The organism is Bradyrhizobium iriomotense (assembly GCF_030160715.1).
Taxonomy (GTDB): domain Bacteria; phylum Pseudomonadota; class Alphaproteobacteria; order Rhizobiales; family Xanthobacteraceae; genus Bradyrhizobium; species Bradyrhizobium iriomotense.
Window position 1 is genome coordinate 57,033 of sequence record NZ_BSOW01000002.1, and the last position, 55,156, is coordinate 112,188.

General features: G+C 64.5%; 57 protein-coding genes and 1 tRNA gene (2 of these 58 only partly in view). 31 read left to right on the plus strand and 27 right to left on the minus strand.

What is annotated here, in order from left to right; all coding sequences use genetic code 11:
* Positions 1–875: the 3' portion of a hemolysin family protein gene (locus tag QQL28_RS02555; RefSeq protein ID WP_284260674.1), read on the plus strand. Its footprint begins 424 nt before the window's first position; only the last 875 of its 1,299 coding nucleotides appear in the window; its start codon lies beyond the left edge, outside the window; the stop codon is at positions 873–875.
* Between the two features lie 29 nt (positions 876–904).
* On the opposite strand, the gene QQL28_RS02560 is transcribed toward QQL28_RS02555, so the two are convergent.
* The 3 genes from QQL28_RS02560 to QQL28_RS02570 form a co-directional block, all read right to left on the minus strand.
* Positions 905–2,530 (minus strand): FMN-binding glutamate synthase family protein, encoded by a 1,626-nt coding sequence (locus QQL28_RS02560; protein WP_284260677.1) that lies wholly within the window; start codon positions 2,528–2,530, stop codon positions 905–907.
* 382 nt (positions 2,531–2,912) lie between these two features.
* The gene (locus tag QQL28_RS02565; protein WP_284260679.1) at positions 2,913–3,686 is read right to left on the minus strand and encodes a ferredoxin--NADP reductase; all 774 of its coding nucleotides are present in this window, start codon (positions 3,684–3,686) and stop codon (positions 2,913–2,915) included.
* Positions 3,687–3,844: 158 nt separating this feature from the next.
* On the minus strand, positions 3,845–4,003 hold the full coding sequence (locus QQL28_RS02570) for a hypothetical protein (protein WP_284260681.1): 159 nt from the start codon (positions 4,001–4,003) through the stop codon (positions 3,845–3,847).
* A gap of 49 nt (positions 4,004–4,052) precedes the next feature.
* Here QQL28_RS02570 and QQL28_RS02575 point away from each other — a divergent pair, with 49 nt between their 5' ends.
* A complete protein-coding gene (locus QQL28_RS02575) occupies positions 4,053–4,979 on the plus strand; it encodes an ATP-grasp domain-containing protein (protein ID WP_284260683.1) in 927 nt (308 codons plus the stop codon).
* 111 nt (positions 4,980–5,090) lie between these two features.
* On the opposite strand, the gene QQL28_RS02580 is transcribed toward QQL28_RS02575, so the two are convergent.
* Together QQL28_RS02580 and QQL28_RS02585 are read right to left on the minus strand one after the other, a co-directional pair.
* Positions 5,091–6,005 carry an amino acid ABC transporter substrate-binding protein gene (locus QQL28_RS02580; protein ID WP_284260685.1) on the minus strand — a complete coding sequence of 305 codons (915 nt, stop codon included), beginning with the start codon at positions 6,003–6,005 and terminating at the stop codon, positions 5,091–5,093.
* A 12-nt stretch (positions 6,006–6,017) separates the two neighbouring features.
* The gene (locus QQL28_RS02585; protein WP_284260687.1) at positions 6,018–7,313 is read right to left on the minus strand and encodes a dicarboxylate/amino acid:cation symporter; all 1,296 of its coding nucleotides are present in this window, start codon (positions 7,311–7,313) and stop codon (positions 6,018–6,020) included.
* Positions 7,314–7,525: 212 nt separating this feature from the next.
* Here QQL28_RS02585 and QQL28_RS02590 point away from each other — a divergent pair, with 212 nt between their 5' ends.
* From QQL28_RS02590 to QQL28_RS02605, 4 genes are all read left to right on the plus strand, one after another.
* A complete protein-coding gene (locus QQL28_RS02590) occupies positions 7,526–8,527 on the plus strand; it encodes an NADP-dependent oxidoreductase (protein ID WP_284260689.1) in 1,002 nt (333 codons plus the stop codon).
* A 169-nt stretch (positions 8,528–8,696) separates the two neighbouring features.
* Positions 8,697–9,509: a cysteine rich repeat-containing protein gene (locus QQL28_RS02595; RefSeq protein WP_284260691.1), complete on the plus strand. Its 813-nt coding sequence runs from the start codon at positions 8,697–8,699 to the stop codon at positions 9,507–9,509.
* A 145-nt stretch (positions 9,510–9,654) separates the two neighbouring features.
* Positions 9,655–9,870, plus strand: coding sequence for a hypothetical protein (locus QQL28_RS02600; protein WP_284260693.1), 216 nt, complete (start codon positions 9,655–9,657; stop codon positions 9,868–9,870).
* 97 nt (positions 9,871–9,967) lie between these two features.
* Complete coding sequence (locus QQL28_RS02605) at positions 9,968–11,116, plus strand: FAD-dependent monooxygenase (RefSeq protein WP_284260695.1); 1,149 nt, start codon at positions 9,968–9,970, stop codon at positions 11,114–11,116.
* Between the two features lie 28 nt (positions 11,117–11,144).
* Here QQL28_RS02605 and QQL28_RS02610 read toward each other — a convergent pair whose 3' ends face one another.
* Positions 11,145–11,657 (minus strand): MarR family winged helix-turn-helix transcriptional regulator, encoded by a 513-nt coding sequence (locus tag QQL28_RS02610; protein WP_284260697.1) that lies wholly within the window; start codon positions 11,655–11,657, stop codon positions 11,145–11,147.
* On the minus strand, positions 11,647–12,279 hold the full coding sequence (maiA, locus tag QQL28_RS02615; RefSeq protein ID WP_284260699.1) for a maleylacetoacetate isomerase: 633 nt from the start codon (positions 12,277–12,279) through the stop codon (positions 11,647–11,649). Before maiA ends, QQL28_RS02610 begins: the two co-directional genes overlap by 11 nt.
* Positions 12,280–12,419: 140 nt before the next feature.
* On the opposite strand from maiA, the gene gtdA reads away from it, so the two are divergent.
* Positions 12,420–13,460, plus strand: a complete 1,041-nt coding sequence (gene gtdA, locus QQL28_RS02620) for a gentisate 1,2-dioxygenase (protein WP_284260701.1) — start codon at positions 12,420–12,422, stop codon at positions 13,458–13,460.
* Positions 13,461–13,538: 78 nt separating this feature from the next.
* Here gtdA and QQL28_RS02625 read toward each other — a convergent pair whose 3' ends face one another.
* The 4 genes from QQL28_RS02625 to QQL28_RS02640 all read right to left on the minus strand — a co-directional run bounded on the left by QQL28_RS02625 (position 13,539) and on the right by QQL28_RS02640 (position 17,663).
* Positions 13,539–14,360: an ABC transporter permease gene (locus QQL28_RS02625; protein WP_284260702.1), complete on the minus strand. Its 822-nt coding sequence runs from the start codon at positions 14,358–14,360 to the stop codon at positions 13,539–13,541.
* On the minus strand, positions 14,353–15,126 hold the full coding sequence (locus tag QQL28_RS02630; protein WP_284260704.1) for an ABC transporter ATP-binding protein: 774 nt from the start codon (positions 15,124–15,126) through the stop codon (positions 14,353–14,355). The genes QQL28_RS02625 and QQL28_RS02630 overlap by 8 nt, the downstream gene beginning before the upstream one ends.
* A gap of 134 nt (positions 15,127–15,260) precedes the next feature.
* Positions 15,261–16,265, minus strand: a complete 1,005-nt coding sequence (locus tag QQL28_RS02635) for an ABC transporter substrate-binding protein (RefSeq protein ID WP_284260707.1) — start codon at positions 16,263–16,265, stop codon at positions 15,261–15,263.
* 33 nt (positions 16,266–16,298) lie between these two features.
* Positions 16,299–17,663: an FAD-dependent oxidoreductase gene (locus tag QQL28_RS02640; protein ID WP_284260709.1), complete on the minus strand. Its 1,365-nt coding sequence runs from the start codon at positions 17,661–17,663 to the stop codon at positions 16,299–16,301.
* Positions 17,664–17,822: 159 nt separating this feature from the next.
* Between QQL28_RS02640 and QQL28_RS02645 the strand changes: the two genes are divergently transcribed.
* On the plus strand, positions 17,823–18,077 hold the full coding sequence (locus QQL28_RS02645) for a hypothetical protein (protein ID WP_284260711.1): 255 nt from the start codon (positions 17,823–17,825) through the stop codon (positions 18,075–18,077).
* Positions 18,078–18,092: 15 nt separating this feature from the next.
* Here QQL28_RS02645 and QQL28_RS02650 read toward each other — a convergent pair whose 3' ends face one another.
* Complete coding sequence (locus QQL28_RS02650) at positions 18,093–18,896, minus strand: enoyl-CoA hydratase-related protein (RefSeq protein WP_284260713.1); 804 nt, start codon at positions 18,894–18,896, stop codon at positions 18,093–18,095.
* Positions 18,897–19,067: 171 nt separating this feature from the next.
* Here QQL28_RS02650 and QQL28_RS02655 point away from each other — a divergent pair, with 171 nt between their 5' ends.
* Positions 19,068–20,042 (plus strand): ketopantoate reductase family protein, encoded by a 975-nt coding sequence (locus tag QQL28_RS02655; protein ID WP_284260715.1) that lies wholly within the window; start codon positions 19,068–19,070, stop codon positions 20,040–20,042.
* 12 nt (positions 20,043–20,054) lie between these two features.
* Here QQL28_RS02655 and QQL28_RS02660 read toward each other — a convergent pair whose 3' ends face one another.
* Positions 20,055–20,732, minus strand: a complete 678-nt coding sequence (locus QQL28_RS02660) for an alpha/beta hydrolase family protein (protein WP_284260717.1) — start codon at positions 20,730–20,732, stop codon at positions 20,055–20,057.
* A 125-nt stretch (positions 20,733–20,857) separates the two neighbouring features.
* Between QQL28_RS02660 and QQL28_RS02665 the strand changes: the two genes are divergently transcribed.
* Entirely contained in the window at positions 20,858–22,003 is a 1,146-nt protein-coding gene (locus QQL28_RS02665) for an acyl-CoA dehydrogenase family protein (protein WP_284260718.1), read from the plus strand.
* Between the two features lie 150 nt (positions 22,004–22,153).
* On the opposite strand, the gene QQL28_RS02670 is transcribed toward QQL28_RS02665, so the two are convergent.
* Complete coding sequence (locus QQL28_RS02670) at positions 22,154–23,038, minus strand: LysR family transcriptional regulator (RefSeq protein ID WP_284260724.1); 885 nt, start codon at positions 23,036–23,038, stop codon at positions 22,154–22,156.
* A gap of 101 nt (positions 23,039–23,139) precedes the next feature.
* Between QQL28_RS02670 and QQL28_RS02675 the strand changes: the two genes are divergently transcribed.
* From QQL28_RS02675 to QQL28_RS02685, 3 genes are read left to right on the plus strand one after another with little or no spacing between them, the layout of a single operon-like run.
* Positions 23,140–23,568, plus strand: a complete 429-nt coding sequence (locus tag QQL28_RS02675; protein WP_284260727.1) for a DoxX family protein — start codon at positions 23,140–23,142, stop codon at positions 23,566–23,568.
* 23 nt (positions 23,569–23,591) lie between these two features.
* Positions 23,592–24,062, plus strand: a complete 471-nt coding sequence (locus QQL28_RS02680) for a DsrE family protein (RefSeq protein ID WP_284260730.1) — start codon at positions 23,592–23,594, stop codon at positions 24,060–24,062.
* On the plus strand, positions 24,055–24,672 hold the full coding sequence (locus QQL28_RS02685) for a TlpA disulfide reductase family protein (protein ID WP_284260733.1): 618 nt from the start codon (positions 24,055–24,057) through the stop codon (positions 24,670–24,672). The genes QQL28_RS02680 and QQL28_RS02685 overlap by 8 nt, the downstream gene beginning before the upstream one ends.
* 110 nt (positions 24,673–24,782) lie before the next feature.
* Here QQL28_RS02685 and QQL28_RS02690 read toward each other — a convergent pair whose 3' ends face one another.
* On the minus strand, positions 24,783–25,763 hold the full coding sequence (locus QQL28_RS02690) for a helix-turn-helix domain-containing protein (RefSeq protein WP_284260736.1): 981 nt from the start codon (positions 25,761–25,763) through the stop codon (positions 24,783–24,785).
* Positions 25,764–25,925: 162 nt separating this feature from the next.
* Between QQL28_RS02690 and QQL28_RS02695 the strand changes: the two genes are divergently transcribed.
* Positions 25,926–26,651, plus strand: a complete 726-nt coding sequence (locus QQL28_RS02695) for an alpha/beta hydrolase (protein WP_284260741.1) — start codon at positions 25,926–25,928, stop codon at positions 26,649–26,651.
* Positions 26,652–26,846: 195 nt separating this feature from the next.
* Positions 26,847–28,457, plus strand: coding sequence for an ABC transporter substrate-binding protein (locus QQL28_RS02700; RefSeq protein ID WP_284260743.1), 1,611 nt, complete (start codon positions 26,847–26,849; stop codon positions 28,455–28,457).
* A gap of 126 nt (positions 28,458–28,583) precedes the next feature.
* Here the strand turns inward: QQL28_RS02700 and QQL28_RS02705 are convergent, their stop codons facing one another.
* The 3 genes from QQL28_RS02705 to QQL28_RS02715 form a co-directional block, all read right to left on the minus strand.
* Entirely contained in the window at positions 28,584–29,723 is a 1,140-nt protein-coding gene (locus QQL28_RS02705; RefSeq protein ID WP_284260745.1) for an amidohydrolase/deacetylase family metallohydrolase, read from the minus strand.
* Positions 29,724–29,869: 146 nt separating this feature from the next.
* Positions 29,870–29,946: transfer RNA gene (locus QQL28_RS02710), tRNA-Arg, on the minus strand.
* Positions 29,947–30,047: 101 nt separating this feature from the next.
* Positions 30,048–30,242, minus strand: a complete 195-nt coding sequence (locus tag QQL28_RS02715; RefSeq protein ID WP_284260748.1) for a hypothetical protein — start codon at positions 30,240–30,242, stop codon at positions 30,048–30,050.
* 113 nt (positions 30,243–30,355) lie between these two features.
* Between QQL28_RS02715 and QQL28_RS02720 the strand changes: the two genes are divergently transcribed.
* Positions 30,356–30,709 carry a VOC family protein gene (locus QQL28_RS02720; protein ID WP_284260750.1) on the plus strand — a complete coding sequence of 118 codons (354 nt, stop codon included), beginning with the start codon at positions 30,356–30,358 and terminating at the stop codon, positions 30,707–30,709.
* A gap of 123 nt (positions 30,710–30,832) precedes the next feature.
* Positions 30,833–31,126, plus strand: coding sequence for a GYD domain-containing protein (locus tag QQL28_RS02725; protein WP_284260752.1), 294 nt, complete (start codon positions 30,833–30,835; stop codon positions 31,124–31,126).
* Between the two features lie 41 nt (positions 31,127–31,167).
* Here QQL28_RS02725 and QQL28_RS02730 read toward each other — a convergent pair whose 3' ends face one another.
* Positions 31,168–32,196, minus strand: coding sequence for an alpha/beta hydrolase (locus QQL28_RS02730; RefSeq protein WP_284260753.1), 1,029 nt, complete (start codon positions 32,194–32,196; stop codon positions 31,168–31,170).
* Positions 32,197–32,394: 198 nt separating this feature from the next.
* On the opposite strand from QQL28_RS02730, the gene QQL28_RS02735 reads away from it, so the two are divergent.
* A complete protein-coding gene (locus tag QQL28_RS02735) occupies positions 32,395–33,018 on the plus strand; it encodes a hypothetical protein (protein WP_284260754.1) in 624 nt (207 codons plus the stop codon).
* A 178-nt stretch (positions 33,019–33,196) separates the two neighbouring features.
* Here QQL28_RS02735 and QQL28_RS02740 read toward each other — a convergent pair whose 3' ends face one another.
* On the minus strand, positions 33,197–33,409 hold the full coding sequence (locus QQL28_RS02740) for a hypothetical protein (RefSeq protein ID WP_284260755.1): 213 nt from the start codon (positions 33,407–33,409) through the stop codon (positions 33,197–33,199).
* 26 nt (positions 33,410–33,435) lie between these two features.
* Positions 33,436–34,443 carry a 2-dehydropantoate 2-reductase gene (locus QQL28_RS02745; RefSeq protein ID WP_284260757.1) on the minus strand — a complete coding sequence of 336 codons (1,008 nt, stop codon included), beginning with the start codon at positions 34,441–34,443 and terminating at the stop codon, positions 33,436–33,438.
* 175 nt (positions 34,444–34,618) lie between these two features.
* Here QQL28_RS02745 and QQL28_RS02750 point away from each other — a divergent pair, with 175 nt between their 5' ends.
* Both QQL28_RS02750 and QQL28_RS02755 read left to right on the plus strand, forming a co-directional pair.
* Complete coding sequence (locus tag QQL28_RS02750) at positions 34,619–35,215, plus strand: YidB family protein (RefSeq protein WP_284260759.1); 597 nt, start codon at positions 34,619–34,621, stop codon at positions 35,213–35,215.
* 31 nt (positions 35,216–35,246) lie between these two features.
* Positions 35,247–35,519, plus strand: a complete 273-nt coding sequence (locus QQL28_RS02755; RefSeq protein WP_284260760.1) for a GlsB/YeaQ/YmgE family stress response membrane protein — start codon at positions 35,247–35,249, stop codon at positions 35,517–35,519.
* A gap of 108 nt (positions 35,520–35,627) precedes the next feature.
* Here the strand turns inward: QQL28_RS02755 and QQL28_RS02760 are convergent, their stop codons facing one another.
* Positions 35,628–36,413, minus strand: coding sequence for an SDR family NAD(P)-dependent oxidoreductase (locus QQL28_RS02760; RefSeq protein ID WP_284260762.1), 786 nt, complete (start codon positions 36,411–36,413; stop codon positions 35,628–35,630).
* Between the two features lie 238 nt (positions 36,414–36,651).
* Here QQL28_RS02760 and QQL28_RS02765 point away from each other — a divergent pair, with 238 nt between their 5' ends.
* From QQL28_RS02765 to QQL28_RS02775, 3 genes are read left to right on the plus strand one after another with little or no spacing between them, the layout of a single operon-like run.
* On the plus strand, positions 36,652–37,716 hold the full coding sequence (locus tag QQL28_RS02765; protein ID WP_284260764.1) for an acyl-CoA dehydrogenase family protein: 1,065 nt from the start codon (positions 36,652–36,654) through the stop codon (positions 37,714–37,716).
* A 19-nt stretch (positions 37,717–37,735) separates the two neighbouring features.
* Entirely contained in the window at positions 37,736–38,896 is a 1,161-nt protein-coding gene (locus tag QQL28_RS02770) for an acyl-CoA dehydrogenase family protein (RefSeq protein WP_284260766.1), read from the plus strand.
* 11 nt (positions 38,897–38,907) lie between these two features.
* Positions 38,908–39,714 (plus strand): enoyl-CoA hydratase/isomerase family protein, encoded by an 807-nt coding sequence (locus QQL28_RS02775; protein ID WP_284260768.1) that lies wholly within the window; start codon positions 38,908–38,910, stop codon positions 39,712–39,714.
* Positions 39,715–39,921: 207 nt separating this feature from the next.
* Here QQL28_RS02775 and QQL28_RS02780 read toward each other — a convergent pair whose 3' ends face one another.
* The 4 genes from QQL28_RS02780 to QQL28_RS02795 all read right to left on the minus strand — a co-directional run bounded on the left by QQL28_RS02780 (position 39,922) and on the right by QQL28_RS02795 (position 45,051).
* The gene (locus QQL28_RS02780; protein WP_284260770.1) at positions 39,922–42,036 is read right to left on the minus strand and encodes an acetate--CoA ligase family protein; all 2,115 of its coding nucleotides are present in this window, start codon (positions 42,034–42,036) and stop codon (positions 39,922–39,924) included.
* A 114-nt stretch (positions 42,037–42,150) separates the two neighbouring features.
* On the minus strand, positions 42,151–42,915 hold the full coding sequence (locus tag QQL28_RS02785; protein WP_284260772.1) for a VOC family protein: 765 nt from the start codon (positions 42,913–42,915) through the stop codon (positions 42,151–42,153).
* Positions 42,916–42,917: 2 nt separating this feature from the next.
* Positions 42,918–43,709, minus strand: a complete 792-nt coding sequence (locus QQL28_RS02790) for an enoyl-CoA hydratase (RefSeq protein WP_284260774.1) — start codon at positions 43,707–43,709, stop codon at positions 42,918–42,920.
* A gap of 130 nt (positions 43,710–43,839) precedes the next feature.
* A complete protein-coding gene (locus QQL28_RS02795; protein ID WP_284260776.1) occupies positions 43,840–45,051 on the minus strand; it encodes an ABC transporter substrate-binding protein in 1,212 nt (403 codons plus the stop codon).
* 325 nt (positions 45,052–45,376) lie between these two features.
* Between QQL28_RS02795 and QQL28_RS02800 the strand changes: the two genes are divergently transcribed.
* Together QQL28_RS02800 and QQL28_RS02805 are read left to right on the plus strand one after the other, a co-directional pair.
* Entirely contained in the window at positions 45,377–46,126 is a 750-nt protein-coding gene (locus QQL28_RS02800; RefSeq protein ID WP_284260778.1) for a thermonuclease family protein, read from the plus strand.
* A gap of 155 nt (positions 46,127–46,281) precedes the next feature.
* Entirely contained in the window at positions 46,282–47,670 is a 1,389-nt protein-coding gene (locus QQL28_RS02805; protein WP_284260780.1) for a M48 family metalloprotease, read from the plus strand.
* 91 nt (positions 47,671–47,761) lie between these two features.
* Here QQL28_RS02805 and QQL28_RS02810 read toward each other — a convergent pair whose 3' ends face one another.
* Positions 47,762–49,087, minus strand: a complete 1,326-nt coding sequence (locus QQL28_RS02810; RefSeq protein ID WP_284261527.1) for an MFS transporter — start codon at positions 49,085–49,087, stop codon at positions 47,762–47,764.
* Positions 49,088–49,277: 190 nt separating this feature from the next.
* Here QQL28_RS02810 and cyoA point away from each other — a divergent pair, with 190 nt between their 5' ends.
* The 6 genes in view from cyoA to QQL28_RS02840 are tightly spaced (at most 10 nt apart) and all read left to right on the plus strand, a layout consistent with a single transcriptional unit that may run on beyond the window.
* The gene (gene cyoA, locus QQL28_RS02815) at positions 49,278–50,438 is read left to right on the plus strand and encodes a ubiquinol oxidase subunit II (protein WP_284261529.1); all 1,161 of its coding nucleotides are present in this window, start codon (positions 49,278–49,280) and stop codon (positions 50,436–50,438) included.
* Positions 50,439–50,448: 10 nt separating this feature from the next.
* Complete coding sequence (gene cyoB / locus QQL28_RS02820; RefSeq protein WP_284260782.1) at positions 50,449–52,455, plus strand: cytochrome o ubiquinol oxidase subunit I; 2,007 nt, start codon at positions 50,449–50,451, stop codon at positions 52,453–52,455.
* Positions 52,452–53,081 carry a cytochrome o ubiquinol oxidase subunit III gene (gene cyoC / locus QQL28_RS02825; protein ID WP_284260785.1) on the plus strand — a complete coding sequence of 210 codons (630 nt, stop codon included), beginning with the start codon at positions 52,452–52,454 and terminating at the stop codon, positions 53,079–53,081. The genes cyoB and cyoC overlap by 4 nt, the downstream gene beginning before the upstream one ends.
* Positions 53,078–53,455 (plus strand): cytochrome o ubiquinol oxidase subunit IV, encoded by a 378-nt coding sequence (gene cyoD, locus QQL28_RS02830; protein WP_284260787.1) that lies wholly within the window; start codon positions 53,078–53,080, stop codon positions 53,453–53,455. The genes cyoC and cyoD overlap by 4 nt, the downstream gene beginning before the upstream one ends.
* Complete coding sequence (locus QQL28_RS02835; RefSeq protein WP_284260789.1) at positions 53,452–54,306, plus strand: SURF1 family protein; 855 nt, start codon at positions 53,452–53,454, stop codon at positions 54,304–54,306. Before cyoD ends, QQL28_RS02835 begins: the two co-directional genes overlap by 4 nt.
* On the plus strand, positions 54,278–55,156 hold the 5' portion of the coding sequence (locus QQL28_RS02840; RefSeq protein WP_284260791.1) for an ATP-binding protein. The gene runs 519 nt beyond the window's last position; 879 of the gene's 1,398 nt are visible here — the first part of the coding sequence; its start codon is at positions 54,278–54,280; its stop codon lies beyond the right edge, outside the window. Before QQL28_RS02835 ends, QQL28_RS02840 begins: the two co-directional genes overlap by 29 nt.

Genomic DNA, 55,156 nt, shown 5'->3' on the forward strand with positions numbered 1-55,156 from the left:
TGGACTGGCTCGCGAAGATCTCGCTGCCGCTGGTGGTGCTGCTGGATCTCTCCGGCAAGCTGATCCTGACGCTGCTCGGCCGCAGCGGCAAGGCGGAGGAGAAGGTTTCGGAGGACGAGATCCATCACCTCGTCAGCGAGGCCGAGAGCGCGGGCGTGCTGGAGCCTGGCGAGAAGGAGATGATCGCGGGCGTGATGCGGCTCGGCGACCGTCCGGTCGGCGCCGTCATGACGCCGCGCACGGAGGTCGACGAGATCGATCTCAGCGACGCGCCGGAGACGATCCGCGAGGTCATGTCGAAAAGCCCGCATTCGCGCTTTCCCGTGTCCGATGGCGACCGCAACAAGCCGATCGGCGTGCTCCAGGCCAAGGATCTGCTCGTCGCCTATATGAACGAGCGCACGCCCGATCTGCGCGCGCTGGTGCGCGACGCGCCGGTGATTCCGGCCTCCGCCGATGCACGCGACGTGCTGGCAATCCTGAAGGCGGCGCCGGTGCATATCGGCCTCGTCTACGACGAATACGGCGCCTTCGAAGGCGTGGTCACCGCGGCCGACATTCTGGAATCCATCGTCGGCGCGTTCCATTCCGAGGAAGGCCCACCGGAGCCGGCCTACGTCGCGCGCGCCGACGGCTCGCTGCTGGTCTCGGGCTGGATGCCCGTCGACGAATTCGGCGAGCTGCTCGGCTTCGAGCTGCCGCCGCATCACCGCTACAACACCGTCGCCGGCCTCGTGCTGCAACATTTCAACGTGCTGCCGAACGTCGGCGATGCCTTCGACCTCGGCGGCTGGCATCTCGAGGTCGTCGATCTCGACGGCCGAAGGATCGACAAAATTCTGGCAAGCCGGAGGAGCGAGCAGGCCGCAGCGTGAGCTGCGTCTCCGCGCGAGCCCGGGCCCCCTCACATCGCCGGCTGGAACGAATCCGCCCGCGCCATCCGCCAGGCATCGCGGAAGCGCGGATCCTCGGTGCCTTCGAGCAGCTCGCCCGGGCGCAGCGCCGGATAGAGCTGTGCGAAGGATTTGACTTCGGTGGTCGAGGTGCGCTGGGTGAAGTGAATGGGACGCAGCTCCTGCGGATGCTCGAGGCCGGCCGCGGCGATCAGCTCGGACAGCGAATGCAGTGTCGCGTGGTGATAGTTGTGCACGCGGTCGATCTTGAGCGGCACGTAGAGCGCGCGGGCGCGCGTCGGGTCCTGCGTCGCGACACCGGTCGGGCAGCGGTCGGTGTGGCAGCTCAAGGACTGGATGCAGCCGAGCGAGAACATGAATCCGCGCGCCGAATTGCACCAGTCGGCACCGATCGCCATGGCGCGCGCCATGTCGAAGGCGGTCGCGACCTTGCCCGACGCGCCGATCCTGATGCGGTCGCGCGCGTTGATGCCGACCAGCGCATTGTGCACGAAGTTGACGCCCTCGCGCATCGGCATGCCCAGATGATCCATGAACTCGAGCGGCGCAGCGCCGGTGCCGCCTTCATTGCCGTCGACGACGATGAAGTCCGGGTAGATGCCGGTCTGAAGCATCGCCTTGCAGATCGCCAGGAACTCCCAGGTGTGGCCGATGCACAGCTTGAAGCCGGCCGGCTTGCCGCCGGAGAGTTTTCGCATCTCGGCGATGAATTGCATCATGCCGATCGGGGTGGAGAAAGCGCGGTGCGAGGCCGGCGAGATGCAGTCCTCGCCCATCTTGACGCCGCGGATCTTCGAAATCTCTTCGGAGACCTTGGCCGCCGGCAGCACGCCGCCATGGCCGGGCTTGGCGCCCTGGCTGATCTTGAGCTCGACCATCTTGATCTGGTCTTCGGTCGCGACGCGCGCGAACGCATCCGGATCGAACGTGCCGTCGAGATGGCGGCAGCCGAAATAGCCCGAGCCGATCTCCCAGATGATGTCGCCGCCCATCTCGCGGTGGTAGGGGCTGACGCCGCCCTCGCCGGTGTCATGGGCGAAGCCGCCTCTCTTGGCGCCGGCGTTCAGCGCCCGCACCGCGTTCGGACTGAGCGCGCCAAAGCTCATCGCCGAGACGTTGAACACGGAGGCCAAATAGGGCTTCGTGCAATCCGGCCCGCCGATGGTGACGCGAAACTTCTCCTCGACCCGTGCCTTCGGCGAGACCGAGTGATGCATCCACTCATAACCCTCGCGATAGACGTCCTCCTGCGTGCCGAAGGGGCGCTTGTCGAGCTGCATCTTGGCGCGCTGATAGACCACCGCGCGGGTGTCGCGCGAGAACGGCATGCCGTCCTTCTCGCTCTCGAAGAAATACTGCCGCATCTCCGGGCGGATCTCTTCGAGCAGGAAGCGCATATGCGCCGAGATCGGGTAGTTGCGCAGGACCGCGTGGCCCTTTTGCAGGAGATCGCGGACGCCAAGCAGCGTGAGGGCGCCGAAGATCAGGATCGGGATCAGCAGGATGTCGAAGATCTTGCGGTCGGCAATGCCGAAGCCGATCAGGAGCGCGGTGACGACCGCGCAGATCGTGAGCACGATGAAGCGTGGCGAGAACGGAATCAGCAGGGTTTCCATGAAACCCTCTTCGAGGGGCCCACGGGTCGATTTCGGCGGTTTACTATTTTCGTCGGCCACGATCCCATCCTCTCATCGGAATGACGGGGTATGATACGCCCGCGCCCCTCTTACGGATATGACGCGGCTTGCGTTTCAGGCCAGCGAATTCGCTCGACGCAGATCGATCCGCCGGGAGGCGGGCTGCTGCGGTGCAATAGACTGGCGCGGAATGAGACAGCGGTGATGGCCTGGAGAGGCAAGGCGCTGGTTTTGACCGCCTAGTGCGGCCCGCGGCGCCACCACAAACTCAGGTGTCGTCCCGGACAAGCGAGCGTAGCGAGCGCCGATCCGGGACGACGATAGTGGGATGTGGCGCGGGATCGCGCCAACCGCGCGGAGATCAGCGCTCCACGAAGGCCTTTTCGATGACAAAATGGCCGGGCTCGCTGCCGGAGCCCTCGGTGAAGCCACGGCCTTCGAACATGCCGCGGAGCTCTTCGAGCATCGCAGGGCTGCCGCACATCATGATGCGGTCGGTTGCGATGTCGAGCGGAGCCTGGCCGATGTCGTTGAAGAGCTGCTCGGAGTTGATGAGGTCGGTGATGCGGCCGCGGTTCTTGAACGGCTCGCGGGTCACGGTCGGATAATAGACGAGCTTCTCGGAGAGCATCGGCCCGAACAACTCGTCATCGCGCAAGTTGGCGACGAGCTGCTCGCCATAGGCGAGCTCGGAGACCTGGCGGCAGCCGTGAACCAGCACGATGGTCTCGAACCGGTCATAGACGTCGGGGTCCTTGATCAGGCTCGCAAACGGCGCAAGGCCGGTGCCGGTCGACAGCAGGAGAAGCCGCTTGCCGGGAATGAGGTTGTCGGCCACGAGCGTGCCGGTCGCCTTGCGGCCGACCAGGATGGTATCGCCTTCCTTGATCCTCTGGAGGCGCGAGGTGAGAGGGCCGTCCTGAACCTTGATCGAGAAGAACTCGAGCTCTTCCTCGTGATTGGCGCTCGCCATGCTGTAGGCGCGCAGCAACGGGCGGCCGTCCACTTCGAGGCCGATCATCGCGAACTGGCCGTTCTGGAACCGGAAGCCGGTGTCGCGGGTGGCGCGGAAGCTGAACAGGGTATCGGTCCAGTGCTGGACGGAAAGGACCTTCTCTCGATAAAACGCGCTCATGTGTTTCGATATTCCGAATTAATACGGTTTTGAACCAAAGCGTTGCCCGGCCCCTTCAACGTGGGGCGAACACCACTGTCATGGCGGATGATTTCGCGGGTGTGATGTACGCCATTGAGGTCAATAATCAACCTCGTTTGCGCAGCAATTGATGCCGATCAAACCGGCGTTTCCCGTTGATTTGTCAGGAAAATTAACGATTTTCTCTTTTCAGGCCGCATTGCAGCAATTTCTTTGCCCGAACGGCCTGCCGCGCAGCACTTAATTTCCATTTCGCTCGCGAGAAATTCATTAAGAATAGCTCTGCTTTTCGCCATGGCAGACCACCGATTCCGGCATGAAGCGACCTTTTGGCGGGATAAGCATATGCCAAGCAATGAACGGATATTCGTCCAGGCGATACGGAGCTACTGCGCGCGGCATGGCATCGTCATCGACGTGCGCGCGGCCGGCTGGCTGATCGTAATGGACCGGGGCGAAACCCGTCGTTTCGCCTTCGGCTACGACATCGGCCTCAACAGCGCGATGGCGCATCGCCTCGCCAACGACAAATCGGCCGCATCAGAAGTGCTCGCGCTCGCTGGCGTGCCCTGTATTGCCCATCACCTCTTCCTCAATCCGAAGCTCGGTGAGCACGTCGCCGGACCGCACTGGTGGGAGGCGATGGTTCGGCTGCTGATACAGAACCCGCAAGGGCTCGTGGTGAAGCCCAACGAGGGCACGGCCGGCCGCTCCGTGATCAAGGTGACCAGCAGCGCCGAGCTCGAACGCGCCGTGAGCGAGATTTTCGCGATGAGCCTTGGCCTCGTGATCGCGCCCTATGTCGAGATCGAGGACGAGATCCGGGTCATTCTCCTCGATGAGACGCCGATGGTGGTCTACGGCAAGGAGCGTCCGTCGGTCACCGGCGACGGCGTGCAGACGCTGCGCGAGCTGGCGCGTGCGATGCCGAAGGTGAAGCTCGACGAACTCGACGCGCGCGAACTGGACGTGGTCGTGCCGAAGGGCGAGCGGCGTGTCCTCACCTGGCGCCACAATCTCGATGCCGGCGCAAAGCCCGTCCTGATCGCGGCCGGCGAGGTCCGCGCCGCCTGCACCAAGCTCGCCATCGACGCCGCCAGCGCCATCGGCGTGACCTTCGCATCCATCGACCTCGTCCGCGTCGATGGTGCGTGGAAAGTGCTGGAGATCAATTCCGGCGTGATGATGGAGGCACTGGGAAAGCTCTATCCGGATCTCGTGCAGACGATCTACGACGCGGCGCTGGGTCGGGTGTTTGGCGGGGAACGCTGAACGCGATGTCGATTGAACATACACCGCAGCGAACTCGCGGCACCCTCTCCCACAAGGGGAGAAGGGACCGCAGCGGACATCACGACCCGATTAATCCAGGGCAAACAACCGCTAGTTATTCGCGCCGGGCGAATCGTCCATCGCCTTGAAGGCTTCCTCGAGTTGCAGCGAGATCGGCACGTTGAGCCGTTCGCCGGTCGGCAGCCGCGACACGAACCATTTGTTGTAGAGCGGGACGAGATCGTGGCCGGAGCCGAGCTTGCGGAAGGTGCGGTCGACGACCGCCGAGAGTTGCGGCTCGCCCTTGCGGAACATGATGCCGTAGGGGTCGTAGGACAAATAGTCGCCGGTGACGCGGAACTTGTCCTGCGCCTTGTGGCGCACGATCAGGCCATAGAGCAGGATATCATCGGTCGCGAACGCATCGGCCTTGCCGTCGGCGAGCATCTGGAACGACTGCTCGTGATCGGGCGAGGCGATAATGTTGAGGCCGAGCGAGAACTTCTTGTCGACCGCATGCATCGCCTGCTCGTTGGTGGTGCCCTTGGTCACCACCACCGTCTTGCCCTTGAGGTCGGTGACACCGGACACGGTGGACGCCTTCGGCACCATCAGCTTGGTGCCGGCAACGAACATCAATGGCGAGAACGCGACGCGTTTGGCGCGCTCGGCATTGGCCGTGGTCGAGCCGCATTCCAGATCGATCTTGTTCTGAAGCACGGCGTCGATACGGTCATCCGAGGTGACCTTGACGTAGTCGATCCGCAGGTTGGGATCGTCGACCTCGATGCCGATCTCCTCGACGATGGCCTCGCACAGCTCGAGGCTGTAGCCGATCGGCCGGTTCGCCTGATCGAGGAAGGAGAACGGCGGCGAGCTTTCGCGATAGCCGAGCCGCACGACATGCGCGCTCTTGATCGCTGATAGCGTCGGGCTCAGCCCTTCGCTTCCCGTTTGTGCGGAAGCACCCGTTGCTAGCGCGCACGCCAGCAACAGGCCGCAAGATATCGCCGATGTCAGGCGCATGACGCGCTCCCGTCAGTGGCCGGCCATCGCGGGCACTTCGCCCGGCACCATGTCCGGCGGCACGACATCGCCCGGTCCGAGCGCATGCTCGGGGCCGAGCTCGCCTTCCCACTTCGCGACGACCGAGGTCGCCAGCGTATTGCCGATCACGTTGGTCGCGCTGCGCCCCATGTCGAGGAAGGTGTCGATGCCCATGATCATCAACAGGCCGGCTTCCGGAATGTTGAACTGCGCAAGCGTCGAGGCGATCACGACGAGGGAGGCGCGCGGCACGCCGGCGACGCCCTTGGAGGTGATCATCAGGGTTGCGAGCATCGCGAGCTGGGTGCCGAGCGGCATGTCGATGTGGTAGGTCTGCGCGATGAAGATGCTCGCGAAGGTGCAGTACATCATCGTGCCGTCGAGATTGAAGGAATAGCCGAGCGGCAGCACGAAGCTCGAGATCCGCGACGAGGCGCCGAAGCGGTTGAGGCCCTCCAGCGTCTTCGGATACGCCGCTTCCGAGCTCGCGGTGGAGAACGCGATCATCAGCGGCTCGCGGATCAGCTTCAACAGATGGCTGTATCTCGGCCCGATCACGACAAAGCCGACGATCACCAGGATGCCCCACAGGATCAGCAGCGAGAGATAGAAGCCGCCCATGAAGACGATGAGCTTCCACAGCACCAGGAGGCCGTTTTTGGCAACGGTTGCGGTGATCGCGGCCCAGACGGCGAGCGGCGCGAACAGCATCACATAGCTCGTCACCTTGAGCATGATGTGGCCGAGATCGTCGATCAGCCCGAGAATCGGCTTCGAGCGCTCGGGCATCGCGCCCATCGCCACCGAGAAGAACACGGCGAAGATCACGATCTGCAAGATCTCGTTCTGCGCCATCGCATCCGCGATCGAGGTCGGGATCAGATGGGTGAGGAACTTCTCGATCGAGAAGGCGGAGACCGGCAGGCCCGTTGACTGCGCCTTGTCCGGCAGCGTGCCGGGGAAGTTGGCGCCGGGCTGGAGCAGGTTGACCATCACGAGGCCGAGCAGCAGCGACACGAAGGATGCGCTGATGAACCAGCCCATGGTCTTGGCGAAGATGCGCCCGAGCTTGGCGCCCGAGCCCATATGGGCAATGCCCCCGACGAGGGTCGCGAACACCAGGGGCGCGATGATCATCTTGATCAGGCGCAGGAACATCATGGCGATCAGGTTGATGGACGAGGCCCAGTCGGCGCGAGTATCGGGCAGGAAGTTGTAGATCGCCGACCCTACGATGATGCCCAGCACCATCGCGGCCAAAATGTATTGCGTAAACCTGTTCGACATCGCTTACCCCCACGTACACCGGCGCTTCACAGTGTCGCAGATTTTGACAGCGACGCAACACGCTTGGCGCGCGCTCGCGTTGGCCGGATGTTCCCGTTGTGCAAAAGGGTGGAGCGATCTAGCTTTCACGCAGCGCACAACGGATGCGGCTTGCATGTTTTCTGCCCGGCATCTGCATCAATAAAAGTCAAACAATTAGGGAGGGGATGACCATGAGCGGGACCGTCAATCGCCAGATTCTTCTGGTAGAGAAGCCGAGCGGAAAGCTTGGACCGGAACACTTCAGGATGGTCGAAGGCGCCGTGCCCGAGCCGAAGGACGGCGAGGCGCTGTTGCGGGTGCGCTACATCTCGCTCGATGCTGCCAACCGCGCCTGGATGCATGGCGCGACCTATCGCTCGGCGGTCGAGGCCAACAGCGTGATGGCCGGCGGCGCCATTGCCGAGGTCGTCAGCTCGAAGGCGCCGGGGATCGCAGCCGGCGATGTCGTGTTCGGCGATACCGGCTGGCAGGATTACGCCGCGGTGCCCGCAAAGCATCTCACGAAAATGCCGAAGCTCGAGCCGCAGACGCATCTGCTCAGCGTGTTCGGCATCGCCGGCCTCACCGCCTATTTCGGACTGCTGGAGATCGGCAAGCCCAAGGAAGGCGAGACGGTCGTCGTCTCGGCAGCCGCGGGCTCGGTCGGATCGATCGTCGGGCAGATCGCCAAGATCAGGGGATGTCGCGTGATCGGCATCGCCGGCGGCGCGGACAAATGCCACTGGCTCACTTCGGAACTCGGCTTCGATGCCGCGGTCGATTACAAGGACGGCGCGGTGTTCAAGGCGCTGCGCGCGGCTGCACCGAAAGGCATCGACGTCTATTTCGACAATGTCGGCGGCGACATTCTGGAAGCCTGCCTGCCGCAAATGAACAATTACGGCCGGATCGCCTGCTGCGGTGCGATCTCGCAATATGATGGCGCGCCGTCCGCACATGGCCCGCGCGGCGTGCCCGGCCTGATCGTGGTGAAGCGGCTCGTGATGCAGGGCTTCATCGTGATGGACTACATGAACCAGAGCCAGCGTGCGCTCGCAGACCTGCAAGCCTGGGTCAAGGCGGGACAGTTGAAGGTGCAGGAGGACATCATCAACGGCCTCGAGAACACGCCGCGGGCGCTGATCGGATTGCTTGCGGGCGAGAACCGCGGCAAGCGCATGGTCAGGCTCTGACGATGTTGTCCCGCCACATTCGGCGGGCATAATCTACTTGCGGTAGAAGCCAAAGCGGCCAATGATGCCGCGCGCGAGACGACCCTCGCGCCGATTGCGACCACATGACTTTTTCGAGGCTCCGATTTTCAAGGCATGAGTTTCACCGACAGGGCAGGAACTGACGCAAATGTTCAACAGCTCAGGAATTCTCGCAACGCGTAACGCGTTGCTGGCGGCGGCTCTCTTCGCAACTGCAACACCGATCTTCGCACAGGCGCCGACCGACGCGCAGAAGAGTGCGATCCGGTCCGCATGCCGGGCCGACTATCAGGCGCATTGCGCGAGCGTGACCCCGGGCGGCGCCGAAGCGCTGCAATGCCTGAACAAGAACATGTCGAGCCTGTCGGCTGCGTGCCAGAGCGCAGTGCGCGCGATCGAACCGGCGGCCGCGCCAAAGACCGAAGCCGCGCCGGCCGCACCGAAAACTGAAACGGCGCCTGCCGCCGAACCCGCCAAGCCGGCCGCCACGACCGAAGCACCCAAAGCCGAGACGCCCAAAGCCGCCGCGGCCAAGCAGCCGGGCAGCGCACAGGTCTCCGCGATCAAGAGCGCCTGCCGCTCCGACTATCCAAAAGTCTGCGCCGGCGTGCCGCCCGGCGGCGCGCCCGCGCTCGAATGCCTGGAGAAGAACAAGGCGAGAGTCTCGTCCGCCTGCGCGAAAGCCGTGAGCGCCGCGACCGGCGGTGGCGGAGCTTCAGCCGCCGCAGGGGCGGCTCCGGCGGCGGCTGCACCTGCGGCGGCGCCGGCGGTCATCGTCTTGCGACCGTTGCGGCCGCGCGAAGAGCTGCTCATTGTGCGCTCGGCCTGCGGCGGCGACGTACGCACTCTGTGCGCCGGCGTGGCGCCGGGCGGCGGCCGCATCGCGCAATGCCTCGCGACCAATGCCGCCGCGCTGTCACCCGCCTGCAAGGACGTGCTGGCACCCTTCGCCGCGCGATAAGATCGCGGTAAGATGGAGCCATGCTGCGCCCTAGTGCGGCGCAGCAGTTTCCAGCGGCGTGCGTCGGGCTCGTCCATGCCGGCAATGATGCCGTAGAACTTTGCTGACGTTTCGATTTTGATCACGACAAGACCGGGAGGAGACCATGCGTTCATTCCTGCTTTTCGCGTCCGCGATCCTCGCCTTCGCCGCGACGATGGTGGTCGAAGCGTCCGACGCCAATGCCGTGGTGCGCGCGCGCGGCGTCTATCGCGCCGGTTGCGCCGGACCGAACGCCGCGGTGGTGGTCAGGAAGCCGGTACCGGCCGTGAGGTGCTCCACCGTGCTGGTAAACGGAGCCTGGGTAAAGCGCTGCGTCTGAGGACTCGGCCTTGCCAATAACTCCTCTGGAGCCACTGGCCGGAGCCGAATAGTCTAGCCCGATATCGTAAGCATACTGCCAATCAGGGAGGAGAACGTTGCAGATCGCCGTGATTGGCGGGGGGCCTGGCGGGCTCTATTTCGCCTATCTCTGGAAGAAGCGCCATCCCGAGGACCAGGTCGACCTGTTCGAACAGAACCCGGCCGACGCGACTTGGGGCTTTGGCGTCGTGTTCTCCGACGAGGCGCTGGAATTCCTGCGTGCCGACGATCCTGAGACGGCCGACGCGATCACGCCGCACATGGAGAGCTGGGAGAATATCACGCTGAATCTCGGCGGGGACAGTGTCGCCATCGACGGCGTCGGCTTCTCCTCGATCGGACGGCTCGACCTGCTGAAATTCCTCCAGCAGCGTGCGCTCGATGCCGGCGTCACGCCGCGCTTCGACACGCAGATCCATACCATCGATCAGCTGAACGGCCATGATCTGATCGTCGCCGCCGACGGGTTGAACTCTCTGGTGCGCCGCTCGTTCGAGGGCGATTTCGGCACCTCGCTGTCCTACTCCTCCAACAAGTTCGTCTGGTACGGCACCTCGAAACGCTTCGACACGCTGTCGCAGACTTTCGTGAAGACCGACCGCGGCGCCTTCAACGCCCATCACTACCGCTACTCGCCGGCCATGAGCACCTTCCTGGTCGAGTGCGACCACGCGACCTGGCAGGCCTATGGCTTCGCTTACAAGGACGTCGAGCAGTCCAAGGGCGTCTGCGAGGAAGTGTTTGCGGACACGCTCGGCGGCCATTGCCTGGTCTCGAACAAATCGGTCTGGCGCAATTTCCCCTGGGTCTGGAACGAGCACTGGTCGTTCAAGAACATGGTGCTGATCGGGGATGCCTTGCACTCGGCGCATTTCTCGATCGGCTCGGGCACGCGGCTCGCGATCGAGGATGCGATCGCGCTGGTGAAGGCGCTGGAATCCGACGCGCATCTTGCGACCGCGCTGCAACGCTATCAGGCCGAGCGCAAGCCGGTCGTGCAGAAGCTCGTCGATGCCGCGCGCACCTCGGCCGGCTGGTACGAGCATTTTGCCGAGCATATGAAGCTCGACCTGATGGACTTTGCCTACAGCTACATCACCCGCTCGGGGCGGATCGACGATGCGCGCCTGCGCCATATGTCGCCGGCCTTCATGGCGCAGTATGAGGCCGCAAAGAACGGCGGAGATCCTCGGGACGACGGTTGAATACGAGGCGCATGCAGCGCCTCACACCTTACCCCGCCTTGCCCAGATGCTCCAGCGCGTCCTCGGCGCGTAGCGGGACGCGGGAGGCTTCGTTGTTGAGATCGACGAGCTGCACGAGCAGCGTCATCAGCGTCTTGCGCTCAGTGGGCTTGAGCGGCTCCAGCATGCGCGCCTGCGCGCGCTCGACCGCGGGGATGATGTCCTTGAGGATCGCGGCACCTTGCCTCGTCAGATAGAGCAGCTTGATCCGCTTGTCCTCGGGCGCCGGCTTACGCTCGATATAGTCCTTGGCCAGGAGCCGCTCGATGACGCTGCCGAGGGTCGAGCGGTCGAAGGCGACCACCGCGGACAGCCGGGTCGCATCGATGCCGGGATGGGTGTGGATCGCAACCAGCGCCGCATATTGCACCGGCGTCAGGTCGAACGCCTTGCACTCCTCCATGAAGATCGAGACCGCGATCTGCTGCATGCGCCGGAACAGATAGCCCGGCGCAGCATAGACCGCGTCCATCGTGATGGGAGGAGCAGGCTTACTCGGCATCGGGCTGCTTCTCCGGTGCGGCGTTGGCGAAGGCCGGCAGCGCCCTTGCGGCGGCCTCCGCCGCGAGCAGACGCGGATAGGTCGAGACGTCGACGCCGAAGCGGCGGGCATTGCCAAGCTGCGGCACTAGGCAAAGATCGGCGAGCGTCGGCGCGTCGCCGAAACAGAACGGCCCCGGCTCGTCCTTCACCAGCGTCTCGCAAGCGCTCAGCCCCTCGCGATTGACCCAGGCGGCCCATTCCTGGACCTTCTCTTCCGCCATCCCAAGCTCACGCAGGCGCGCGAGCACTTTCAGATTCTGCACCGGGTGGGTGTCGCAGGCAATCGCGAGCGCAAACGCGCGCACCTTGGCGCGGCGCAAGCTGTCGTTCGGCAGCAGCGGCGGATTGGGGTGGGTCTCGTCCAGCCACTCGATGATGGCGACGGACTGGGTCAGGATAGCACCCGCATCGTTCTCCAGCGCCGGCACCAGGCCTTGCGGGTTGATGGCGAGATAGGCGGGCGCGCATTGCTCGCCCTTGCGCAAATGATGCGGCAGGTGCTCGGCACCCAGCCCCTTCAGGTTCAGGGCAATCCGCACCCGGTAGGCCGCGCTGGAGCGGAAATAGCCATGCAGCTTCATCGTAACCCTCCCTGTCTGTCATTCCGGGGCTCGCGAAGCGAGAGCCCGGAATGACGACGACCTTGTATGTCGTTCGTCAAGTTGACGCTACCTAGATTGTAAGTATACTGTCAATCGACAAAACGAATGGGAGGCGCGCCATGGAAGCCGTAGCGAAGACGCCGGAACGCGAGGCGTTTTACAGGAAGATCGACGGCGAAAACCTCACCGCTCTCTGGACGGTCATGAGCGATCTGATCACGCCGGAGCCAAGGAGCGCCTGCCGGCCGCATTTGTGGAAGTTCGACGTCATCCGCAACTACATGACCGAGGCGGGCAAGCTGATCACTGCCAAGGAAGCCGAGCGGCGGGTGCTGATCCTGGAAAATCCGGGCCTGCGCGGACAGTCGAAGATCACGACCTCGCTCTATGCCGGCGTGCAGATGGTGGTGCCCGGCGACGTCGCGCCCGCGCATCGTCACAGCCAGTCGGCGCTCCGCTTCGTGCTCGAGGGCAAGGGCGCCCACACCGCCGTCGACGGCGAGCGCACGGCGATGGAGCCCGGCGACTTCATCATCACGCCGTCGATGACCTGGCATGACCATTCCAACCAGACCGATGAGCCGATGTTCTGGCTCGACGGCCTCGACATCCCCCTGGTGCAGTTCTTCGACTGCTCGTTCGCGGAAGGCGCCAAGGAGGATCAGCAGAAGATCACCAAGCCCGCTGGGGACAGCTTTGCGCGCTACGGCCACAATCTGCTGCCGGTCGACGTGAAGCGGTCGTCGAAGACCTCGCCGATCTTCAGCTATCCCTATGCCTATACCCGCGAGGCGCTGGAGAAGGCCAGGACGCGCGAGGAATGGGACGCCTGCCACGGCTTGAAGCTGAAATTCAGCAACCCCGAGACCGGCGACTACGCGATGCCGACGATCGGCACATTTATCCAGCTCCTGCCGAGGGGCTTCAAGACCGCGCGCTATCGCTCTACCGACGCGACCGTGTTCTGCGCCATCGAGGGCAAGGGCCGCACCAGCATCGGCGACCAGACATTCGAATGGGGCCCGCGCGACCTGTTCGTGGCACCGAGCTGGCACTGGGTCACGCACGAGGCCGACACGGACGCCGTGCTGTTCAGCTTCTCCGACCGTCCGGTGCAGCAGAAGCTCGATTTGTTCCGCGAGGATCGCGGGAATGCGTGAGCAAAGCTGCGGCCGCACTTTCGGTGTCGTCCCGGCGTAGTGCGCAATTGCGCACGGGGGGCCGGGACGACATGGCGGCTAGCGCCAGTGCAACAGCCGCGTCTCCAGCCAGTTGATCACTCGGCCGACCGCAAGCCCGAACACCGACAGGATCACGACGCCCGCGAGCAGCTGATCCGTCTGCATGAGATTGCCGGCCTGGAGCACGAAGGCGCCGATGCCGAACTGGGCGCCGATCATCTCGGCGCTGACGACGAGCAGGAGCGCGACCGAGGCGGTGATGCGGAAGCCGGCGAGGATCGAGGGCAGCGCGCCGGGCCAGATCACCTTGCGCACGATGGTGGCGAACGGCACGTTGAAGCTCTGTGCCATGCGGATGAGGTTGCGCGGCACGGCATCGACGCCGCTATAGACCGAGATCGCGGTCGAGAAGAACACGCCCAAAGCAATCGTTGCGATCTTCGGCTCTTCGCCGATGCCAAGCCAGAGGATGAGCAACGGCAGCAGCGCGATCTTCGGGATCGGGAACAGCGCGGAGATGAAGGTGATGCCGACGCTGCGCGCGAGCCGCGACAGGCCGATGGCAAAGCCGACGGCGACGCCGGCCGCGGTGCCGAGCAGCCAGCCGACGCCGATGCGCAAGAGCGAGGCGGAGATGTGCTGCCAGAGCGCGCCAGACGCGGCGAGCTCGTAGATCGCACGCGCGATCGCCGATGGCGGCGGCAGGAACAACGGATTGACGAGGCGCGCGCTGCCGGCGATCTGCCACAGTGCGATCACCAGCGCGAGCGCGACCCAGCCGCCAAAACGGCTAGACGCCGGCACGAAGCCCGCGCCGCGGAAACGGACCGGCCGCGTCGCCGTATCCTTCGTCGTCTCCGACACCGCGCGATCAAGCATGCTGAACCTCGCGCTCGGCATCGATCGCCTCGTTGCGGATCAGCGACCAGATCTGGTTTTGCAACGCGAGCAATTCTTCACGCGCGGCAGCCTCGCCCCGTTCGGCGCGCGTCATCGGCACCGTCACGACCTCGCGGATGCGACCGGGCCGCCGCGACAGCACGACGATGCGGTCGGCAAGCCGCGCCGCCTCTTCGAGATTGTGGGTGACATAGACCGCGCCCATGCCGCCGTCGGCGAGCAGGCCGACGAAATCCTCCATCAGGAGCTCGCGGGTTTGCGAATCCAGCGCTGAGAGCGGCTCGTCCATCAAGAGGATCGCGGGCCTCACCGCAAGTGCGCGCGAAATGCCGACGCGCTGGCGCATGCCGCCGGAGAGCTGCTTTGGATAGGTCGAGCGAAAATCAGTGAGGCCGGTGCGGCGCAGGGCATCATCGACCTGCGCGCGGCGCTGCGCGGACGAGAGCTGCGTGTGCAGCAGCGCGAATTCGACGTTCTCCTCGACAGTCGCCCAGGGCAACAGCGCAAAGTCCTGGAACACGAAGGTCAGGGGATTGAGACTGTCCGAAGGCGGCGCGCCACGCAGCTCGGCCGCGCCCGATGACGGCAGCAGCAGGCCGCCGAGGATCGACAAGAGCGTGCTCTTGCCGCAGCCCGACGGCCCGACGATCGCCACCACCTCGCCCGCGCTGACGGTGAAGGAGACGTCGTCGAGCACAGCGAGCTCGCCGAAGCGGTGGGTGATGTGGTTGGCGATCAGGTCCATGTGGTGTCGTCCGTCCTCAACTCCGTCGTTCCGGGATGGTCCGAAGGACCAGACCTCAGATGCGCAATTGCGCATCGGGGAACCTCGAGATTCCGGGTCCGATGCTTCGCATCGCCCCGGAATGACGACAAAAATCAATCCGCCTTCACGTAGTCCTTCGCAATGATCGCGTCGGCGTCAAAGCCCTTGTCGGCAAAACCCTGCTCTTGCAGCCATTTGATCTGGTTGTCGACGTTCTTCACGTCCAGCTTGCCGTCGGGATCGATATAGGCGCAATTGCCGACCACCTGCTCGACCGGCAGGTTGGTGTACTTGGCGATGATCTCGAGCAGCGGCCTGGTCTTGTCGTTGATCGGCACGGTGCCGTCCTTCATCGCAGCGAGGATGACGTCGTGATATTCGCGATCGGCTTTTGCCAGCGCGCCGAGCAGCTTCGTCACGAGCGCCTTGTTGGCGAGCGTCTTGGGTGAAGCGAACACCGCGCCGAGCTGCCAGGGCGTCTCGTCGCCGACCCAGCCCAAAAATTTCGCGCCACCTTCATCCACCAGCTTTCGCGCGGTCGAGATCGGAAGCAGCGCGGCGTCGACGGTCTCGCCCTTCAGCGCAGCCGATGCATTCGACAGCGATTGCAGCGGCACGATCTTCACGTCCGACAGCTTGAAGCCGTATTTGTCGGCGAGCAGGCCGAGCGAATAGTGAAAGGATGATCCGACCTGCGTCATCGCCACACGCTTGCCGGCGAGATCCTTCGGCGTCTTCAATCCGGCCGCATAGGCATTGTTGCTGGCGAAATAGCCGATCAGGGGATAGCCGGCCTTCTCGCGGCTCATGCCGCCGATCACCTTCAGCGTGCCCTTGCCGGCGAGATTGTAGAGACCGGCGGTGAAGGCTGTGATGCCGAAATCGACGTCGCCCGAGGTGGTGGCGACCGCGATCGGCTGCGCCGCATCGAAGAACTTCAGCTCGATCTCGAGGCCGGCGTCGCGGAAATAGCCCTTGTCCTGCGCGATGAAGACCGGCGCGGATGACGAGAGCCTGAGCACGCCAATCTTGGCCTTCAGTGGCTCCTCGGCCTGCGCCGTTCCCATCGTCGTCAGCGCCAACAGACCCGCACCTGCGAACCGCGCAACCCAACCCATCCGGCTTCCTCCGTCGTTTCTTTACAAGGCCCTTTACATCCCCTCGGGCACGGTCTGGTCCCGCCCGATGAAGGCGCCCTGTTGTTTCAACGTTTCCTGCAATTTTTCAACCGGGATGTCACGCGGGATCTGGTTGCCCGACAGCGCCAGCACTGCTGCGGAACCGGCGGCCTCCCCCATCACGAAGCAGGCCCCGGAGACGCGTGCCGCCGATTGGCCCTCATGGGTCATGGAGGCGCAGCGGCCGGCGACCAGCAGATTGTCTACGCCCTCTGGCACCAGCATGCGATACGGCAATTCGTTGTAGCCGCGCGATTCCGGGATCGGCGGGAAGGTGAAGACGACGTCGCCCGGCACATGGGCCTCGATCGGCCAGCCATTGACGCCGATGGAGTCCTCGAATGAGGCGCAAGAGAGTACATCCTCGCCGCTGAGCTGATAGCCGCCTATGATACGGCGGGTCTCGCGGATGCCGAGCTGCGGCGGCAGGTCGACGATGTAGGATCTTTCAAAACCCGGTACGGTGCGGAGGAATTCGAAGGCGGCGAGCGCCTGGCGACGGCCGTCGATCTCGCCGCGGGTGAGATCATCAGGCTCGATGCCGTTGACGGCGTGGCCGTCCTCGCGCGCTACCTGCGTGAAGTTCACCCGCCATTCGATGCCGTGGCGCTGCGGCCGCACGATCGCGCTTTTTCGAGGGAAGCTGTGCGTGCCGGCAGCGAGCGCCTTTTCCATCAATTGCGGAATGGTGCGCCAGGCTTCGCCCGCCTTCTCGGGATCGATGCCGTTGAGACGGAACATCATCGACGGATACAGCGGATGGCCGTGCTCATCGCCGATCTCGAAAGGCGCACCGGCCCTGACCGCGAGATCGCCGTCGCCGGAGCAATCGATGAAGATCTCGCTGCGCACCGCCTGCCGTCCGGCCTTGGTCTCGACCATCAGCGCGTCGATGCGGCGCGCGTCGCCCATTACGACCCCGGCGCCGAGCGCGTGAAAGAGAATGTCGACCTTGTGGCTCGCGAGGAGATCGTCGGCCGCGATCTTGTAGGCCGCGGTGTCATAGGCCTGCGCAAAAACCTTGCCGAGGATCAGATGCGGCTTGTTGAGGCCGTCGAGCCGGTCGATCCGCGCGAGCAGTTCCGAGGCCATGCCCTGCACCAGCCGATGGTGCTTGCCATGGACATTGCCGTGCAGGCCGCAAAAATTGGTGACGCCGGCAGCAGTGCCCATGCCACCCAGGAAACCGTAGCGCTCGATCAGGAGCGTTCGCCGCCCTGCCCGCGCGGCCGAGGCCGCCGCGACGATGCCGGCCGGGCCGCCGCCGAGCACGACCACTTCATATTCGCCGTAGAGCGGCACCTGGCGCGCAGGTTCTTCGATCATCGTGGCCCGCATAGCGCATCCATCACCAAGTTCATCATCTTGGCCGCGACTATGAATTAACGCACGCTGCCGTACAATTCATCAAAATGGCGATCAGCTTTCTCGAATCGAGATTGGTGTTGCATGGATGTCTCGAACCTGAGAGAACCGAGGCCCTCGGAACCTACGCTCTTGAAGAATCTGCTGTCCATCTTGATCGTCTGCCTGGTTTCCACCGCGCCCGCCGCGGCAGTGGAGCAGAACTGCCGCTTCATCCAGGCCAAGGCCGACCGCGAGGCCTGCTACAAGCGACAGGAGGAGGAGCTTGCGGCAAAGCGCAAGCCCGAGCCGCCACGCGAGAGCACCACACTGGAATCGCTCAAGCAGATGCGGCAGGACGACGATGCGGTCTACCGCAGCATGAGCGGCATCTGCCGCGGCTGCTAAGCTGCGACTGCGCGCTTAAGCCTCGCCGCTTCCCCACTTCGCCACGCGCTTCTCGGCAAAGGACGCCAGCCCTTCGGCCGCTTCCGCGCTCTGGCGCTTCAGCGAATGCAGATGGACGAGGCGCGCATAGGCGGCGTCATCGACGCTCATGCCGCCGAACGAGCTTTCCAGCGCGAGCCGCTTGGTCTCGGCCATCGCCTCCGGCCCGTTGGCGAGCAACTGCTCGACGACCCTCGCGCCGGCGGCCTCAAGCTCGGCGAGCGGCACGACATCATGAACGAGGCCGATGCGGCGCGCCTCTTCGGCGCCAAAACGCTCGCCGGTCAGCGCGTAGCGGCGGACCTGACGGACGCCGATGGCATCGCAGAGCTGCGGGATGATGATTGCGGCCGTGAGGCCCCAGCGCACCTCGGTGATCGAGAACAGCGCGTTGTCGGCCGCGATCACGACGTCGCAGGCCGCGATCACGCCGGTGCCGCCGCCGAAGCAGCCGCCCTGCACGAGGGCCACCGTCGGGATCGGTAGCGTATTCAGCCGCTGCACGGCCTCGAAGGTCGCGCGCGAGGCCGCCTCGTTTTCTCCGGGCGACTGCGGACGTATGCTGTTGATCCATTTGAGGTCGGCGCCGGCCTGAAAATGCTTGCCGTTGCCCCTGAGCACCACGACACGCAAATTGGGTTTTTTGCCCAACTCATCCAGCGCCGCGAGCACGCCTGATATCAGCGCACCGTCATAGGCATTGTTGACCTCGGGTCGATTGAGCGTGACGGTCGCGACCCCGCGCTCGTCAAGGGTCCACAGGACAGGGCTGGCCGGCATGGGCGATCCTCTCGGCATTATTCTCTGTCAGGCCACGCACTATGACCGCGGCCGCGCCCGTTGATCCATCACTTTCCGCGGGGAGACGGTCGCGCCCATCGCATGGCGGCTTGTGCCATGCTGCTCACCGGCGCGAACCAAAAGATCAATCCTGGACGGGGCAATCACATCATGCGCATTTGCATTTTCGGCGCGGGCGCCGTCGGCAGCCATCTCGCGGTGCGGCTCGCACGCGCCGGCCATGAGGTCTCCTGCGTGATGCGCGGGCCGCATCTGGAGGCCGTGCGCGCCAATGGCCTCAAGCTGCGCGTCGGCGAGGCGGAAGTTTGTGCCAAAGTCCGCGCCTCCGGCGACCCGGCCCAGCTCGGGCCGCAGGACGTCGTGATCTCTACGCTGAAGGCAACCGGCCTGCCGGGCCTCGTCTCCGGCATCGCGCCGTTGCTCGGCGAGAACACCGCAATCGTGTTCGCCCAAAACGGTATTCCCTGGTGGTACAATATTGGTCTGCCGCCGCGGCACCCTGCCCCGCCCGACCTCGCCTTCCTCGATCCCGGCGCGCGCCTGCGCAAGGCGATTGCCAAGGAGCGCATCGTCGGCGGCGTCGTGTTCTCCTCCAACGAGGTGGTCGAGCCCGGCGTGGTGGAAAATCTCTCGCCGGACCGTAACCGGCTGCTGGTTGGCGAATGCGACGACCGCACCAGCGAGCGCATCAGCCAGCTCCGCGCGGCCCTGAACGAAGCCAAGCTAGATTCGCCGCCCATCTCCGACATCCGCGAGGCGATCTGGTCAAAGCTCCTGACCAACATGTCCCTGTCGGTGCTGTGCCTGCTCACGGGCCTGACCGCACGCGGGGTGCGCAACGACCCCGCCTTCACGGACGTCATTCCCCGCCTGCTCAATGAAGCCAACGAGATCGCGCTACATTACATCCCCGAGGTCAAGCGCGTGACGCGGAGCGGCCCGGCGCCCAACCACAAGCCGTCGCTGCTTCAGGACTACGAGCTCGGACGCGCCATGGAGATCGACGTGCTGGTGAAGGCGCCGTCCGCCTTTGCCCATGCCGCGGGTCTCTCGACACCGTCGCTCGACCTGATCGCCGCGCTCGCGATCCAGAAGGCGCGCGACAAGGGACTCTACTCGGGATAATGGCGCGAGCGCTCAGGCGCGTTCGTTGATCCACGCCGCGAGCGTATCGAGCACCTCTTGCATCGCCTCGTCATTGCTGCGGCCGGATTTGCGCAGGACCAGGAAGGAGTGATCGCCGCCAGCGACCTCATGCAGCTTGGCCTTGGAGCCGAGTTCCTCGATCACGGGCTTGAGGTAGTGGAGATCGGCGAGCCTGTCCCGCGTTCCCTGAAGGAACAGCATCGGGATCTCGATCCCGGATAGATGCGCCGCGCGCTCGACCGACGGCTTGTTGTCGGCATGCAAGGGAAAGCCGAGGAAAGCGAGCCCGCGCACGCCGGGCAGCGGCGCCTTGGACTGCGCCTGCGAGGTCATGCGCCCGCCGAACGATTTTCCGCCGGCAAAGAGGGGAAGAACGGGGCAGAGCCGCGCCGCCTCCTCGACCGCCGCCCGTACCGTGGCCTGCGCAATTGCCGGAGGGTCGGGCCGCCCCTGCTTCTTCTCCATATAGGGAAAGTTATAGCGCAGGGTCGCAATGCTCCGATCGGCAAGGCCCGCCGCAACGTGCTCCATGAACGAGTGCCGCATGTCGGCACCCGCGCCATGGGCGAGGACGTAGCAGGCGCGCGGCTTGTCCGGCATCGTCAGCAGCGCGGAGACGACGCCCACCCGCGCGATGTCGATCTTGAGCTCGGTCGTTCCAGCGGTCAAAGTCACGCACCCCGAAAGGCTCGAATCCGGTTGCCTTGGTAGCGTCACCGGCGCAGCCTGAAAACACAATAATTGCCGGCCCCCTCCGGCGTACCAAGACAGTCGCATCACCTACCGGAGTTTTCATGTCCTACCGCTCCTCCTGGATGACCGAAGAGCTCGAAATCTTCCGCGACCAGTTCCGGAAATTTTTGGCCAAGGATCTGGCGCCGCACGCCGAAAAATGGCGTTCACAGAAGATGGTCGACCGCGCCGCCTGGCGCGGCCTCGGCGAGATGGGCGCGCTGCTGCCCAGCGTGCCCGAAGCCTATGGCGGCATGGGCGCGACCTTTGCCTATGACGCCGCGGTGCTGGAGGATATCGAGAGCACGGTGCCGGAAGTGACGACCGGCGTCTCCGTGCACAGCACCATCGTCGCGCATTACATCCTCAACTACGGCTCGGAGGAGCAGAAGACGCGCTGGCTGCCGAAGATGGCGTCGGGCGAGATGGTCGGCGCCATCGCCATGACCGAGCCCGGCACCGGCTCGGACCTGCAAAGCGTCAAGACCACGGCGAAGAAACAGGGCAATTCCTACGTCATCAACGGCCAGAAGACCTTCATCACCAACGGTCAGGCCGCCGACCTCGTCATCGTCGTCGCGCGCACCGGCGAAGTCGGCGCCAAGGGCATCTCGCTGATCGTGGTCGAGACCGCGGGCGCGGAGGGCTATCGCCGCGGGCGCAACCTCGACAAGATCGGCCTGCACGCCTCCGATACTTCGGAACTCTTCTTCGACAATGTCGTGGTGCCGCCGGAAAACCTCCTCGGCAAGGAAGAGGGCCAGGGCTTCGTGCAGCTGATGCAGCAACTGCCGCAGGAACGATTGGCCCTCGCGGTCAGCGCCGTCGCCTCGATGGAGCGCGCGGTCAAGCTCACCACAGACTACACCAAGGAACGCACCGCCTTCGGCAAGCCGCTCATGGAATTCCAGAACACCGCGTTCAAGCTCGCCGAGCGCAAGACCGAGGCGATGATCGCCCGCGTCTTCGTCGACTGGTGCGTCGAGCGCCTGATCGCCGGGGATCTCGACACCGTCACCGCCTCGATGGCGAAATACTGGTGCTCGGAAAAGCAGGTCGAGACATCAGACGAATGCCTCCAGCTGTTCGGCGGCTACGGCTACATGCAGGAATACCCGATCTCGCGCATCTTCATCGATTCCCGCATCCAGAAGATCTATGGCGGCACCAACGAGATCATGAAGCTGTTGATCGCGAGATCGCTGTAGTCCTTACAAGCCCCTCATGGTGAGGAGCGCGGAACGCGCGTCTCGAACCGTGAGGCCTCGCTGTGGCCTACATCCTTCGAGACGCCCGCTCCTCGCGGGCTCCTCAGGATGAGGGGTGGGACGCGCGTATGATGCAATAGGGCCAACCTGCTATCGCATCCGCTTGTCGGCCGCGACGAAATCGATGAACGTCCGCACCTTGGCGGAGAGATATTTGCGGCTCGGATAGACCGCGAACAGCTTTCCGACAAAGATGATCTGGTCGGGCATGACGTGCTCGAGACGTCCAGCGGCGATGTCGTCGGTGACCAGCCATTTCGGCAGGAAGGCGAAGCCCATGCCTTCGAGCGCTGCCATGTGAAGCAGCGTTTCGTTGCCGCTGCGCAGAACCGGATTCAGCTTGACGGTCTCGGTGCCGCGCTCGCCTGTGAAGGAGAAGCTCTCGCCCGGATAAAGCGCGTAGTGCAGCAGGGCCTGGCCGGAGAGATCGGCCAGCTTCGTCGGGCGACCAGCGCTTTTGAGAAAGGCAGGAGCTGCCACCATGTAGAACGGGACGCCGGTGATGGGACGCGCGATCAGGGCTTCGTCGGGCGCGCCCGTCGCGCGCAAGGCGAGGTCGAATCCCTCCTCGACCAGGTTGACCAGCCGCCCGCTGAGATCGACGTCGAGACGCACCTCGGGATAGCGGGCCTGGTACTCCGCCAGCACGCGCGCGAACATTGCATTCGCCATCCACACCGGCGCGGTCAGCCGCAGCACGCCGCGCGGAACGACGGTCGCCTTGCTGACGGCGGCTTCGACCTCGTCGAGCGAATCGAGCATCTGGCGCGCCTGCTCGAAATAGAGCGTGCCGCTCTCGCTGAGGCTCACGCGCCGGCTGGTCCGGTTGAGCAGCCGGGTGCCCAGCCGCTTCTCGAGCTGCATCACATGCTTGCTCGCCATGGCGGGCGAAATGCGCAGCCGATCCGCCGCAGCCGCAAAGCTCTTCAGCTCGGCGACCAGGCAAAACACCCTCATGCTGACCAGGGAATCCATGAGATCATCAACATCCAGGAAAGGAACCTATCCCGGAACACATAATGATCAAAAATGGAGAAACTATCAAATGGTGGCAACCCACTCGTCGGAGAACCGCCATGTCGACCACAGCTCTCGAAACCGCCACGCCCGGCCGCGCCCTTCGCATCGGCCTCTGGATCGCCCAGATCCTGATCTGCTTCGTCTTCACCTCGGCCGGGCTGGTCAAGCTGCTCACGCCGATTCCGCAGCTTGCGGCGATGATGCCCTGGACCGGCGAGCATTCCGAAGCCTTCGTGCGCGTCATTGGGCTGATCGATCTCGCCGGCGGCATCGGCATTCTCATGCCGGCGCTGACGCGCATCCTGCCGCGACTGACGGTGCTGGCCGCCCTCGGCTGCACCGTGTTGCAGGTCATCGCGATCGGCTTCCACGTCTCGCGCGGCGAGGCTGCGGTCACGCCGCTCAACTTGGTCCTGCTCGCGCTCGCCCTCTTCGTGCTGTGGGGACGCGGCCGCAACGCGCCGATCGCACCGCGTCAGTTCTGACGCGCAGGGCCGCGGCGACAGCCATGACGGTGCTTTCCAACGGACTATCGCGCAGGGGATTACTGGCCGGCGCCTCGGTCTTCACCGCGGCCGGCTCCCACGCGGGAGCAGCCAAGGAGGATCGCCTCGTCGACGGCGTGGTGATCCTCATCGACAGCAACGAGCCTTATGTCATGGGACATGCCATCAGCTATTCGGCCAATCTCGCCAGGCACTTTGCCGAGCGAGGCGCGAAGCTCACGATCGAGGTCGTCGCCAACGGCAAGGGCATCGAGGTGTTTCGGGCGGACAAGACAGCGCTCGCCGAGCCGCTCGCCACATTGCGGCAATCGCTGCCGAACCTCGCCTACAGCATGTGCGCATCCTCCAAGGCGATCGCGGAGGCCAAGGAGCAGATCACGATTCCGCTGATATCGGGCGCGACGCTGGTGCCGTTCGGCATCGGGCGCGTGGTCGACCTCCAGCTCAGGGGCTGGGCCTATATCCATGCCTGATGCGCCTCGTGCCAACCGGACCGGACTGACGCGGCGCGCGATGCTCTTGGCAGCGCCCGCGCTTGGATTGGCTGGCCTGCATCCTGGTCGCGCGGCCAGCGAAGAGTCAGTTTGGCCGCCGGTGTTTGCAACCGGGCGCAGCCAGTTCACCGTGGTACGGCCTCGCCTGCCGATGCCGCCGCTTCGGTTACGGGATTTGCGCGGCAAGGACGTCGTGCTGACGGCAAAGCCTGGGCGCGTGACCCTCGTCAATTTCTGGGCGACCTGGTGCGCGGCCTGCCGCCTCGATCTGCCGGTCATGGCAAGCCTCGCGCGGTCGCGGAGCGATGGCCTCGACGTCTATGCGATCTGCACCGACACTGGGGATCTCGGTAAGATCACGCGCTACCTCGGCGGCCTCGACACGCAAAATCTCCGCTCCTACGTCGATGCCTATGGCGCCGCCGTGGCGGCGAACGATCCGACGGATGCAGCCTTCAGGCTGATCGGCATGCCCATCACCTATCTCATCGGCACAAGCAATCGCATCGAGGGCTACATCACGGGCGCCGCCGATTGGCTGTCGCCACCGGGCGCAGCACTCCTGCAATTCTATCGCGAGCAGGCCTAAAGCATGATCCGGAAAAGTGCGAAGCGGTTTTCCGAAAAGATCATGCTCAAACCACAACCTAAAGCGCGATGACGATTCATCCTAATCTCATCGCGCTTTAGCGCGCGACCTTACCGGCTGCGCCAGTCGCGCGGCCGGCAACCAAAACGCTGCTTGAAGCGCCGCGTGAAGTGGGAGAGGTCCGAAAAGCCCCAGTCGAAAGCGATGGCGCCGATCTCGCGACCTGCCATGGCCTGATCCGTCAGATCCGCCGCGGCGCCGTCGAGGCGGCGCTCCATGATGTAGTCGGAAAACGTCGTGCCGAAACGCTCGAACAGCTTGTGCACGTAGCGCTCGCTGATACCAACGGCGCCCGCCACCGCCGCGACCGTCAAGCCCGGCTCGCGCAACCGTTCGTGAACGGCACGACGCAGCGCCAGCACGGTGGCATCCGCAAAGCTTGCGGCTTCCGACGTCTGTGCGCGCGAGCGGCGCGACAGGCTCAGCGCCACGAGGTCGAGCAGCACGCCGAACAGGCGGATGCTGTCCTCCTCAGTCATCCGCAAGGCGCCGGCGTTGAGCGAGCGCGCCGTCTCGACGATGAGATGGCCGACATGGGGATCATCGGAGACCCGCTCGACCTCGAAATCAAAACCAGGCGGCAGCCGGTCGCGCAGTTCGCGCGACGGCACCCAGAAGGACGCGACCTCCAGCGTCGGGCCACGATCATGCAGCAGCCTCACCTCGCGGTCGCTGTCGCAGATGCCGACCTGGCCGCGCGACAGGCTGACGTCGCGATTGCCCTGCACCATGCGGCAGCGGCCGGCGAGCTTGAAGTTGAGATAGAAGCAGCTCTCGCTCGACGCCGCGATATCGCTGCGCGAGCGATGCACGATATGCTCCGGAAACACCACGCGGTTGACCGCGCCGGCGCCGAACCTGATCGTCTCCACCTTCGCCGGAAAACGCGCCGTCATCGCCGATTCCGGCGTCAGGTTCATGAACGCCTGGCAGATCGCTTCACGGTAGTAGGAAAACTGCTCCGTGGGGCGTGCCTCCGCAGTATTCCAGACGAAGTGCCGCGGCCGGCTTGCGGGATTGACCTGCTCCATCAGTTCGCTCCGAGACCAATCCGGTTCAGCGCCAGCCAAGCGGACCGATCCGCGGCCGGCGCAATATGGCTGCAACAAAGACAACGACCGACGTTCAGTTGGCAGGGTCCCCGGCCGGCGATTGCCGCGCCGATCTAACCATCCTTGCGGAGGAGCTACAATATGTCGACCTACGTCCTCGTCCACGGCGCCTGGCACACCGGAGCCGAGCTCGAGCCCGTCGCCGCCGCCATTCGCGCCGCCGGCCACACCGTTCATACGCCCACGATCAGGGGCAACCGGCCCGGCGACACCAAGACCACGGGGCTCGAGGAAGCAATCCAGTCGATCGCCGATTATCTCGCGGAGAACAATCTGAAGGACGTGATCCTGCTCGGCCACTCCTATGGCGGCATGGTCATCACGGGGGTCGCCGACCTCGTGCCGGAGCGAATCCGCCGGCTGGTCTATTGGAATGCCTTCGTCCCCAACAACGGCGAGTCGCTCAACGACATGGTGCCGCCACACTATCTCGGCCTGTTCGAGGCGATCGCCGCCGAGCGCGGCGACGGCTCGGTGGTGCTGCCATTCCCGATCTGGCGCGAGGCGTTCATCAATGACGCGGATCTCGAGCTGGCCCAGCGTGCCTACGACATCCTCAATCCGCACCCGCTCAAGACCTTCAGCGACAAGATCGCGCTGAAGACCAACCCGGCCGAGATGCAACTGGCGAAGTCCTACATCAACTGCACCGAGGATACCGCGCTGCCGCATGGCTATCCCTGGCATCCGCGGCTGTCGGAGAAGCTCGGGTTGTTCCGCCTGGTTCAGGTGCCGGGCAGCCACGAATTGTGCTTCTCCGATCCGGCCCGGCTGGCACGTGCGATCATGGAGGCGGGGCGGGACTGACGCGCGTCCGTCAAAAGCGCGACGACTCTCCGCATTTGCTCGCGCCGCCGGCTTCGGCGGCACGGCCCTTGGTCGCAATCGAATTCAGATCGGTGGAAGCAACCCTCCTTGTCAGGTGTGGCTCCCCGCCATACGCTGCCCGCCATCGGCAGCTGCCATCTGGTTTCGTTTTGCGTCAGGTCGGGAGAATAGCGAATGGTTCACGTCTCGCGCCGGAAACTGTTCCAGCTTGCGGCTGTTGCGCTATCGGCACTTCCCGTTGCATGGACGTCGCTTGCATCTGCCGCGAGTGGAAAGAAGATCCTGACGGCCGTGATGCAGTCCGACCTTCGCGTCACCGATCCCGGCTTCACGACGGCCATCATCACCCGCGACCATGGCTACATGGTCTACGATACGCTGCTCGGCATCGACTCCAGCTTCAAGGTGAAGCCGCAGATGGCCGACTGGAAGGTCTCCGACGACAAGCTGACCTACACCTTCACCCTGCGCGACGGCCTGAAGTGGCATGACGGAGCGCCGGTGACGGCGGAGGACTGCGTCGCTTCGCTGAAGCGCTGGGGCGCGAGCGTCGACGGCATGGCGCGCAAGCTGATGGACTTCACGGCGAGCATCGAAGCCGCGGACGCCAAGACGATCGTCCTCAAGCTGAAGGAGCCCTATGGCCTCGTGCTGGAGACGATCGCCAAGCCATCGTCGATCGTGGCCTTCATGATGCCCAAGCGGCTTGCCGAGACTCCGATCAGCAAGCAGATTCCGGAGCAGATCGGCTCCGGCCCGTTCAAGTTCGTGGCCGCCGAATTCCAGCCCGGCGTGAAAGCCATTTACGAAAAGAACACCGACTACGTGCCGCGCAATGAGCCGGCCGAATGGACCTCGGGCGGCAAGGTGGTCAAGGTCGACCGTGTCGAGTGGCTGACGATGCCGGACGCGCAGACCGCGCTCAACGCGCTGCAATCCGGCGATGTCGATTTCGTCGAGACGCCGCCGTTCGACCTGCTGCCAGTGCTCGAGTCCAATCCAGACATCAACATCGCGATCCTGAACAAATTCGGCTTCCAATCGTTCGGCCGGATGAACTTCCTGCACCCGCCGTTCGACAATGTGAAGATCCGTCGCGCTGCGCTGCTCGCAATCAACCAGAAGGACGTGCTCGACGCCCAGATCGGCAATCCCAAATACTACAAGCTCTGCGGCGCATTCTTCATCTGCGATACGCCGCTGGCCAGCGACGCCGGCGGCGAGACCCTTGTCAAGGGCAACGGCATGGCGGACGCCAAGAAGGCCTTGGCCGAATCCGGGTATGACGGCACGCCCGTCGTGATCCTGGCGCCCGGCGACCAGATCCTTCTGAAAGCGCAGCCGATCGTGGCCGCACAGCTCCTGCGCGAAGCCGGCTTCAAGGTCGATCTTCAGGCGATGGACTGGCAGACGGTGGTGACCCGCCGCGCCAACCAGAAATCCCCGAAGGAAGGCGGCTGGAACATGTTCTTCACCTACCAGGGAGCCGCAGATTCGATGAACCCGCTGGTCAACGGCGCGATGGTCGGCAAGGGCAAGGAGGGCGGCTGGTTCGGCTGGTCCGAGGACCCCAAGCTCGAGGCGCTGCGCGACGCCTTTGCCCGCGCCACCTCACCGGAAGAGCAGAAGAAGATCGCCCTCGACGTGCAGCAGGAAGCCTACGACCAGGTGATCTACGTCCCGCTCGGCCAGTTCCAGGCGCCGAGCGCATGGCGCAAATCGCTCACCGGCGTGATCGACGGCCCGGCGACGCCGATGTTCTGGAACGTGGATAAGAATGAGTGAGCTGCGCTCCCGGCGTGGGGAGAGGCTCGACCACACAATCAGTGTCGTCCCGGCGCAGGCCGGGACGACGACAAACTTTCGTCTCCCCATAGGCTGGGATAAGCGAATACGGCGAGGTCGAGATCGCTACTTCGGATGCCACCAGCGGCCGCCGATGACGACGCCTTCGGACGCGATCTTCTGGTTGCCGATCAGGTGCTCGCCGACGACGTCGACATAGTCGAACTGCCCTTCCCGAACCGTGATCAGCGTGGCGTCGCCGACGCTGCCGGGCTTGAGGCTGCCGAGCTCGGGGCGGCGCAGCGCCATCGCGGCGTTGACGGTCGAGGCCGCGACCACGTCGGACAGCGACATCCCCATGCACAAGAACTTCGACATGGTCGTCACCTGGTCGAAGGCCGGGCCGTCGATGCAGAGCAAGTGAATGTCGGAGGAGATGGTATCCGGATAGAAGCCGTTCGCCAGCATCGCGCGCGCGGTCTTGAAGGCGAACGAGCCCTTGCCGTGGCCGATGTCAAAGATCACGCCGCGCTCGCGCGCTTCCAGCACGACCTTCTTGACCGTGCCTTGTGCGGTGGCCGGCGTATTCGGGAACGGCCGGAAGGCGTGGGTCAGCACGTCGCCGGGACGCAACCGCGCGAGCACCTCTTCATAGCTCGGCGGCGGATGGTCGATATGCGCCATCAGGGGCATTCCGACCTCTTCGGCCACTTCGAGCGCGATATCGAGCGGCACGATGCCGGAGGTGCCCGAGGCATGCAGGCCGACGCGCACCTTGATGCCGACGATGAGATCGCGGTTGGCGTCCGCCACCTTGGCCGCATCGATGGGGTTCATCAGCCGCAGCTCCTCGCTCTCGCCGACCATCACCTTGTGCGAGAAGCCGAAGATGCCGGCATGCGAGACGTGCAAATAGGCGAGGATGCGAACCTGGCTCGGCTCGATCACATGCTTGCGGAAGCCGGCGAAATTGCCGGGGCCGGCGCTGCCGGTGTCGACCGCGGTGGTCACGCCGGAGAGACGGCAAAATTCCTCGGCATCGATGCCGAGCGAGGTGCCGCCCCAATAGACATGGGTGTGCAAATCGATCAGGCCGGGCGTCACGATGTAACGTGAAACGTCGCGCACCTCCGTGCCCGGATCCGCCTTGAGGGAGCTTCCGATCGCCGCGACCTTGCCGCCCGCAAACGCGACATCCGTCACGGCATCGAGCTTCTGCGAGGGGTCGATCACCCGCCCGCCGCGCAGGATCAAGTCGAAAGGCATCATTGTCTCCGGATATGGCAGTGAGGCGTGGCTGGCGCGTCAGCCAAGCCAGGAAGGAAGTACGTTCCTTCTAGCAACTTTTGCGCCGACGGACCTGGCGAATGGCGGCGAGGCCCATTGAGCGGCCTGAGACATAGGTGACAAAATGGCGATCCCGGGATGACTCGAACATCCGACCTACGGTTTAGGAAACCGCCGCTCTATCCGGCTGAGCTACGGGACCGCGGAACCTGCAGAGGATGCAGGCACTTGGGGTCTCCATAGCAGAGCAGGTCGCAAATCGCCAGCGTTGCGATGCGGCGAAAGGCCGACATTACGGCAGCCTCAATCGTGCTCCTCGAGCTGGGCCGACGTGCCGTGAACCGGGCAGTTTGCGTCGGGAGCGACCAGCATCCCGGACGGCTCCAGCTCGTCCGTCTTGGAGTCATGGGAAATCACCCGGCACGTGCAGCCGAGCTCGATCGCCTCCGCCGTTCCGGGTCTCGGCAACGCGCCATCCGGCGTCGCAGCTCTTCGCATCGAGACCTCCCGCCTGTTGGATGTCCGCATCTCTCCCAAGCGCAACATTGACCATCGTCAATCGTTTCATCAGGGCTCTAATATCGCCGGGTCCAATCCATGGGGAGCGCACCATGATCGAGAGCATCAGCGCCATCACGCTCGCCACCCACGACATGGCGCGTGCCGTCGGCTTCTACCGTTCGCTGGGCTTTGAGGTTCTGTACGGCGGCGAAGCCGAGGCGTTCACGAGCTTCCGCGCCGGTCCCGGCTATCTCAACCTGATCGCCCAGCCCGCGGACAAGCATTGGTCCTGGTGGGGCCGCGTCATCTTCTACGTCGCCGACGTCGATGCCATCCATCAGCGCGCGCTCGCGGCCGGATGGCAGCCCTCGACCCCGCCCCGCGATGCCGAATGGGGCGAGCGCTACTTCCATCTCACCGATCCCGACGGCCACGAGCTCAGCTTTGCGCGGCCGCTCTCCTGACCGGATAAGTCACGTCCGCTGACGTTCCCCAACGGGCAAGTGCATCGTTACAGCTGCTGTGGCAAGCTCGGCGCGGTTTCCTCATGCGAGAATTGTATCAGGCTTTAACCAGGGAGGACGACCATGGCGGCCTATGTCGTGCTGGGAAACTTCACTGATCAGGGAATCCGCAACGTCAAGGACTCGCCGAAGCGCGCCGACGCTTTCAGGGAAATGGCCAAAACATTCGGCGTGACCGTGAAAGAGCTCGTGTGGACGCAGGGACGATATGACTTTGTGACGGTTCTGGACGCTCCAGATGAGCCGGCCGTGATGTCACTCAGTCTCAGTCTCGGCGCACTCGGCAATGTCCGTACCGAGACGCTGCGCGCGTATTCGGCGGCGGATATGACGAAAATCGTCGGCAAAATGCTCTGACGCAAAAGCGCTCTGACACTTGGGGCCCGCGTGGGCGCAGCTCACCGCTCCGCGGTGCAGCCCGGCAGATCGAACAGGGCTGCGAGCCCGCATTTCGAGGTCAGCATCTTGTCGCCGTCGTGGCCGACGCCGGTAACGTCGAACAGCTTGTGATTGGGCGTGCCATGGTCGCGTTTGGCCATCGCTTCCACATAGGCGTGGCCGCGGGCGTAGCGATAGGGTCCTTGCGCACGCGCCATGCAGCTCTTGTCCAGCGCCGAATGCTCGGGGTTGGTGTCGAGCGTGCCGAGCAGGTAGATCACCTCGCGCTCGACATAGCGCTGTTCGAGCGCTGCCGGCGCCGCGTCCGCAAGATAAGGCGGGCGCCCTTCCATGCCGTATTTCCAGTTGTTGAAATCGGGGCAGGAGGCCGCGATCGCCGGCTCGGGCCGCTCGGTGCTGAAATACGCATAGGATGACGGATTGGCGACGACGTAGCGCACCTCGATGTGCTGCCGCGCCAGAGTCGCCTCGCCCCTGCCCGCGATGGCATAACGCTGCGCGACCTGGCCGCCGCCGGAATGACCGGCCACCACGACCTGCTTGAGGTTCGGAAAGATGCGACGGTCGCCGAGCTTGGCGAGGATCGCATCGAGCGCCTCGAACGAGGAGGCCGGGTTCGGCGCGAGCGCGGCCTCGCCGCCCTCCCATCCCTCCAGCGACCAGCGCAGCGTCTCGTCGGGCAGCTTGTACGCGTCGACGTCGATCTGCGCCAGAAACTGCGGAACGATCATGATGGTGGCCCGGCCCTCGTCGCCGGCCGCCGCCTGCGCCGTCCGCGCCGACTTGTAATAGACATCCGCGTTGCGCAGGCGCCCGTGCAGCACGATGACGGCACGGGTGATCGCCGGCAGCGGTAGGGCCCAATCGCTGGAGAGATAAAGCGGCAAGAGACCCTGGTCGCCGACCGCAAGACGGGCATCGGCGACCGCCTTCACCGGCGCGCGGTTGGGTGCGTCCTCATCGGCAGCGTCAGCGTGATACGACAGCAGCGCCAACGCAATCGTTGCCACATATGTCCGCCATCTCATTGCCAAAAATCCTCCCACGCGCGGCTTTGCAACTCTATGCGCATCGCGTGCCATGCCGCTGTGACCTGCCGGCCACGTCAAGCAAAAAATGTCAGCAATGCAGCCATGAAAATGTCGGGTTCCCCGGGTGACAAGTGGCTGGAAACAGGCGAAAATTCGGCTGATTCAGTTGAGTTCCACAAAGATTGTATCTGTTGAATGTCGTTCGTGATCGCATCGCGTAGCGCCGGGTTGTTGCTTGGCATTATGACAGGACTAGTCCTGCTGACGCCGCCGCATGCGCATGCGCAATGGTGGAAGCGCACACCGGTTGATTTCGAGGAATGCGCCGATCGGGCCGAGAAATACGCAACCAGGCAGGAGAAGACGGCCGCGCTCGCCGAGTGCAACGCCAAGTTCGCCGGCCGCCGCAAGATGGGTGGCGGCTACACCTATTACGACTTCCTCCAGGATCGAAGCTTCGACATCGCAGGTCCCAATCCGACGCCGGAGGAACAGAAGAAGATCGACGAATCCTACGCCGCCTATCTCGCCACTCAGCGACGCGCCAATCTGGCTGCCGAAGCCGCCGCCAAACAGCAGCAACAGCAGCAACAGCAGGAGCAAGTCCACCAGGTCGCACTGCGCACCGAGACCGAGCGCGTGCCGGTTCCGGTCGAGCGGCCGAAGCAGCAGGCCGCGACAGGCGATGCCCGCGCGCGTGCGAAGGGATGCACCAAGGGCTCGTTCTCCTGCGAATGGCCGCGGCTGTCGGAGAGCTTGAACGAACTGAAGAAGCTGTTCAGCCCGACGCCGAACAAGGCGAAGAAGGGCTCAGGGTGAACTGCTGCTCCTGCGAGTTGGTTGGACCCCCTCCAGCTCTCAGCCGTCATCGCCCGCGAAAGCGGGCGATCCAGTATTCCAGAGACAGTAGTCGTGTGCGGAGAAGCCGCGGCGTACTAGATTCCCCGCTTTTGCGGGGGGAGTGCGTAGCCCCGACACCGTGCTACAGCGTCGCGCATCAGTTCGTATGCTTCTTCCTTGAATGCTTGTGCGTGGTCGCCGGTGGACCAGCGGGCGCAACTGTCGTCGTGCCGCTCGGCGCCGATCGGCTTTCCTGCAATCGCCTGTCATAGCCGGGCGATGGGGTGACGGTGGGCGGCCGGGCCAGCGCAAGATCGGATGCGCCGCAGAGCGCGACGACCGCAATCCCAATCATCAAGCCAGGCTTCATCGGCGCTCCTCCGGTCGGACCAGTGCTCACGCACCGCCGCGGATCTGCTGCGGCGTCAGGCGCGGCGGGCCGTTGCCCGCGCTTTCAGCCGCCCTGATCAGCGCAGCAATGCGGCGGCACAGCGGCACGTCCACCCCATGCTGGTCCGCCAACGAGATGATCGCCCCCTGCAGATAGTCGATCTCGGTCTTGCGTCCCTGCTTCAGATCCTGCCACATCGAGGAGCGCGCCTCGGGATCGATCTTCATGGTCCGCCCCAGGATCACGTTGAAGATCATGTCGGGCAGCCGCAGCAGCGTCGGCGTCCAGCGCGGCGGAATCGGCGTTGCCGACACCGGGTTGATGCCCGCTGCCGTCATCGCCGCGAGCCCCTCGGCCATCTGGTCCGCAAACAGTCTTCGCCAGTCCCGGCTCGCAAGCTGGGCGGCGAGCGGCATATCGGACAACGCGCTCAGCGCATTGTTCAGGTTGATGATCAGCTTGCCCCATTGCACGCCGGTGATGTCCGGGCTCGCGCGCATGCTGAGGCCCGGCACCGACAGCGTCGCAGCCGTATCGGCCGCATCCTTCTCGACATGAATGTCGCCGGAGGTCGAGCGGTGGAAGCGCCCCTCGCCCATCGCGATCACGTTGAACGGCACCATGCCGGCGAGCACGCGCCGCCCGGGCAGCTTGTCGCGCAGGATCCCCACATTGCCGACGCCGTTCTGCAAGGAGACGATGACGGCATCCTCCGGCGCGTGCCGGGCGATCAGCTCGGCGACCTCAGTCGTGTCGGCGCTCTTCACCGTCACCAGAACGACGCCGACACTGTGAAAAATTGAGGCATCTTCCGACAGCGCGAGCTGGCCTGCGGCGAGCCGCCGCTCTGATCCGCCGAAATCGGTCAGCCTGAGGCCGAACCGTTCGATTTCGGTCTTCACCCGCGGCCGCACCAGGAGTGCGACGCGGCGGCCGGCGTCAGCGAGCATGCCGCCGACGAAGCATCCGATGGCCCCCGCGCCCGCAACGGCGATCGGTCGATCCGTCACCACCCGCTCTGCTCCTCGAAAAGCCCTATCACATTCGACAGCGTCTTTGACCAGAGCATCGATAGCAAAGGCCGCGCCGCTTGCCCATCGGACCCTGCGGTTGCGGCGCGACCGCCTTGTAACCGTCATGAGAGCCCCATATGTTTTTGCCGCGGGGCATGTTCAGCGGGAGAGCACCATGGGTCTACTCGACGTCCTCAACGGCATGCAGAACGGCCCGCGCGGCCCGAGCACGCCAAGCTCACAGGAATCCTCCGGCGGCATGTCGCCGATGACGATGGCAATCCTCGGCTTGCTCGCCTGGAAGGCGTTCAAGCATTTGACGGCAGGTCAACCCGATGCGGCGCCACAGCAGCGGTCTCCATTGCCGCCTCCGACGCAAGCGAATGCGGGCGGCGCAGTTCTTCCCGGCGGGCCCGGTGGTAGCGGCGGGCTCAGTGATGTGCTCAAGGGCGGCCTCGGTGGCCTGCTCGCGGGCGGCGCGGCCGGCAGCGTGCTCAGCGGCGGGCTCGGTGACCTCCTCAACCAGCTCCAGCAAGGCGGCCATGGCGAAACTGCGGATTCCTGGGTCGGCAAAGGTCAGAACAAGCCGATCGCACCGGGCGACCTCGCCAATGCGCTCGGCGCGGATCAAATCCAGAGTCTTTCAGCCCAGAGCGGCCTGTCGCGCGACGAACTCCTGTCCGGTCTCAGCCAGTACCTGCCGCAGGTGGTCGATCACCTGACGCCGGACGGACGGCTGCCGACAGAGAACGAGGTATCGGACCGGATCTGATTTCACGCGAGAAGCGAAGGGGAGCACGGACATGAGCATGGGCGGCCTGTTGTGGATCATCATCGTCGGCTTCGTCGCCGGCCTCATTGCGCGCTGGCTGGCGCCGGGACCGAAAAACCCGAACGGCTTCATCCTCACCACCATCCTCGGCATTGCCGGCGCATTTCTCGCGACCTTCGTCGGCCAGGCCATCGGCCATTACGGCGCGGACCAGGGCGCAGGTTTCATCACCGCCACCATCGGCGCGGTGGTGGTGCTGTTCATCTGGCACCGGCTGGTCGCGAGCGGGGTGATCAAGGGTTGACGGCATTGGCCGTCTCTTCCGTCGTTGCGAGGAGCGAAGCGACGAAGCAATCCAGTCTTCCTTTGCGGAGACACTTCTGGATTGCTTCGCTGCGCTCGCAATGACGAGTTACGTAATCAAATGCAGCCCGGCATCCATGCGCACGATCTCGCCGGTCATGTTGCTCGACGCTGGCGTCGCGAGGAAGCAGACGAGCTGCGCGATATCGTCGGCGCTTGAGGCGACCTTGAGCGGCACCTTCGCGATCACGTTGTCGCGCACCTGCTTGGCGCCATCCTCGCCACGACCCTTGGTGAACCAGGGCGTGTCGATATAGCCGGGGCAAACCGTGTTGACGCGGATCAGCGGCGCAAGCGCGCGTGCCAGCGACAGCGTGATGGTGTTGAGCGCGCCCTTGCTTGCGGCATAGGCGATCGAGGAGCCGACACCGCTGATGCCGGCAACGGAGGACACGTTCACCACCGCTGACGCCCGCCCCGAGGCGTTCGCACCAGCCTCGAGCAGCTTGCGCGCCGCACGCACCATCTGGAACGGACCGATGGTGTTGACACCATAGAGCCGTTGGAAATCTTCCGCCGACAAACCATCGAGATTGGCGTGAGCGACGTGCTTGGTCGTGCCGGCATTGTTGACGAGCGCGTCGAGCCGGCCCCAGGCCTCCGCCGCCGCGACGATCCTGCGGCAATCCTCGTCGCGCGAGACGTCGCCCTGTGCGATCACGACCTCGGCCGCGCCGGCCTTGCGACAGGCTTCGGCCGTGGCCTCGGCTTCCTTCTGGCTCGACGAATAATTGATGACCAGCCGCGCACCGCCACGCGCGAGAATTTCCGCGGTCGCCGCGCCGAGACCGGATGCGGACCCCGTCACGATTGCGCACAAGCCGTCCTTTGCCATCCGGTTATCCTCTCTTGTTCTGAATGCCAGCGGCCCTGTTTAGCGAGTTTGTGGACGGCTGCAAATCGACCAAACTCCGCTAAGCGGAATTAGTCTCTTTGCCCATGCCCGCGCCGCAGGCGGACCTGCGATCAACGCTTGTCAGGACCGTGGCTTTTTCCGATCATCGGGCGCAAGAAGAGGCTCGCGCACCCGCTCGAAAAGACGGACGCGCCAATGGCAAAACACGGGGAACGCTGTGGCGGAGAGTGACAACATCATCGTCGAGACCGCGGAGAAAATCTTCGCCGATCTCGCCGATCCGCAAACCATCAACAACGACAGGAAGGACGCGTGGAAAGCCCCGCTGTGGCTGGCGCTGAGTGAGGCCGGACTGCCCTTGGCGTGGGTGCCGGACGATCTCGGCGGCTCCGGCGCGAGCCTTGCCGATGGCTTCGCCCTGCTCAATGCTGCGGGGCGTTTTGCGATCGCAGTTCCCCTCGCCGAAACCATGCTTGCCGGCTGGCTGCTCGCACAGGCGAAGATCGCCTCCCCGGAAGGCGAGATGACGGTGCTGCCGGCGAGCCCGAAGGACCGCATCACCCTCAATCCCGACGGCTCACTCTCCGGCCGCGTTCGCGGAGTGCCCTTTGCGAAAGCTGCAAAGCATTTTGCGGTGCTGGCGCATGGCACTGGCGGCGTCTCCATCGCGCTGGTCGATGCCGGCAAGGCGAAGATCGAGGCCGGGCTCAATGTCGGCTACGACGACAGCGATGTCGTGACGCTCGAGAGAGCCGCGCCTATCACAATCAAGCCCGCGCCAAAGCACCTTGACCAGACCACGGTGATGCTGATGGGCGGCGTCGTGCGCAGCCTCCAGATCGCGGGCGCGCTGGAATCGATGCTCGACATCTCCGTGCGCTACTCCAACGAGCGCGTCGCGTTCGAGAAGAAGATCTCGAAGTTCCAGGCGGTGCAGCACAACCTCGCAAAACTCGCCGGCGAATCCGCCGCGGCGCTGGCCGCAGCGACCTCCGCCGCCGATGCCATCGCGAGCGCGACCGCTTTCAACGACGCGGTCTATCTCGAAGCCGCCTCCGCAAAGATCCGCTGCGCGGAGGCAGCCGAGAAGGGCGGCGCCATCGCGCATCAGGTACACGGTGCGATCGGCTTCACCATCGAGCACATCTTGCACCGCTATTCGCTGCGGGCGCTGGCCTGGCGCGACGATTTCGGCTCTGAGAGCTACTGGGCCGTCGAACTCGGCAAGCTGGTTGCAAATCGCGGCGCCGATGAATTGTGGCCGCTGGTGGCGTCACGCTGACGGATAGGAAACGAGACACATGACCGCTGCCCTCCGTTTCGATCCGATCCGCCTGCCGCCCAAATGCGAGGAGCTGCGCAAGGAAGTGCGCGCCTTCCTCGCCGAAGAAATGGCCCGCGGCACCTTCAACCCGTTCAAGCCGAATCGCGAAGACACCGACGCGCCGGAATTTTCGCGCCGCGTCGGCGAGCGCGGCTGGATCGGCATCACCTGGCCGAAGAAATATGGCGGCCATGAGCGCTCCTTCCTCGAGCGCTATGTGGTGACCGAAGAGATGCGCGTCGCCAATGCGCCGACCCGTCGCTTCTTCGTCGCTGACCGGCAGAGCGGACCGATCCTGCTCAAATACGCGCCCGAGCATATCAAGATGGACATCCTGCCGCGCATCTGCCGCGGCGAATTGTGCTTCGCCATCGGCATGAGCGAACCGAATTCGGGCTCAGACCTGTTCGCGGCGAAAACGCGCGCAACCAGGACCGACGGCGGCTATCTCATCAACGGCACCAAGATCTGGACCTCTTCGGCGCATATCGCCGATTACATGATCGCGATCTTCCGGACCTCACAACCGACCAAGGATAATCGCCGTCACGGCCTGACGCAGTTTCTGGTCAAGATGAAGCAGCCGGGTATCAAGGTGAATCCGATCGGCCAGATCACCGGCCAGTATGAATTCAACGAAGTCGTCTTCACCGACCATTTCATTCCGGACGATCATGTGCTGGGCGAGGTCGACGGCGCCTGGAAACAGGCCACATCGGAGCTTGCCTATGAGCGTTCGGGTCCCGAGCGTTTCCTCGAAACCTACTACGTGCTGACCGAGCTGGTGCGCGCAGTCGGGAACGATCCGGATACCCGCAGCGCCGAAGGCATCGGCCGCCTCGTCGCACAGCTCCACACCATGCGGCGCATGTCGGTCTCCGTTGCCGGCATGCTGCAAGCCGGCAAAGAGCCGGTGGTGGAGGCCTCCATCGTCAAGGACATCGGCACGGTGTGGGAGCAGCAGCTTCCGCATCGCGTGCGCGATCTCGCCGCCTTCGTCGAGGAGACTGCGAGCAATCGCGAGACGCTGGAGCGGCAGCTCGATTTCGCCATCAAGACCGCGCCGAAACTCACCATCCAGGGCGGCACCACCGAAGTTCTCCGCGGTATCATCGCCCGCGGGCTTGGTTTGCGCTAACGAGGATCATCATGAGCAGCTACAAGGATATCGGCGTCGAGAAGGTCGGGCATGTCGGCACCATCGAGATTCGTCGCCCGCCGCTCAACTTCTTCGACATCTCGCTGATCAACCAGATCGCGGACGCGCTCGACGAGTTCGACCGCGACATCGAGATCCGTGCCTCCGTTCTTTCGGCGCAGGGCAAGGCATTCTGCGCCGGTGCCAATTTCAACGATCCGGCGCGGCAGGAGCAGGAGGCACAGGCGGCAAAGGGCGATCCGGCCGACAGCCTGGGACCGATCAACCATCTCTACATCCAGGCCGTGCGCATCTTCCGCGCCAAGAAGCCGATCGTCGCCGCAGTGCACGGCGCGGCCATCGGCGGCGGGCTCGGGCTCGCGGTGTCGGCCGATTTCCGCGTCACCTGTCCGGAGGCGCGCTTCTCCGCCAACTTCACAAAGCTCGGCTTCCATCCCGGATTCGGCCTGACCGTGACGCTGCCCGAGCTGATCGGCAAGAACAACGCCGAGCTGATGTTCTACACCAGCCGCCGCGTCACCGGCGAAGAGGCCTACAAATGGGGCCTCGCCAACGAGCTGGTGCCGCAGGACCAGGTGAAGCCGGCCGCAATGAAGCTGGCAGCCGAAATCGCTGAATGCTCCCCACTCGGCCTGATCTCCACCCGCGCGACGATGCGCAACGGACTCGCCGATCGCGTCATGGCCGCGACCAATCACGAGCTCGCGGAACAGACGCGGCTGCGCGCGACTGAAGATTTTAGGGAAGGCGTGAAGGCTACGGAAGAGCGGCGGGCGGCGAATTTCAGGGGGCGGTAAGGCCGCTGCCTCACCGTATCGCTGCACCACCACCACATCCTCCACCGTCGTCCCGGACAAGCGAAGCGCAGATCCGGGACCCATATCCCCAGGGCGTGGTTGTAGCGGGAGCTGGTAACCACGAGTCTTCGCCAAACTTCTCCCTGTGATTATGGGTCACGGATCAGCGCTCGCTTGTCCGGGGCGACGGCGGTGTTTTGCCGCCAGCTATTTCCGCCCCACAACCAGCGCGTCGACGATCGTCACGCCCTGCCCCTCGCCGTGCACCAGCACCGGGTTGAGCTCGATCTCCGCGATCTTCTGCGCATGCCGCGCTGCGAGCACGGAGATGTCGGCGATCAGCTGCGCTAGTGCCGCAACGTCCGCCTTGGCAGCACCGCGAAATCCGTTGAGCAGCGGCGCGGCTTTCAGCCCGGCCAGCATCGCGCCGGCCTCCGCCGCGCTCACCGGCGCCGGGCGGTAGACGACGTCGCGGAACAGCTCGGTGGTGATACCGCCGAGCCCCACCATCACCATCGGGCCGAACGTCTGATCCGTCATCGTGCCGACGATGATCTCGACGCCCTTCTTTGCCATCGGCCCAAGCAGCACGCCCTGAATCGCGGCATCCGGCCGATGCTTGCGCGCATTGTTCAGGAGCTGTTCGAATGCCAGAAACACCTCGCCCTTGGTCGTGATGTTCACCCGCACGCCGCCGACCTCGCTCTTGTGCACGATGTCGGGCGACTGGATCTTCATCACCAGCGGAAAACTGAGGCGCGCGATCGCCGCGTCGAGTCCGCCCTTGCCCGCAACCAGCACCTCCTCCGGCAGCGCGATGCCGGCCGCACGAAGCAGGGTCTTGCTGTCGGCCTCGGACAGGACCGGCGATTTGAGACATGCCGAGAGATCGTACGCCGGAAGCCGCATCTCGTCCGCCGGACTGGGCGGGTCAAATGTCGCGAAGTCCACGAGCTGCCGCAAGGCGACGCCGACATGGGTGAGGCCCGACAGCACGACGACGCCGGATTTTGCCAGCTCCCGCCGCGCGAAGTCCGACGGCAGCGTGTAGGAATAGAACACGACCGGCTTCTTCTGCGCCGCCAGCACCGGCTTCAACTCCGCCTCCTTGAAGGGCATCCGCACCTCGCTCGACAGCGACAGCATGACCAGGATGGCGTCGACCTCGTCGGAGGCGGTGAGCAGATCGACGCTTCGTTGCAGGCCGCCCGAGGTCACGCCCTGGGCGGTCACGTCGATCGGGTTGCGCGCCGTGCCGTACGACGGCATCAATTTGCTGATCTCCGCCTGAATCGGCTCGGAGAGCTCGGGGACCCGCAAGCCCCCCAGCGCCACCGCATCCGTGCCCCAGATGCCGGCACCGCCGGAGACAGTGACGACCGCGACGCGATCGCCTCTCGGCAGCGGATTGCTGGCGAGCACGGCGGCGATCGTGAGCGCCTCGTCGAGATCATCAGAGACGATGAAGCCGTATTTGGCGAAAACCGCGTCATAGGCCGCGGACCAGCCGGCCATGCTCGCGGTGTGTGACGCCGCCGCGCGCTCGCCCGCACTGCTGCGGCCGACCTTGGTCACGATGACGGGCTTCTTGATCACGGCAGCACGCCGCGCGGCCGCGAGAAACTTGTAGACATCGCGGACGCCTTCGATGAACAGCAGGATCACGTCGGTCGAGCCGTCCTGCACAAGGTAGTCCAGGAACTCGCCGGCGCCGAGATCGGATTCGTTGCCGGTCGAGACGACGTAGCTCACGGCGACCCCAAGCGCCTTCGCACGATTGTAGTACGCAAAGCCGATGCCGCCGCTCTGGGCGACGATGCCGATCCGCCGCGTGGTCGCGACCAGCGGCGCCACGCCCGGCTTGACGTCGACCGCAGGGCTGAACGTCGCCGCCACGCTCTGCACCTGGCTGAAAAAGCCTTCCGCATTCGGGCCGGAGATGCGCATGCCCGTGCGCGCTGCCAGCGCCGCGATAGCCTCCTGCATCGTGGCGCTGTCGCCGCCCTCCTCCGCGAAGCCGGAGGAGATGATGACGGCGTTCTTCACGCCGGCGGCAGCGCATTGCTCGAGCGCCGGCAGCACCGCGCGCGCCGGGATGATGATGACGGCAAGGTCGATCGGCGCGCCGACGTCCGCGATCGACTTGTAGCAGATGAGCCCGTCGATCTCCGCGTAGTTGGGGTTCACCGGATAGATCTTGCCGGGATACTCGTTCCTGCGCAGCATCGACAGCAGCCGCCCCGGGATCTTCTCATGATCGCGCGAGGCGCCGATCAGCGCGATGCTTGCGGGCGCGAAGAAAGAGTCGAGCGGATGCGGCATGGGGTGAATTCCTTGTCCTTCTGTCAATCCGTCATCCCCACGCAACGGCGAAGCCGTTGTCGCTGGAGGTACGAGCCTCGAAGGATGACGGATTGAGAGGAGCGGACGCAAGGGTCACGCAGTAAGCCGGAACGTCACCCCACCCAGCAGAAACTCGTTCCCCGCCGCCGCAAGCCCGCGTTCTCTTGCGGCATGCAGGACACCCACGACATCCGCCACCCTGAACTCCAGCGCGCTCATGATCTCAGCTCCGCCCTTCACGAAGCGGAAGCTGGCGTTAGGCAGCTTCAGCTCGGTCTCGCCGCTCTCCGCCTTGCCCGGCGCGACGCCGATCAGCTTGCCCCAATGCTCGGCCAGGCTTTGCGGATCCGGGCTCTGCATCTCGACCGCCGTCAGCGCCTGCGTCACGTCCTTGCGGATGAATTTTTGCCAATCCGGCCCCGCCGGTGGGTAGGCGCCCAGGATGTTGTCGCTGCCCTTGGTGTGATTGAACTCGATGAAGGCGGCACGGCAGTCGCGCGGGTGGAGCTGCACGCCGTGATAGGGCGGATGGTCGATGATGTTCGCGGTGCGCACACCCATTGCATTCGCGTTGCGGCCGCGCTCATCCGGATCGCCGCAGCAGAAAATCGCCATATAGCCGCCGCGGCCGCCGGTCTTGGCAATGAAGCGACCGGCTGCGGTGCCGTCCTGAAACGGCGCCACCACCTCCAGCAGGATCGTGTCGACCGGCAGCAGCGCGTTCTCCAGCCCATACTTCGCGACATTGCCGTCGCGATAGCAGACGGAAAGGCCCATGATGTCAGCGATATCGGAGATCACGGGCCCGAGCTGCGGCGCGACCAGGCAGATCTGCCGCAAGCGCATATCACCGGCCATGGTCAGGCGCCCTTGAAGGTGGGTTTCCGCTTCTCGACAAAAGCCTTTGCGGCTTCCTTGTGGTCCTCCGTATCGCCGCAGCGGGTGTGATGAATGGCTTCGCCGTCGAAGCAATCCTCGAGCGGCAGGTGCTCGGCATTGTTGATGTTGCGCTTGATGTAGCCGAGCGCGATCGACGGGCCCTGTGCCAGCGACAGCGCGAGCTCGTGCGCGGCGACGTCGATCTCGGCGTCCGGCACCACCTTCGTCACCATTCCGATCGCCTGCGCCTCCTTCGCGCTCAGCACCGGCGACATCAGATAGAGCTCGCGCGCCCGCGCGCTGCCGATGAGCTGGGTGAGGAAATAGGTGCCGCCATAGTCACCGGAGAAGCCGACCTTGGCAAACGCCGTCGTGATCTTGCAGGATTCGCTGGCGATGCGCAGATCACAGGACAGTGCCATCGAGAGGCCCGCGCCGGCCGCCGCGCCGTCGAGCTGCGCCACCACGGGTTTTGGCATCTGGTGCAGGATGCGCGACACCTCCATGCCGCGGCGCAGGTTCGCAAGCTTGGTCTCGAACGGCAGCGGCGCGCGCCCCTCGGCCATCGACTTGACGTCGCCGCCGACGCAGAAGCTGCCGCCGGCGCCCTTGAACAGCACCGCGCGTACATCCGGATCATCGGCCGCGCGCCGCGCCGCCTCCACCAGCCCGCGCACCATCTCGGGGTTGAGCGCATTCTTGCGCTCGGGGCGGTTCATGGTGATGGTGAGCAGCCCGCCTTCGAGCTTTTGCAGGACCATGTCGTTGCTCATGGGATTCTTCCTTGCCGTTGTTTGATGGGTCTCTCTCCACGCCGACATTGCGAGCGAAGCGAAGCAATCGAGAAATATCTCCGCGGAAAGATTCTGGATTGCTTCGTCACTACGCTCCTCGCAACGACAGCTATTTCTTCACCAGCGGGCAGCGCGACTGCTCGAGCGACTGGAACGCCTCGTTGCCCGGCACGGTGGCGAGCAGCTTGTAGTCGTCCCAGCGTCCCTTGGACTCCGACGGCTTCTTCACCTCGAACAGGTACATGTCGTGCACCATGCGGCCGTCCTCGCGGATCTTGCCGTTATGAGTAAAAAAGTCGTTGATCGGCGTCTCCTTCATCACCTTTATGACCGCGGCGGCATCGGTGGTGCCGGCCGCCTTCACGGCTTTCAGATAGTGCGTGACGGAGGAGTACACGCCGGCCTGCGCCGAGGTCGGCGGCCGCTTGATGCGCTCCTGAAAGCGCTTTGAGAAGGCGCGCGTCTCATCGTTCGCGTCCCAATAAAAGGCTTCCGTCAGCAACAGCCCCTGCGCGGTCTCGAGCCCGATCGAATCGATATCGGTGACGAAGGCGAGCAGCGGCGAGATCTTCTGGCCGCCCTTCATGACGCCGAATTCGGCCGACTGCTTGATGGCGTTGACGGTGTCGCCACCGGCATTGGCAAGGCCGATCACCTTCGCCTTGGAGGCCTGGGCCTGGAGCAGGAAGGACGAAAAGTCCGAGGTGTTGAGCGGATGGCGAACATTGCCCAAGACCTTGCCGCCGGTCTTCACCACGACGTTGCTGGTGTCCTTCTCCAGATCCTGGCCGAAGGCGTAGTCGGCGGTGAGGAAGAACCAGGTGTCGAGGCCGGACTTCACCGCGGCAAGTCCCGTCGTGTTGGCCTGCGCAAAGGTGTCGAACACATAGTGCACGGTGAGAGGACCGCAGGCCTCGTTGGTCAGCCGGATCGAGCCGGGGCCGTTGAAGATGACGATCTTGTTGCGCGCTTTCGCGATCTCTCCGGCGGCAAGCGCGGTCGCGGAGGCCGCGACGTCGTAGATCATCTCGACGCCCTGGTTGTCGATCATGTCGCGCGCGATGTTGGCGGCAAGGTCCGCCTTGTTGAGATGATCGGCCGCGAGGATCTCGATCTTGCGGCCCAGCACCTCGCCGCCGAAATCTTCAGCCGCCATCCTGGCCGCCATCTCGCTGCCGGGGCCGGTGATGTCGGCATAGAGGCTCGACATGTCGAGAATGCCGCCGAGCTTGAGAGGCGGCTTGTCCTGGGTTTTGTCTTGAGCCTGCGCTGCGCTCGCGACCAAGGCCGCGGCAAAAATGCCGGACAAAATCCTCTTCATCAAGACCTCCCTTATCGCGCCGTGCTCTGATGGCGGCTTGGTTTTTGCTCTTGGTTATTTGGTAATTGCCGCGATCATGCCGCATGCGAAAGGGGGCAGCAAGCGCAGGTGCGCGGCGCATTGGCCCAATGCGCGCACTCGTTTTCCGCAAAGCGGAATGGTGCTTGTGGCAGTACCGCCTCTACATCGTCATTGCGAGCTCGCAATGACGATGCAAGGATGAAGTGCTCCACTGACGGTCTCACCGCAGATCGTATGGAAGCCCCCTTCGCTGCCCGCCAGGTTTGAGTTAGGAATTGCACGTCACACAACCTCTCCGGGCAACGTGAAGTTATCTGTCATCATCGCGGCCATCCTTCTCCTCGCATCTCACAGCGCCGCCCTCGCGGCCGCCTGCCAATTCGAATCCCAGGGCGAGGGCCGCGTTGCCGATGTCGTCGATGCACGCAGCTTGCGCCTCGACGACGGGCGCGAAGTGCGCCTCATCGGCATCGAGCCGACGACGACAACGAAGCAGGCGCTGGCCGCGATGCTCGCCGGCCGCGACGTGTCCTTGCGCGGCACCGACGACACGCCGGACCGCTACGGCCGTCAACCAGCGCTGGTTTTCGTCGGCGAGAGCGACACCTCCGTGCAGGCCCTATTGTTGTCCCAGGGTGATGCAATCGTCTCCGCCGAGATCGCGGACAAGGACTGCGCGGCGGCCCTTATGGCGGCGGAGGCCGAGGCACGGCGCGGAAAAAAGGGCAGCTGGGCTGACCCGTCGGCCATAAAAAACGCGGAAAGTCCGGACGATATTTTGGCCGGGATCGGGCGCTTCGTAGTGGTCGAGGGCAAAGTCCTCTCTGTGCGGCAAGCTGGGGCAACGACTTACCTCAACTTTGGCCGGAACTGGACACGCGGCTTTGCTGTGACTATTTCAAGGCGCATGGTTCCGGCCTTTGAGAGCGCCGGGATCGTTCTCAAGTCCCTGGAGAATCGGAAGATTCGGGTCCGGGGCTGGGTCGAGGGGAATGCGGGGCCGCGGATTGACGCGCTCCGGGTGGGACAGATCGAGTTGCTGGGCACGAACTAGCCGGGGTAAGGCCTTAAGGCCAGCACGGGTTAAGCGACGTGGATGGGGATTTGGGACGCGGAACAGAGGTGAGCCGCCGCCTTCGGGCTGCGTCGGCTGCACTTTGTCTTGGCCTATCTTTTAGCCTGAGTGCGCTGCTCTCGGGGTGCGGTGACATGGGCCGGTTCCAGACCACCACCGCGCCGGCCGTTACCCTGCCCAAACCGAAACCTGCCGTGGCGCAGACGCCGGCCACCGAGAAGGAGCACGAGCGCATCCTTGCCAGCTATGGCGGCGCCTATGACGATCCCCGGCTCGAGCAGCTCGTCACCAAGACAGTCGAGCGGCTGGTCGCGGCCTCCGATCGACCCGACCAGGGCTACAAGGTCACGATCCTGAATTCCGGCGCGGTGAATGCGTTCGCGCTGCCGAACGGCCAGCTCTATGTCACGCGCGGTCTTCTTGCGCTCGCGAGCGATACGTCCGAATTGTCCTCCGTGCTCAGCCACGAGATGGCGCATGTGCTGTCCAAGCACGCCGCGATGCGCGAGGACCAGGCGCGCCAGGCGGCGATCGTCACCCGCGTCGTCACCGACATGAGCAACGATCCCGAGCTCACCGCGCTCGCGCTCGCCAAGACCAAGCTCACCATGGCGAGCTTTTCGCGCAACCAGGAGTTCGAGGCTGACGGCATCGGCGTCGGCATCTCCGCGCGGGCGCATTTCGATCCCTATGGCGCGGCTCGCTTCCTCTCGGCGATGGAGCGCAATGCCGAGCTGAAGGCCGGCAAGAACGCGCTCGATCCGCGTGCACAGGATTTCACCTCGTCGCATCCGGCAACGCCCGAGCGCGTGCAGAACGCGCAGACGATCGCGCGGCAATATGCGGCGCCCGAAGGCGCCGAACGCGACCGCGAGAGCTATCTCGGCGCGATCGACAACATCGTCTACGGCGAGGACCCGAGCGAGGGCTTCGTCCGCGGCCGCCGCTTCCTGCATCCCAAGCTCGGCTTCACCTTCCAGGCGCCCGACAACTTCACGCTCGACAACACCGCGCAGGCGGTGATCGGCGTACGCGAGGGCGGCTCGCAGGCGATGCGCTTCGACGTCGTGCGGGTGCCGGCCGAGCAGACGCTCGGCGACTATCTCAATTCCGGCTGGATGGAAGGCGTCGACAAATCCTCGACCGAGGACATCACCATCAACGGCTTCCCAGCGGCCGCCGTGACCGCCAAGGGCGAGCAATGGCAGTTCAAGGTCTACGCGCTGCGCTTCGGCAGCGACGTCTACCGCTTCATCTTCGCGAGCCGGCAGAAGACCACCGAGAGCGAGCGCAACACACGCGAGACGGTGAACTCATTCCGCCGCCTGACGCTCGAGGAAATCCAGGCCGCGCGTCCCCTGCGCATCAAGGTAATCACCGTGCAGCCCGGGGACACCGTGGAATCGCTCGCCCACCGCATGGCCGGCGTCGATCACCCGGCCGAGCGTTTCCGCGTGCTCAACGGCCTCGACGCCCATGCACAGGTCAAAGTGCGCGACCGCGTGAAGATCGTGGTCGATTGACGCGCGCTAAGCGCGAACCCGGGATCTCGGACCACAAACTCCGTCGTCGTCCCGGCGAATTTAGAGCGGCGGTGTGGGCCTTATCAGCTAGCTACCCCGCATCCATATCGCCGCGTTCGCGCTGGCCGCTGAGCCAGAGCGCCACGAGGGTCCACAGCGCGCCGGACAGCAGATAGGCGCCCGACGCGATGACGCCGAGATTGGTCGCAAGCAGGAGTGCAGCAAGCGGGGCAAAGCCCGCGCCGAACAGCCAGGCCATGTCGGAGGTCAGGGCGGAGGCCGTGTAGCGATACATCTGCTTGAAGTTGGACGCGATCGCGCCGGAGGACTGGCCGAAGGACAGGCCGAGCAGGATGAAGCCGAGCACCATGTAGATGGTCTCGCCGAACGCGCCGGCGTCGAGCAGTTGCGGGGCAAAGCCGCTATAGACCGCGATCGCGATCGCCGAGCCCATCAGCAGCGATTTGCGGCCGACGCGGTCGGCGATGATGCCGGAGGCCACGATCGCCGCGACACCGAAGGCGGCCCCGACGATCTCGATGATCAGGAAGCGCACCGGGCTTTCGCGCGTGAACAGGAACACCCAGGACAGCGGAAACACCGTGACCATGTGGAACAGCGCGAAGCTCGCCAGCGGCGCGAAGGCCCCGAGCATGATGTTGTGGCCTTCGCGCGCGACGGTGTCGGAGATGCGCGAGGGCTGCAAATCGCGGGTCTCGAACAGCGAGGCATATTCCTCCGTCGCGACCATGCGCAGGCGCGCGAACAGCGCCACGACGTTGATGGCGAAGGCGACGAAGAACGGATAGCGCCAGCCCCAGTCGAAGAAATCGTCGGCCGAGAGATTGCCGGCGAAATATGCAAACAGCGCGCTCGCCACGATCAGCCCGAGCGGAGCCCCGAGCTGCGGCACCATCGCATACCAACCGCGCTTGCTCGGCGGCGCATTCAGCGCGAGCAGCGAGGCAAGTCCGTCCCACGCACCGCCCCAGGCGAGGCCCTGCGCGGCACGCGCGAGCGCCAACAGCCAGATCGCGGCCGCGCCGATCTCGCTGTAGCCGGGCAGGAACGCGATCGCCACGGTCGCGGTACCTAGGAGAAACAGCGCGGTGACCAGCTTTGCTGTCTTGCCGTATTCGCGGTCGATCGTCATGAAGATGACGGTGCCGAGCGGCCGGGCCATGAAAGCGAGCGCGAAGATGGCGAAGGAGTAAAGCGTGCCGGTCAGTTCGGTGGCGAACGGAAAGACCAGGCGCGGAAACACGATCACCGAGGCGATCGCGTAGACGAAGAAGTCGAAGAATTCCGAGGTGCGGCCGATGATGACGCCGATGGCGATCTCGCCGGGGCTGGCCTGGTCGTGGCCATGCTCGCCCGTGTGGAGGTCTGCCATTGCGGGGGTTTGTGCCGTCGCCATCATGCGCCCTTAACGTCCTGAAAATCAAAGCCAACCACCCGGCGGGCGCCGGGCAATCTGCCCATGTCTGGCTCATCATTCCGCACTGCAACATTGGACAAATTGTCCAATGTCCCAAATGGTGCGCCGCAGCTACGCCTTGGCTAGACTACCGAATTTCCAACCAGAAGGCCTACCTGTGTCCCGTCTACTGATGATCTTAAGGATCTTGGCGCTACTACCTTTGGCGGTCGCTCTCGGCGGCTGCAACTACGTCGTGCTTGCGCCGGCCGGTGATATCGCCGCGCAACAGCGCGACCTCGTCATCATCTCCACCGTGCTCATGCTGCTGATCGTCGTACCCGTGATGGCGCTGACGGTGCTGTTCGCCTGGCGCTACCGCCAGTCCAACAAGTCCGCCCGCTACGAGCCCGAATGGGACCACTCGACCAAGCTCGAGCTGGTGATCTGGTCGGCGCCGCTGCTGATCATCATCTGCCTGGGCGCGCTGACCTGGATGGGCACGCATCTGCTCGATCCCTATCGTTCGCTCGACCGCATCGCCGCCAATCAGCGCATCGATGAGGCGACGGTGCCGCTCGAGGTCGAAGTCGTCGCGCTCGACTGGAAGTGGCTCTTCATCTATCGCGACTACGGCATCGCCACCGTCAACGAGCTGGCTGCTCCCGTCGATCGCCCGATCGACTTCCGCATCACCGCCTCGACGGTGATGAACTCGTTCTACATCCCCGCGCTCGCCGGCCAGATCTACGCGATGCCGGGCATGGAGACCAAGCTGCACGCGGTGGTCAACCACGCCGGCACCTATAAGGGCTTTTCGGCGAACTACTCCGGCGCCGGCTTCTCCGGCATGCACTTCGCCTTCCACGGCCTCGACGACAAGGGCTTTGCCGAGTGGGTCGCGAAGGCGAAAGCCGCGGGCGGAACGCTCGGCCGCAGCGAATATCTCCAGCTCGAGAAGCCGACCCAGAACGAGCCGGTGCGCCGCTTCGCCAGCGTCGATGCCGATCTCTACCGCCTCATCCTCAACATGTGCGTCGAGCCCGGCAAGATGTGCATGAGCGAGATGATGGCGATCGACGCCAAGGGCGGCGCCGGCCATGAAGGCATGAACAACACCCTGCCGCTCACCTACGACAAATACGCCCGCCGCGGCACCGCGCTCGGCCCCGAGCCGACGTTCGTCGCCGGCACCTGCACGCCGGATGCCCCGCAGGGACAGACGAGCGCCGCGATCAAGGCCCCCGCCGACACCACGCCGCTGCTTGGCGCCGGGTTGAAGCGGCCGACCTTCACGCCGCTCAAGTCGACGTCCTTCTTCCTCGGCCAGCGTCCGAAATCAGACTCCTGAGAGAGCACGCATGTCTACCAATCCTGATCTCATCAAGCTCGTCTTCGGGCGGCTCAGTCTCGAATCACTGCCGCTGCACGAACCGATCGTCGTCGGCACCTTCGGCGTGGTCGCACTCGGCGGTCTCACGCTGCTCGCCGGCCTGACCTATTTCCGCCTGTGGGGCTATCTGTGGCGCGAGTGGTTCACCACCGTCGACCACAAGCGCATCGGCATCATGTACATGATCCTCGGCATCGTCATGCTGCTGCGCGGCTTTGCCGACGCCCTGATGATGCGCCTGCAGCAGGCGATCGCCTTCGGCGGCTCGGACGGCTACCTCAACGCCCATCACTACGACCAGGTCTTCACCGCCCACGGCGTGATCATGATCTTCTTCGTGGCGATGCCGTTCGTCACGGGCCTGATGAACTACGTGGTGCCGCTCCAGATCGGCGCGCGCGACGTGTCGTTCCCGTTCCTGAACAATTTCAGCTTCTGGATGACGGTCGGCGGCGCGGTACTGGTGATGATGTCGCTGTTCATCGGCGAATTCGCCCGCACCGGCTGGCTCGCTTACCCGCCGCTGTCGAACATCGGCTACAGCCCTGACGTCGGCGTCGACTATTACATATGGGCGCTGCAGGTCGCCGGCGTCGGCACGACGCTATCGGGCATCAACCTGATCTGCACCATCGTCAAGCTGCGTGCGCCGGGCATGAGCATGATGAAGATGCCCGTGTTCACCTGGACCTCGCTCTGCACCAACGTGCTGATCGTCGCCTCCTTCCCGGTGCTGACCGTCGTGCTCGCGCTGCTCTCGCTAGACCGCTACATCGGCACCAACTTCTTCACCAGCGACTTCGGCGGCAGCCCGATGATGTATGTGAACCTGATCTGGATCTGGGGCCACCCCGAGGTCTACATCCTGGTTCTGCCCGCGTTCGGCATCTTCTCCGAGGTGACCTCGACGTTCTCGGGCAAGCGGCTGTTCGGCTATACCTCGATGGTCTACGCCACGGTGGTCATCACCATCCTGTCGTATTTGGTCTGGCTGCACCACTTCTTCACGATGGGATCGGGCGCCAGCGTCAATTCCTTCTTCGGCATCACCACGATGATCATCTCGATCCCGACGGGCGCGAAGATGTTCAACTGGCTGTTCACGATGTATCGCGGCCGCATCCGCTTCGAATTGCCGATGATGTGGACGATCGCCTTCATGCTGACCTTCGTGATCGGCGGCATGACAGGCGTGCTGCTCGCTGTTCCCCCGGCCGACTTCGTTCTGCACAACAGCCTGTTCCTCATCGCGCACTTCCACAACGTGATCATCGGCGGCGTAGTGTTCGGCGTGTTCGCCGGCATCGGCTACTGGTTCCCGAAGGCGTTCGGCTTCAAGCTCGATCCGTTCTGGGGCAAGCTGTCGTTCTGGTTCTGGGTCACCGGCTTCTATCTCGCCTTCATGCCGCTCTATGTGCTCGGCCTGATGGGCGTGACCCGCCGCCTGCGCGTGTTCGACGATCCCAGCCTCCAGATCTGGTTCGTCGTCGCCGCGATCGGTGCCGGCCTCGTCTTCCTCGGCATCCTCTGCATGCTCATGCAGTTCGCCGTCAGCATCCTCCGCCGCGAGGCGCTCAAGGATGTCACCGGCGATCCCTGGGACGCGCGCACGCTGGAATGGGCGACCTCTTCGCCGCCGCCGGACTACAACTTCGCCTTCACTCCGGTCGTTCACGACAATGACGCCTGGTGGGACATGAAGCGCCGCGGCTACAAGCGTCCGCTCACCGGCTTCAGGCCTATCCACATGCCGAGCAACACCGGCACGGGCATCATCCTCGCCGGTCTGTCGACGGCGATGGCGTTCGGCCTGATCTGGTACATCTGGTGGCTCGCCGCGGTCAGCTTCATCGCGCTGCTCGCGGTCGCGATCGGCCACACCTTCAACTATCACCGCGACTACGACATCCCGGCCGATCACGTCGTCCGGACCGAGGAAGCGCGGACCCAACTGCTCGCCGGAGCCAAGTCATGACGATCGCTGTCAAGCCGACCCAAACGGGCGAGCCGCTGTTCTATCTCGCCGACGAGCATCCGCATCCGGAAGGCTGGAGCACGCCGCTCGGCTTCTGGATCTATCTGATGAGCGACTGCCTCATCTTTGCGATCCTGTTTGCGACCTTCGGCGTGCTCGGCGGAAACTATGCGGCAGGTCCCGCGCCAAAGGATCTGTTCGACCTGCCGCTGGTCGCGGTCAACACCTCGATGCTGCTGCTGTCGTCGATCACTTACGGTTTTGCGATGCTGACGATGCAGCAGAACCGGGTCGGCGCGACGCAAGCCTGGCTCGCGATCACCGGCCTGTTCGGCCTCGCCTTCATCGGCATCGAGCTCTCCGAGTTCGCCCACATGATCCATGAGGGCGCGACGCCGCAGCGCAGCGCCTTCCTGTCGTCGTTCTTCACCCTGGTCGGCACCCACGGCCTGCACGTAACTTGCGGTCTGATCTGGCTGGTGACGCTGATGACGCAGGTCTGGCGATTCGGCCTGATCGAGGCCAACCGCCGCCGGCTGATGTGCCTGTCGATGTTCTGGCACTTCCTCGACGTGGTCTGGATCGGCGTCTTCACCTTTGTCTATCTGATGGGAATGCTGCGATGAAAACCGAAGCTCACACCTCGCACGCGGCCGATCATCATCACGACGCGCATGCGCACGGCTCGCTCTCGACCTATATGCTGGGCTTCGTGCTCTCGGTCGTGCTGACCGCGATTCCATTCTGGCTCGTCATGGGGGGCGCACTTCCGAGCAAGCACGTCACCGCGCTCGTGATCATGGCTTTCGCCGTGGTCCAGATCGTCGTGCACATGATCTACTTCCTGCACATGAACGCCAAGGCCGAAGACGGCTGGAGCATGATGGCGATGATCTTCACCATCGTCATGGTCGTGATCGCGCTCTCCGGCTCGCTGTGGGTGATGAACCACCTCAACAGCAACATGATGCCGGTCCACCAGATGAGCGGGATGAAGTGAGTGCATCCGTGAGCCACGACGGACGGAAAACGCGCAAGCTCATCAAGGCTGCGCGCCCGTCCCCGTGGCTCACGACGCTCTCTCTCCTCGCCATCGCCGTCCTGATCGGTCTCGCCGTTTGGCAGGTTCAGCGGCGCGCCTGGAAGCTGGCACTGATCGACCGTGTCGAGGCGCGCGTTCACGCTGCGCCAATCGCGCTGCCGCCGCCCGCGGCCTGGCCCGCGATCACGGCGGCGAGCGACGAATACCGCCATGTCAGCATCACCGGCCGCCCGCTGAACGACCGGGAGACGCTGGTCAAGGCCGTGACGGAGGAAGGCCCCGGCTTCTGGGTGCTGACGCCGATTCTGCGCGACGACGGCACGCTCGTCCTGATCAATCGCGGCTTCGTGCCGGCGGACAAGCGCGATCCTGCGACGCGCGCGGACGGCAACACATCCGGAACGGTCGAGATCACCGGCCTGTTGCGCATGACCGAGCCGAAGGGCGGCTTCCTGCGCGACAACGATCCCGTGCATGACCGCTGGTTTTCGCGCGACGTCGCGGCGATCGCCGCAGCGCGCAACCTTGGCGCAGTCTCACCCTTCTTCATCGATGCCGACGCCACGCCCAACGCCGGCCTGTATCCGATCGGCGGATTGACCGTGATCCGCTTTCCCAATAACCACCTGATTTACGCGCTGACATGGTTTGCGCTGGCCCTTATGCTGGCCGGTAAACTTTTCGTCACATTCGGCGGCGGGCTGTTCCGTCGCAAGAATCGACGGAACAGCTTTGTCCACGAAGGGGCCGGCGAGACCGCCGCCCGCGGGACGGGATCAGATGCTGGAACGATCGTCGAGCCGACCTGAGAAGGAAAAGCTCCCTCTCGGACATGATGCGGCTGCGCTTCCCGCGCAGGCGGACGGCCGCACCGAGCTGACCGCGACGTCCCTGCCCGCGCCGACCGACGACGAGACCAACCGCAAGAACATGGCGCTGCTGATCCAGCTGCGCTGGACCGCGGTCGTCGGCCAGATCGTCACGATCGGGGCGGCGCATTTCGGGCTCGGCATCGAGCTGCCGCTCACCCGGATGGGCGCGGTGATCTCGGCGCTGGTGCTGCTCAACATTTCGAGCCTGGTCTGGGTGCGCCATCGCGCCGCGATCACCAACAACGAGCTCTTGGTCGCGCTGATGCTGGACGTCGCAGCGCTTACCGCGCAGCTTTACCTCAGCGGCGGCGCCACCAATCCCTTCACTTCGCTGTTCCTGTTGCAGGTGACGCTCGGTGCGGTGCTGCTCGATGCGCGCTCGACCTGGTCGCTGGTGACGCTGACCTGCGCCGCCTTCGTCTGGCTGACGCTCGCCTACCGGCCGCTGGACCTGCCGCACAACCCCCTGAGCGACACCTACAGCCTGACCGTCGTCGGCATGCTCTTTGGATTCGCGCTCAACGCCGTGCTGCTGGTGGTGTTCGTGACCCGCATTAACAGGAACCTTCGCGACCGCGACGCGCATCTGGCGGCGCTGCGCCAGCATGCCGCCGAGGAGGACCATATCGTGCGCATGGGCCTGCTCGCCTCCGGTGCCGCCCATGAGCTCGGCACTCCGCTCGCCTCGCTCTCGGTCATCCTCAACGACTGGCGCCGCATGCCGGATCTCGCGGGCCGCGAAGAGCTCGCCGAGGATCTCTCCGAAATGGAGACCTCGCTGCAACGC

Bases quoted from the DNA above. Each gene is read 5' to 3' on its own strand.
- QQL28_RS02560 (WP_284260677.1), bottom strand. From the start codon at position 2,530: ATGGAAACCCTGCTGATTCCGTTCTCGCCACGCTTCATCGTGCTCACG.
- QQL28_RS02565 (WP_284260679.1), bottom strand. From the start codon at position 3,686: ATGAGCGCGTTTTATCGAGAGAAGGTCCTTTCCGTCCAGCACTGGACC.
- QQL28_RS02570 (WP_284260681.1), bottom strand. From the start codon at position 4,003: ATGGCGAAAAGCAGAGCTATTCTTAATGAATTTCTCGCGAGCGAAATG.
- QQL28_RS02575 (WP_284260683.1), top strand. From the start codon at position 4,053: ATGCCAAGCAATGAACGGATATTCGTCCAGGCGATACGGAGCTACTGC.
- QQL28_RS02580 (WP_284260685.1), bottom strand. From the start codon at position 6,005: ATGCGCCTGACATCGGCGATATCTTGCGGCCTGTTGCTGGCGTGCGCG.
- QQL28_RS02585 (WP_284260687.1), bottom strand. From the start codon at position 7,313: ATGTCGAACAGGTTTACGCAATACATTTTGGCCGCGATGGTGCTGGGC.
- QQL28_RS02590 (WP_284260689.1), top strand. From the start codon at position 7,526: ATGAGCGGGACCGTCAATCGCCAGATTCTTCTGGTAGAGAAGCCGAGC.
- QQL28_RS02595 (WP_284260691.1), top strand. From the start codon at position 8,697: ATGTTCAACAGCTCAGGAATTCTCGCAACGCGTAACGCGTTGCTGGCG.
- QQL28_RS02600 (WP_284260693.1), top strand. From the start codon at position 9,655: ATGCGTTCATTCCTGCTTTTCGCGTCCGCGATCCTCGCCTTCGCCGCG.
- QQL28_RS02610 (WP_284260697.1), bottom strand. From the start codon at position 11,657: ATGCCGAGTAAGCCTGCTCCTCCCATCACGATGGACGCGGTCTATGCT.
- maiA (WP_284260699.1), bottom strand. From the start codon at position 12,279: ATGAAGCTGCATGGCTATTTCCGCTCCAGCGCGGCCTACCGGGTGCGG.
- gtdA (WP_284260701.1), top strand. From the start codon at position 12,420: ATGGAAGCCGTAGCGAAGACGCCGGAACGCGAGGCGTTTTACAGGAAG.
- QQL28_RS02625 (WP_284260702.1), bottom strand. From the start codon at position 14,360: ATGCTTGATCGCGCGGTGTCGGAGACGACGAAGGATACGGCGACGCGG.
- QQL28_RS02630 (WP_284260704.1), bottom strand. From the start codon at position 15,126: ATGGACCTGATCGCCAACCACATCACCCACCGCTTCGGCGAGCTCGCT.
- QQL28_RS02635 (WP_284260707.1), bottom strand. From the start codon at position 16,265: ATGGGTTGGGTTGCGCGGTTCGCAGGTGCGGGTCTGTTGGCGCTGACG.
- QQL28_RS02640 (WP_284260709.1), bottom strand. From the start codon at position 17,663: ATGCGGGCCACGATGATCGAAGAACCTGCGCGCCAGGTGCCGCTCTAC.
- QQL28_RS02650 (WP_284260713.1), bottom strand. From the start codon at position 18,896: ATGCCGGCCAGCCCTGTCCTGTGGACCCTTGACGAGCGCGGGGTCGCG.
- QQL28_RS02655 (WP_284260715.1), top strand. From the start codon at position 19,068: ATGCGCATTTGCATTTTCGGCGCGGGCGCCGTCGGCAGCCATCTCGCG.
- QQL28_RS02665 (WP_284260718.1), top strand. From the start codon at position 20,858: ATGTCCTACCGCTCCTCCTGGATGACCGAAGAGCTCGAAATCTTCCGC.
- QQL28_RS02670 (WP_284260724.1), bottom strand. From the start codon at position 23,038: ATGGATTCCCTGGTCAGCATGAGGGTGTTTTGCCTGGTCGCCGAGCTG.
- QQL28_RS02675 (WP_284260727.1), top strand. From the start codon at position 23,140: ATGTCGACCACAGCTCTCGAAACCGCCACGCCCGGCCGCGCCCTTCGC.
- QQL28_RS02680 (WP_284260730.1), top strand. From the start codon at position 23,592: ATGACGGTGCTTTCCAACGGACTATCGCGCAGGGGATTACTGGCCGGC.
- QQL28_RS02685 (WP_284260733.1), top strand. From the start codon at position 24,055: ATGCCTGATGCGCCTCGTGCCAACCGGACCGGACTGACGCGGCGCGCG.
- QQL28_RS02690 (WP_284260736.1), bottom strand. From the start codon at position 25,763: ATGGAGCAGGTCAATCCCGCAAGCCGGCCGCGGCACTTCGTCTGGAAT.
- QQL28_RS02695 (WP_284260741.1), top strand. From the start codon at position 25,926: ATGTCGACCTACGTCCTCGTCCACGGCGCCTGGCACACCGGAGCCGAG.
- QQL28_RS02700 (WP_284260743.1), top strand. From the start codon at position 26,847: ATGGTTCACGTCTCGCGCCGGAAACTGTTCCAGCTTGCGGCTGTTGCG.
- QQL28_RS02705 (WP_284260745.1), bottom strand. From the start codon at position 29,723: ATGCCTTTCGACTTGATCCTGCGCGGCGGGCGGGTGATCGACCCCTCG.
- QQL28_RS02715 (WP_284260748.1), bottom strand. From the start codon at position 30,242: ATGCGAAGAGCTGCGACGCCGGATGGCGCGTTGCCGAGACCCGGAACG.
- QQL28_RS02720 (WP_284260750.1), top strand. From the start codon at position 30,356: ATGATCGAGAGCATCAGCGCCATCACGCTCGCCACCCACGACATGGCG.
- QQL28_RS02725 (WP_284260752.1), top strand. From the start codon at position 30,833: ATGGCGGCCTATGTCGTGCTGGGAAACTTCACTGATCAGGGAATCCGC.
- QQL28_RS02730 (WP_284260753.1), bottom strand. From the start codon at position 32,196: ATGAGATGGCGGACATATGTGGCAACGATTGCGTTGGCGCTGCTGTCG.
- QQL28_RS02735 (WP_284260754.1), top strand. From the start codon at position 32,395: ATGTCGTTCGTGATCGCATCGCGTAGCGCCGGGTTGTTGCTTGGCATT.
- QQL28_RS02740 (WP_284260755.1), bottom strand. From the start codon at position 33,409: ATGAAGCCTGGCTTGATGATTGGGATTGCGGTCGTCGCGCTCTGCGGC.
- QQL28_RS02750 (WP_284260759.1), top strand. From the start codon at position 34,619: ATGGGTCTACTCGACGTCCTCAACGGCATGCAGAACGGCCCGCGCGGC.
- QQL28_RS02755 (WP_284260760.1), top strand. From the start codon at position 35,247: ATGAGCATGGGCGGCCTGTTGTGGATCATCATCGTCGGCTTCGTCGCC.
- QQL28_RS02760 (WP_284260762.1), bottom strand. From the start codon at position 36,413: ATGGCAAAGGACGGCTTGTGCGCAATCGTGACGGGGTCCGCATCCGGT.
- QQL28_RS02770 (WP_284260766.1), top strand. From the start codon at position 37,736: ATGACCGCTGCCCTCCGTTTCGATCCGATCCGCCTGCCGCCCAAATGC.
- QQL28_RS02775 (WP_284260768.1), top strand. From the start codon at position 38,908: ATGAGCAGCTACAAGGATATCGGCGTCGAGAAGGTCGGGCATGTCGGC.
- QQL28_RS02780 (WP_284260770.1), bottom strand. From the start codon at position 42,036: ATGCCGCATCCGCTCGACTCTTTCTTCGCGCCCGCAAGCATCGCGCTG.
- QQL28_RS02785 (WP_284260772.1), bottom strand. From the start codon at position 42,915: ATGGCCGGTGATATGCGCTTGCGGCAGATCTGCCTGGTCGCGCCGCAG.
- QQL28_RS02790 (WP_284260774.1), bottom strand. From the start codon at position 43,709: ATGAGCAACGACATGGTCCTGCAAAAGCTCGAAGGCGGGCTGCTCACC.
- QQL28_RS02795 (WP_284260776.1), bottom strand. From the start codon at position 45,051: ATGAAGAGGATTTTGTCCGGCATTTTTGCCGCGGCCTTGGTCGCGAGC.
- QQL28_RS02805 (WP_284260780.1), top strand. From the start codon at position 46,282: ATGGGCCGGTTCCAGACCACCACCGCGCCGGCCGTTACCCTGCCCAAA.
- QQL28_RS02810 (WP_284261527.1), bottom strand. From the start codon at position 49,087: ATGGCGACGGCACAAACCCCCGCAATGGCAGACCTCCACACGGGCGAG.
- cyoB (WP_284260782.1), top strand. From the start codon at position 50,449: ATGTCTACCAATCCTGATCTCATCAAGCTCGTCTTCGGGCGGCTCAGT.
- cyoC (WP_284260785.1), top strand. From the start codon at position 52,452: ATGACGATCGCTGTCAAGCCGACCCAAACGGGCGAGCCGCTGTTCTAT.
- cyoD (WP_284260787.1), top strand. From the start codon at position 53,078: ATGAAAACCGAAGCTCACACCTCGCACGCGGCCGATCATCATCACGAC.